Source organism: Agrobacterium tumefaciens, assembly GCA_025560025.1.
Taxonomy (GTDB): domain Bacteria; phylum Pseudomonadota; class Alphaproteobacteria; order Rhizobiales; family Rhizobiaceae; genus Agrobacterium.
On the sequence record CP048485.1, the window covers coordinates 115,344 to 171,133 of the forward strand.

Consider the following 55,790-nt stretch of genomic DNA (forward strand, 5'->3'; position numbering starts at 1 on the left):
CGTGCCTGTGGTTGGAGAGGGCTTACCAAAATCGGAGCTCATGAATGCTCTCGACGATTACAATTACTTGAGGCTGGCTGGCCGGCCAGTCCAGACAAACGTTAAAGGGGTTTTCACGTACGTGGACCTCTTCGCCGGCTGTGGCGGAACAGCTCTTGGCGTCGAAGAGGCGTGCCGGGCGGTGGGTTTAGCGACCTCCGTTCCCTTCGCTATTGATAACAGTGCTGCGGCCTGTGCTGTATTTAGAGACAATTTCCCTTCCGCAAACTTGCATCAAGGGGATGTCGGGGACTTTTTCGAGGCAGATCTAGATGCTCCGTTAAACTCGGTGGAAATTGAGCTCGCAAAGAAGGCTGGGAAAGTTGACTTAGTTATTGGAGGACCACCCTGTCAGGGTCATTCCGATCTAAATAACTACTCGCGCCGAGCGGACCCAAAAAATGCCTTATACAGTACCCTTGCTCGCGCTGCGAAAGTGTTCAGGCCTCGGCATGTTATCATAGAGAACGTACAAGGCACGCCGCACGACAGAGCCGGTATATTTCAAACTACCGTTAACAATCTAATAGGACAGGGATACCATGTCGAATTCGGACTAGTCGATTTATCTCGGCTTGGTGTTCCACAGACTCGTCGTCGTCACATTGTGGTGGCGTCTCTAGAGTTCGCGCCGCCGTCGATCCCGAAAATAGTCCAAGAAAATGAGGTAACCGAGCGTCGCGATGTTCGCTGGGCGATTGGTGATTTGCTAAAAACCGCCAGCACGAAGCTTGTTGACCAACCCTCGAAGCCCTCGAAAGACAATGTTCGGCGTATTGAATACCTTTTCAATAATGGGCTTTATGATCTCCCAAATTCGGAACGCCCACCTTGCCATAGAGATAGAAAGCAGACCTACAACAGCGTGTATGGGCGCCTCAAATGGGATTTGCCGTCTCAAACAATTACGAGTGGGTTTTATAGTATGTGTATGGGCCGTTATGTGCATCCTGAAAAATATAGGACACTGACTGCGCATGAAGCAGCAAGGCTCCAATGTTTTCCTGATTTCTTCTCGTTCGAGGCGGCCGGTAGCAGAACAGCTATAGCGACATTGATTGGAAATGCAGTTCCCATGAAGCTTTCATACGCAATTGTGCGATCGCTCCTTAATATTCAGAAGATAGAGAGAGAGCCAGTTCAGAAGGTTGATAAACTATGAAAGTCGCTGGCTTATTTGCGGGTATCGGCGGGTTCGAGGTGGGTCTGAGCAAATCAGGACACGAAGCAGCCTTTTTCTGTGAGCTTGATCCGGCGGCAGCGTCAATTTTACGGCGGCGTTTTCCCGGCGTAGAAATTCAGTCCGATATACGAACACTGGGCTCGTTGCCTAGTAACATCGATCTAGTTACAGCGGGATTCCCTTGTCAGAACTTAAGTTCCTCGGGTCTCAAAGCTGGAATAACGGGTACCCAGTCGTCACTTGTGAGTGAGGTGTTCCGTTTGCTCGAGTCGCGGCCAGTAGAATGGGTCTTGATCGAGAATGTTCACTTTATGCTTCATCTCAACAAAGGCGCAGGAATGCGGGCAGTCGTCGAAGGTCTAGAGCAATTGGGATATTCTTGGGCATATAGACTGCTCGACACAGAGTCGTTTGGCCTACCTCAACGTCGGCGCAGGGTGTTTATCTTGGCCAGCTTGAACCATGATCCTAGAAACGTCTTGCTTTCTGAGGACGCGCCGGCGGCTCCAATTCGTGAGCTAAGCATTCAACAGCCGGTTGGTTTTTACTGGACCGAAGGCACATACGCGACCGGGTTAGCCGCGAACTCGGTGCCGCCGTTGAAAGGTGGCTCTACAATTGGAATACCGTCTCCCCCGGCGATCATGATGCCTGATGGACTTGTGGGTACGCCTGATATTCGTGATGCCGAACGTCTACAAGGATTTGCCGAGGATTGGACGAACGATCCAGCGGTAGGGCGTTCCTCGTTTCGTTGGCGACTTATCGGCAATGCAGTATCTGTAAACGTCTCAGCTTGGCTTGGTTCGAAGCTTGCTTCGCCAGATAGATACGATCACCAAAACGATGACCCAATTTCGTCCGATGAATGGCCGAATGCTGCGTGGAACGTCGGTGGAGGCAAGTATAAGTCGCGCGCATCGTCAAGACCGTTACTCGGTGTCGAAGCCGGACTAGGTGATTTTTTACGTCACCCACTAAAGCCTCTATCCGCGAAAGCAACAAGTGGTTTCTTGAAGCGTGCTAGAAAAGGCAATCTGAAGTTTCCAGAAGGGTTCCTCATTCGTTTGGACCGGCATTTAAAACATTGCGCTTGAGGGAAACACATGAAAGATCTTACTGCTCCTCTTCCGCAACCCGTCTTGTCTGAGCTCGATGGAGCATTGGAAAGTCTTAAGGACGCAAATCGTAGATCCAATACGAAGGGAAAGCCCCTCAAAGATTGGTTTAAAGATAACCTCGGCCACGAAACAGCCGTCACCTACATTACCGCCGACAACCAAATAGGGAATCGTTTTAAGGAGCAGCGAGGAAAACTCGCACCATACACCATTTTCTTTTTTGTCGATGAGAAGCTAATAGGTCGAACCAAGGCGAAGATTGGCGAATACGTATACCCGGAGTTGGAGGCGGCATTTTTCTTCATTTACGACAAAGGCCAGAAAACATACAAATTGCCGTTGGTTCTGACCAGAAATCCTGATGATCAAATAGTGCTACGCCTTGTCGCTGACAAAGGGGATCAATATACGGCGATCCAAGCTTTACCAGTAGCAGTTGGTGGTAAGGCTGACAACGTTAATAAAACCTTGGGCCATACCAAGGAGAAAATCGATCTAGTCGGCATAGACGGTGCAATTGCACAGGCGTCGGCAAGTATCAATGCGGGCAAGCACGTTATCCTCTTGGGGCCTCCCGGAACAGCAAAGACTGAATTGGCCGAGTTGCTTTGCCAGAATTTCAATACCGATTATGTGTTGTCTACCGCGACTGCGGAATGGAGTACATTTGAAACTATTGGAGGGTATCTGACCTCTCTGACGGACGAAAGCACAGAGCTTGATTTTCAAGCTGGAATTGTGACAAGCAGCATAAAAGATGATGTATGGCTCATCATCGATGAGTTCAACCGGGCAGATATGGATAAAGCGTTCGGGGAGCTTTTTACAATCCTTTTGGGCAAAACGATTGATCTGCCGTACAAGAAACGTACGGGCGCGGGTGCGAAACCTGTGCAAGTTGGCCCGGACGCCTCTGAGATTAATCGGTATCCCATTCGTCTTTCATCGAACTGGCGTTTGATTGCCACGATGAATAGTTTCGACAAAGCTAGCTTAGCTAGACTGTCGCTAGCGCTCATGCGGAGGTTTGCAATTGTCCATGTTGATCCTCCGCCGCCAGATAAATACGAAGAGCTCCTGTTGAAATTCGCAGCTTCAAGAGCGCCGACGATGTCAAAAGCCGATAGTGCTTTCAACGATTCGGTCGGTCATTTGGCCGCATTGTTTGCGCGAGAAACGGTTGGCAGTTTCCGGCGGGCAGATATACATATCGGGCCCGCTATCCCTCTCGACTGTATCAAATACTTTGCGTCCAGGTTAACGCAAGACGAAAGCTTGCCCCCCTCCGCGCTGACAACTGAGGCGGTTACCAACTATTTATTTCCGCAATTCGAGGGGCGCGACGACATTCATTCAGTCGTGATAGATAGTTTGGTGTCTGTCGTTGGGTTGGATGAAGCTGAGAAAAAAATCGCTTCCGATAGGCTGGCTGTCTTTACAGGGTTCAGACGAGCTCGATGATTTCAAAGAGACAACGCTGGGCAGACTTCATCTGTCATCCAAGTCGTCCAACGCGCTACCTTTCTGGACTCAGCGATACTGTAGGAATAACCGTTCAGCCCATTAGCGATCCCACGTTCGTTGACTTTGTGAACAAGCTCGCGGCTGGGAATGACGACGGCAGCTTACTTATAGACGCCCTGGACTACGCTTTCGGTGGGTACCATGACTTTCTCGATAGCAGGCTGAAAGCTCTTCTTAGAAGTTTGTCGAACACAAGCGGAAGAGAGCAGACTGTGGTTGGTCCAGCAATTAAGGGTACAGTGGATTGGCCACGCACGCTTACTGGACGTGCAACAAGTAGACTTCCCGAGGGACGTTTCGTGGTAGGGCGACCCTTCAAGTCTTTTGACCTCCCCGAAAATCGACTTCTGAGTTATTTTCTTTTGAATATCGTAAGCGATATCAACCGCTTGACAGATGCACTCGGCAGTGGGGCTTTGATTGCAAAGTATAGCGAAATGCGCCGAGCTGGAGAAGCTGGACTACGTGATTTCAACCTTCGCAAAGTTTCAAAGGTTGTCAGTCCTACTTCCGTGATGCTGAATGAAGCACGGTCAGCTAGAGACGTGTCATACCGGGAGCTTGCGGCGTTAGTTGAACGAAGAGAGGCAATCACTTCTCAACGCTCGATTGGTAAGCTTGAGGCAGTTTTGGAGTTGGTGAGGACTGGTTGGCTTGCTCCCGTGAGTGATGACAATCTATTTGAAGTATATGCACTTGCGGTTGTTCTTGACGTACTCGCGAATGAGTGTGGATTGGGACAACCAACGCAATATGGTCTCGTCACAAAAAAGCGAATGCATGTGGCACGTTTCACGTCAAATGGTCTTATCGTGAACGTTTATTATAATCAGTCGCCATCTTCTATTTTTGGGCTTAAATCGAGATATCGGCGGGTGGTGGACGGATGGGAGGGCCTTACCGGTGGAGAGCGTCGTCCCGATATCATGTTAGAGTTCCTACGAAACGGCTCGAGACACGTGCTGTTGATCGAATGTAAACGTTCTGATGATGACGGCTACAGAAGAGACAGTGTCTACAAAGTTTTTGGATACTTATACGACTTTCAAGATTTGTGGCCTCGAAGTGACTTGCCCAAGACCGCCCTAATTATGCCGGATGGATTAAAGGCAACGGGCCAATCAGGAGGGTCGTTGGATATAATGTTGATTTCCGGAGATCAGCGGGCGCAATTTTTTGCAGTAATCGAGCATATTATTAGTAAAATGTAGAGTAAATTTATTTAATATCTATATTTAGTTCGTGTTGTTTTTAATTATTCGATACACTTGCATTCTGGAACATTTGGCTTGCCGCGCGATTGCTGCAATGCCAACACCTTCTAGGTATAGATCAGAAATAAACTGATAATCTATCCGACGCTTCCCTCCTTTGTAGACTCCAGCGCGTTTTGCCCGCGTGATTCCTTCGAGCTGGCGCTCTTTAATAAAGCGCCTCTCCATTTCGGCGACCATGCCCAAAACGGTCAGCATAATCCGCCCCATCTCACCACGTGTCGATACTCGTGGGTTCAATATTGTTAAGAAGGCGCCCCTTGCTTCACATTCATGAACGATGTTCAGCACATCACGTGTATCTCGCCCGAGACGATCTAGCCGCGTCACGATTAACTCATCGCTTTCCCGCAAGAAGTCAATAATCGTAGCTAGTTCAGTTCGACCCTCACGGCTTGCCCCAGACACCTTTTCAGCGCGAATGATAGCGCATCCTTCTTCTTTAAGTTGTTTCTGCTGAAGATCGAAGTCCTGATCGACCGTGCTCACGCGGGCGTAACCTATTTTTGTCACCTGTCACCTCAAGCTTTAGGCCACAGGGTACCAAGTCACAAATAGTAGCTGTCAACTCATATGTTACATCAGTCGGTAGGAGTTAAGTTGCGTCACATGGGGGTATACCCTCAAGTGACGCTCGCTGCGCTAGTTTCACGCCCAGCGGGTGCCGACTGTAGTTGCAGATTGAAGAAGCTATGGCCAGCTACAGTAACACAATATTGCACTAACACACGCTCATGGTAGTATTATTGACAAAGCCATTTGGGACTTTCTCAAACAAGGATTTGCCTCACGGGATGATCGAGCGACTTGATAAAATTCCACCTAGCAAGGATTTGGTCGCTTTCTTAGCGAGCGTGTCTGATCTATTCACACGCTTGCGACTATGGGTCGAAGCTAATGGGGAACAAATTCTTTCGGTAGCGCGTGTCGCGCACCGAAATATTATTTTTGAGAAGGCGGGATGGCTTTTGCACCATACCACTCCACTCCATCTGATAACCGATGATATGACAGAGCATGACATCACGCCGATACTTGAAGCATATTATCTGGAGAGTTGGTCAGATATCGCTGTGGCATTCCGAAACCGTGTGGGGGAGATGAACCTAGACAAGGAAGCTCGAGCCGCGTTTGAAGAAGCTCTGCTCGCCCATGGCCGGGGCTCTACCGTGCAGCTATACGCGTTGTCTTCCCGGAAATAGAACGCATCGCCCGGGACCAGTTGCTGGAGGGCACGCTTGAAGGGATAGCCAGCCTAAAAGAAGTACGTCAAGCTGCCGGAGAACTGGGTTGGGGTGAGTGGCAGAAATTTGACGAGGACCCGATATTTGGTCAATTCACGGTGATGTCATACCATCTCTACGAAGTTGCAAAAACGCGCGAAAGAATTGCCCAGTTAGCATATTCGCCCATTCCTAACCGTCACGCCGCACTACATGGTTTAATTGCATACAATAGCCTCCAGAGCAGCGTGTCGGCAATAATCATGGCGGAGTTCATGTTCAAAGCCATATCGATTCTCAGGGATCGGCCTAAGACGCAAATGTGCGGTCTGCTATAAATCGCTTTGGCAGCATGATACGTTGCGTTGTTTCAACGATGGCTCTACGAAGAATAGCACAAATAGCGCTATTTAGGCCAGTTTTCTATTTCGCAGCATAATATTACAACAGCTATCAGAAATAGAGATAAGTGGATTGACTTGCGAATTGTGTCTTGACCAAGGTATAGATCGGAGTCGAGATGGAATATTCTAGACGGCTTTGGTTTCAATGCTTGCCGTCATAGCCCAAGCCGGACAACTGAGACGTTTTGTGGTCCTTTAAACATCCAGTGGTCACCATCGTTGGCCAAATTGATCCAGGATGCAAGCAGGGAGAACATTTATGCGCGAAATCGAAGGAATTAAAGAGGCAATGAAACTCCTCGAGCCGTACTGGACTGACATCGAGGACGACTTCCTTCACCACAATACGCGTTTTCTGGAGCTCGCCGCTACAGATCACGACATACTAGGTCGCGTGCTCCGATCTCACTTAGTCGTCGAAAATTTCCTAAACAGCTATCTGCAGGCGACATTTGGTTTCGACGACTTAGATGATCTCCGGCTATCGTTCGCGCAGAAAGCGAAGATGCTTCCTTCCGCCCAAGCGAGCGCAGCTTTCATACGTCCCGGCGTCATCCAACTCAACAAAATTCGAAATAAGTTTGGGCACACGCTGACGCATGCCATTGAACTAGCTGAGATCAATTTGATCACCCAGATTCTCGATATCGCGAGACCGAGCACGACGTTCGCGGAACCCATCGAAGCTATCGAGGCGTTCGCGCCTATCGCATGCGCTTTTCTTTCAGTGCCACCAAAGCATCTGGAGGAGGCTCTTCTAGAAGCATTCAAGACTGTTCGCTGGGAGAGTTAAATGGACCTGGCTTATTGGACACGACAGCGCACCGACATCATTCGGCTATTCTACGATAAGGGGCGCGTTCCTTTCGAGCAACTCAAACGCGATATCGAGGAAGAAGTGCGGCCATGGGAGCCGCCCTACTTCAACCCCGAGACCGATAATCCGGAGCCAGCGTTCCTCGCCGAGTGGATGCAAGCGGATCAGACCCGCGAGCTAATCGGGATGCTGGCGGTGTCCCTACTTGCGGATACCTTGAGCCTTTATTTTGTAGAGCTTGAACGTGAGATCGGCATCGCGTTCGTTGATCCTAAAGAGCGTATCGCCCTGTTCAAGCTAGGGAAGGTCGAGGCATATCGTCAGATAATCCAGCAAGTCTTGGGCGATGCGTTCGAAAACTGCCCTGTAAGATTCGACGTCATCGAGCAGGTGATTCTCGCGCGCAATGATTTTGCTCATGGCCAAGATTTCATATCGTTTCAGACGATGCACAATCAACGGACCATCGAAAAGCATCCAAATCCATTCTTCACCAACACAAAAGAGTCTCTCGCCGAAGGAGACATCCCAGACTGGCGACGCCTTTCAATCGAAGTCAGCCGTGAGAAGCTGATGGCAGCTATCGATGAGGTGGAAAAGTTAGCAGATTGGGTGGATCGGAACGAAGAAGCCGTGTGGGAATGGCGCGCCGAGATGAAGGCCGTCAAAGACAGTAAATAAGCCTTTTCCAAATTCATCGAAACAATGCCGGGGCTCAAATCACCGCTAGATGAAAGTTCAGTGGCAGGTCAGACCACATTAATTGCCGACGAGACGACACGGCAAGCGCGCGCAGTTAGTACGGTAAGCTAGTTGCCGAACCCATGCATACGGAGTGGAAATCCTCTAGGTTCGCGACCAGATTTGCCGAGCAAGCTCGAAGAGAATTTTGCCCCGTCCCTCAATCTCGGTTTCACCCCAGTTTTCGCATTTCACGAAATCCCTCGTTAGCATCAAGATCGACTGATCCTCAAATTCTTGACGCTTAATCGGGAAAGCGAGGTTGCTAACGCTGCTGTTGAAAGACTGGGTCACGAGGGTAAGGTTGCCCAGAGTGTGCTTCACTCTATTCCGCCGAACAATCCTGCCCACCATGCTATTGTCCTCAAGGACGTGACTAATCGCCTGATAATAGTCGTCTTTGGTCGGCTGCGTATCACCGTCCATTGGCCAATGTTCTCTCCAAGTCTGGGGCAGTATGTGCTCGACCGTAAGTGTATCTGGGAGGGACTTGTCTTCCTGTTTCTTGCCCCGCTTAGCGGTTTCGATTTCAGAGAGCAGCGCACGAACCCGAGCAGGGCCAAGTGTCTCATACAGCGGCTTGCTGGCAATCGCTACTTCGAACTCAGCGTCATGCGGGAATCGGCCGCTCTCTGCGGTAAGGCCGAGCAGGAAGGTTGACAGTACTTCATAGGTCCAGCCGGACTTTTCAAGAGCAGCTATCACGGTCAGGAATAAGTTGTTGTAATTTTTCGAACCAAGCCCGCATACCGCGCGGCGAACAATAAGGGACAGCAGCAAGTCGAGTGACTTCTGTTTGTCTTCGACGGCCATATCGCTGGCCCAGAGTCGTAGGAGCAGAGGATTGATCGTCGTCACGTCCCAAGGACGCAGCCGGGCTGAAAATATGGCGAGTGGTGAGCCCGACGAGCGCTCAATGATCTCCCGGTAGATTTTCCCGTAACGCTCCAGGTCCTGAATCTCGGCCAAAACGGTTGCATAACGGGGTGTTGTGCTGTTCCGCGCCGAACGCAAGAATGCTTTGTACTCCGAAAACAGCTTGGAAATAGTCACCTCACCGGCGATTTTCCCAGCAATGAAGTTAGCCAGAAAAAACTCGATACGTTGCTTTTTGTAGCGTCCCTGTTTTTCCATAGCACTCCAGAATCCGTCCTCGAAGGGTTTCCAGTGCTTTTTGAACAGCGACTCGGCGTCCTCGCCACGTGCGTCGGCTCGTTGAAAGATATTGTTGCGCACAAGATCGGCCGCGAGCAGAGGTTCGCCCCGGTCATTCAGGGTTTCAAAGATGACCTGTGCGTCGTCGCCCTCATCTAGAACAATCTCAACAACCTTGAATTCCTCGAGCAGCGATTGCCATATCGCGTCTAACTTCAGCTCCAGAGGGGTCTCGTCATCAGTGGTGACATCTTCCGCACCCGCCGCCTCTGGCGCCTCATCCAGATCGTCGAGAAGGTCGTCGGTTTCGACAGAGTGCTTTATACGTCCATAGAAGTAATCATAGGCCCGAAGCATGGACGGGATGGTGCTATATTCTTTCACCTGATCACGTTTGGCGAGCCAGTGTTCGCGATAAGACTGACGCAAGGCAGCTCGGTTCTCCGAAGAGACAATATTCACGAAGAGCTGGCGGTTGGATTGCGTTGGCCAAACCTTGTATGTCTCAACCTCAGGATCTTCCATGAGCTGAGGATCGCTGTTTAACATATAGCGTTTTATATTGCCTTCGCTCGTCCCATGGCCGATATGTTGGGCATAGTGTCTGGCTGCGGCCAAAAAAAGTTGAAACGTTGTCAATCGCTGCTGGCCGTCGACTACCTGAAATGATGGTACCTGCTTTACCGATGGCCTTGCCCTGCTTTCCAGCACAACAGCGCCCATGAAGTGCGAGAATCGCCGCTCGCGACCCGCAAGCCGTTCAATCGCCTTGGTCCGTATGTCCTGCCAGAAGGGCTCCCATTGTTTCTCGCGGCTCCAGACATAGTGGCGCTGATAGATCGGCACGCAATACCGGTTCCGGTTCTGCAGCAATGTTCCGATTTCGACCGGTCCGGCTTTCATGGAAATCCCCTTAAAGTTGTCTTTTGGCTACAATGCACAGATGTGCTCTGCAGACAAGCCGCCCGAAAATCAAAAGCCTTTTTGTTGCGATGAAAATAGAGTTAAGGGCGCCTTCCGCGTTGCAAGCTTGCAAGCTGATTAATCACGTGAGCGGCCTAAACGATAGATTATTTTGCGCCGATGCAAACGCGAACGCTTTCGCTTTTCCAGCACTGACCTGCACGCTTCATTTCGCCAAGTCGCGTGTGGGCGTGTGTCGCCCCGGGCGTATCGTTCCACCAACCGTCTGCTTCGTCGTTGTCAACCTCGATGATGGCAAAGTAGCCATTGGCCTCCATGACGAAGCTGCCGTCCATGCTGCTGTATGGACCCCAATAGCACGCCCCATCTATCGCTTTGGTCCCATCGACTTCCAGAACACAGCCCTTCCGATTTGGAGGCGTTTGCTTCGCCGCAGGATAGTTGCTCGCCTTTTCCGTCTTTGAAGCAGGTTTGTTGAAACATGCCTGAAACTGGGAGAAAGGGCCTGCGGCATCGGCGAGGCTGATGGCAATCGTCTTGCCATCAAGGTCGGCGATTTCCAGTTTTTTGCCTTTCTTGCCATCGTCGAGGATTTGCGGTGAGATTTCGTAGAAGCCGTGCCACCCGAAATAGTCTTCTGGATGGCCGTTGGACATTTGAACCGTCTTATCATCCACCTGCCAAGACGTGCGAACAGTGCCGTCAAAGTTTCCATTCTCCACAAACGCAACGAAATCCTTGCCCGGTGTGCCCATGAAGCCAACTGTCACATTGCCCTGCGTCGCTGCCACAAAGCACGTATCGCCCCAATCCTCCTCGCGTTGATCAAAGGTCCACGGTGATGTTGAGGCGGCGGTGGCTGCGGCTGACTTCGGCGGCGGGTTTTGAAGCATCACGCTGCGGTTTGCAGGCGCTTGTGCGGCTGTTCCGGCACCATCACCTGACGGTTGCGCAAATGGCGACGTAGACGAAGCCTGAGGGGCCTTGAATAGCGATGGGCCGAGCCCAGTCAAAGTGGATATGCAGGTATCGAAGCCAGTCCCCAGCGCTATTGCCTCTTTATAGGTCATCACCGGCACGAGCCATGGCGGCTCATTTCCTTGGAAGGTGATTGCCAACGGTGCTGGCTTGTTTGTCGAGATCGCTGTTCCCAGAATGGTCGTAACCTTGAAGCCACCGCCATCTTCAGCAAAGTCCTCAGGGATTTCACCATAGAGCTCATCGCCGTTGACCACCTTCGAAATGAACTGAATGTTACCCGCCCATTCGGTTCCGATGCTCACATTGGTTGTCTGGCCCGCCGGAAGGTTCCAATTTTGCTTGGTGAGGCGCAGCCGTGGGACGATTTTGTCTATGCCGATGAGCGTGTATTCGATCACGACCGACTTCCCCGACCATGCCGTGCTGCGGAAACCACAAAATGCTTTATCGCCGAAGGGGTCTGGTGTCTTCAGTATGACCTGCCAGCTATTACCTTTGTGGTAGGAGTGTTCTCCAGCCACGGCAAGTGTCGAGATTGAGGCCACGATAGTGGCGCTCAGGCTGAGCGCGGCAAGAAGTATTCCGGCATTCTTTGTCATGATGATTTTTCCATGTGAGATGGGGCAGTTCGGCGCTCTCTCCCAAGCTGGCCGGTGCCGATGATGCCCGCCTTCATCGTTTCAAATTCCTCGGCGGTGATCGCACCTGAAGAGTGCAGTGCCACGAGTTTTTCGATGCGCTCAATCTGTTGGTCCGAGCCTGAAGAGGGCAAACGCGGGGCAGGGCGCTGATCGCGGTGCTCGGGAAAGTCCGTTTCCCCATGCTTTGACGGGGTGCTACCGATCACTATGAAAGCAACGATCCCAACCAGCGGTATTAGGCAGGTCAGCACAAGCCAGCCGCTTTTCCCAAGGTCATGCAGACGCCTGACGATGACGGCGAGCGAAGGAACATAGTGGCCTATGACGATCAATGCCGAAACGAGGGGCTGTGGCTCACGTGGCCCGGCAATGGCCACATCGACAATCAATCCGCCGATGGCTAAGCCCAGCAACACAAGGTGGTAGTACCAAAATTCCTTTCGTGTGGATCGGCCTGAAAAGGTGGCGTAGCGGCGCATGGCGTCGAGGTAAGCGCTCATGAATAGTCCCCGGTGTATGGCTGTTGTTGTGATTTAGGCCATAACGCTTTCACGCTGCTGGCTGGCTTTCCTTCCGCTTGGCCGAGCGCCACGTGAAGAATCCCATGACGGCAAGCAGGAGGGCAATCACGCCCCAAACCGACATATCTCCGAAAGTGCCTTGCGACGACACGATAAAGGCCATCAGCGCCGATACGAGGAAAATGATGGCACCCACCAGTGGCAGGCCGAAGGAGAACGCGCCACCGATCACCAACAGCGCGCCTGTCAGCATGCCGACCGCCCCGGCGCTGCCGGTTGCTTGATCATTCAGCAGGCCGCTTCCCGCCGTCACCGCGCAGGATTGCAGCAGCACCAACAAGCCGAGGAAGAGGCCGATAATTCCAACTGCGATTTTCATATTACCCCCAATTTGACGCCGAGTAGGCAACCGTAAGTCGTTAACAGGAAATATGTCGTATATATTCGATGGATTAATGCCCGGCAAGATGGTCGCCATGCCGGGATGGAACATCGCGAACGCATTGGATGGAATCTCAGGAAGGTCAGGACGGCTAAGCGCGTTACGCAAGAGAATCTTGCTGTTGACGCAGGGGTAGACCGAACCACCATCAGCGGTATCGAGAGAGGCGATTTTAATGCCTCGGTCGATTTGCTCGCGCGGCTTGCCGATGCGCTCGCCATCGATATCTCCTTATTCTTCGAAGTACCTGCTGAGGCTACCCCGCCTGAACCGCTGAAGGCGGGTCGCAAGCGGGGGCGCTGATCGCCGGTCAAGCTGAAAAGGCGCTTGACGATGAAAAGATGGAGCGCACTGGTCAGTACTCATCTGCCCGCATGACGGTAAGCACCCGGCACGTAACATCATCATCCGCCGGATCGGATGATCCGAATTGCAGGTCGAGGTCGTAGTAGTCGAGCTTCCAAAAGAACACGGCGTCTTCGAGCGTGACGGCACCGAAGTCATGCTCGCCATAAGGGTCGTTGTCTGGCGAGAAATCATCGAACGTCTGCACCGCCACTATGATCGCTCGCCGTTGTTCGTCGCTGAGGTTTGTGACGCCCAGTGTCAGCAGCACTCGTCCGCCGGAGAGGCTTTTTCGAAAGGCGTCGTTTTTATCGCGGATGGCTGCGGCCCGAGCGGCCGCATCCTCGCTGATGTTCTGTTTCAAAGCGCAGCCCATGGCGATCACTTCTCGACATAGGCAGGGTGAATGAGGGCCACCTGATCGACGCGGCGGGTGAAAGGCAGCATATCGAGATAATCGCGCCACTTGAGGCGAAGCCCTGTGTCGCCGTCGATCTTGATGACGGTGGCTTCGTACCACCCCTCGAGCGGACCGTCGGTTGCCAGTACAAGGCTGCCCACCGTCAAATGGTCCCAGCTTTCGGGCATATTCTTGGGCGGAACGGGGTAGCTGGTTTCCGGGGCGGGTTTGTCCGGCACCACACGCGGTTGCTCCAGCCGTTCGCGCTCCTCATTGGACAGGTGGGCGGCGATGGCCTGATAGAGGTCCTGCTTCACAAACGGCACGAAGGCCTTGCCGCTATCGAACAGCTTGCCCTGCGGCAACCGGCCGAGAAACGCCCTGAGTTCGTCGCCTTCCACTTTGAGTGACATCATGCCCATCAGTTCGGCAGCCTTCTCAGCTGCGCGGGTATCGGTGGCAGGGAAGAATGAAGCGTGGGGCCTGCCGTTGTCGTCACGGCCGAGTATGATGACGGGGCAGGGCAGGCTGACGGCAGGGTTGGCGGGTAAGGCGGTGGCCGTGGATGTAGCGGTTGATACGTTCATGACTAGCTCTCCAAAACAAGCAGAGGGGCCGAATGGCCCCTCGCACCGGCAGCACCGCCGGCGTGTTATGATATAGCATTGCAACTAAAGATTGTCAAATTGCGTAGTTGCAACTACAGTCACGGAGCGGTTTCGACGAGCGGAAGACATTTCAAACCCGACCCTCAGCGCGCCTTAGTCGGGAACTCCCGCTAAAAAACAGCCGCCAATTGAGATTGAAAGCCTTGCTTGGTTCCATGTCGGACGCGTAGCTGATTCCTCCCCGTCGATGCCAAACTGAGATCCGAGAGGCCCATGTCGATTTCAGATACGATTTTTCGCCCCTTCGAGACGCTGATGCGGCCGCTCGACATTCCCTTCCGGCCGATGCCGTCGAAAGGTCCCGTCGCGGTGCTTTTGCATTTCATCGGGATGTTTCGCGGCGTCCTCATTGCTCTTGCCTTGTCGTCCATGGCTGTGGAAGCCATCGACCTCTCGATCATCTGGGGGCTGTCTGTCATCGTAGATGGCGTGACGGTGCAGGGGAGCAGACGCTTTTCTGAGAAATGAGTGGGGAAACGCCAGATTGGCGGCCTTATTCCCGAAGACGGGTAGGTGACGTCGTACGCGGTAGTAGCCCGAAGCTTAGAATAGAGAGCTTCGTCATGTGTAAAGAGGGTACGATGAAAACCGATTGGAATTCGATCAGAGGCATGCTGAATGCAGCAGTCGACGCCTGCGAACGCATCGAGGCGCTGCAGTATGCCGAGACTGACCGGGAGGCCATGATCGATATCGGCGGACAAAAGGTCAGCGTCCACGATTTTCTGGTGATCGCGTGGACATACCCGGAGAAGCTCCGCTACCAGATCATACGCGAACGCCACGACACCCGCGTCGATATCCCATACGTGCCGGAGGCAGCGCGCATTCTGTTGGCAATGTCCCAAGCTGCAATTGAATTGGTGGATGCTGGTGAAGTGACCCCGGCCAAACAAGACATTCAGCAAATGATCAAATGGTTTGAGGAAGATCTGGTGCCCGGGATTGAACGTACAATCGCCTCCCGTCGATAGGCAACCGTTGTCGACAGAATGGCGTAAGGCGCCAATGACGGGTCAGATAGCAGCCAGACACTCCGCGTTGGAATATTCCTGATCCAGCAGCTTTGCCAAGTTTTCATCCATTTCGCTGAGCCGCATCATATGCGCAGTGATCTGCAATGAGATGATGTGACGATCATCTATCGAAAAACGTTCCCACCTCTTGAGATTGTCTATGACCTCGATAAGGTCGAGGCGTTCTCGTTCTAGTTTCTCCAAATTCCAGATCATCGCAGCCGGGCTCCCGTTTCGACTTGCGTGAAACGTAGCATGCCGGGCTCGGTTCAAACCGATAAGATTTAGCGTAAATTTTATCTAAATCTCCGCTCGGCTTGTCCAGAGAAACCGCAGGTCGGCGCTTATCCGGGTCTGCGAGTCCGCCGCCAGCTGCAAAAATCCCCTAGAGACGCCGCCGTAAATAACGGTCGGCATAACGCCAATTACATTTGCAGGCCGCAAGGTCGTGCGTGGAAGCGCCACGCGGGACTTTGCCTGCTTCATCTGGAGACACAGATGCTGCGTTCGCAAGGGCAAAGCATATGGGCCAGCTGTACCCAAATTACCCTACAGACACACCCCCACACACAACCAAACCTAACCAAGGGAGATATGCTTATGCATACCCATACCCATACCCATACCCAGCAGCTACTCGATGCCTACACCCAGATGGTGGAAGAGAGAACAGTAGGGGGTTGGGAAACTTACATGGTCACGTTGATGTTCAACCCGTTGGCAGGCAATGAGAACGCCAAAAGGCAGCAGATGCGTCGGATTACGGAGAACCTATATGCGCTCCTGTTGACCCGCTTCGTCAGGCGTCCTCACAACACTCCGATAGTAGAGATGCCATTCTGGCTCGCCAGTTACGACTGGCCAGTGCGGAAGCTGTCTGGCTGGACTGCGGCTGACAGCATGATCAATGATGGGATGCATATTCACATTCTCGCGATGATACCGCCCAACGGACGTGAGGGCCGTCGTCTAACGGACGTTATCGCGAACGCACCGGCAAGCTTTCTGATCGGAAAGACTGCGCCGCTTTCCCGCATTCATGTCATGCCCATCGAAAAGACGTTGGCGCGAGCCGCTGCATACACCCTGAAATCGGTGGACAGAAAAAGAACGACCCCGGAAGACGTGATTATTCTTCCGAGGTCGAGGAGCGAGCTTAAGTAATAGAAAGACGATGAGGTTGACTAGCCCTTGTCCGATGGCTCAACATGCTTCACCTTGTGCACCAGCAACCTGAAGGATGCGCTGATGCTTTCAATGGTCGCGGTGATCTTAACCTTCTCACCCACTTTATAACGCGTAAGAGATTTCTTCGAGTTCTTGAACCTCATAGACCCGGACCAGTCAAAAGGATCGCTAGCCGGGCGATCAGGTTGATCGAGATCATGGGTTTTTTCACTTTTCTTGTCAGGACCCGCGTTAGCCGCGCGGGTCTTTTTCGGGGCCTCTTCGGTCACGCCCTCCTCAGGCCGACGGCTCTCGTTACTGTCGTTCTTGTCATTTTTATGCTTCTCCTTCTTCTCCTTTTTTTCCTTCTTATGCTTGGCGTATTCTGCAGCGAGCTTTTTAAGACCTTCTTCTTCGAGGCGAGCCTTGAGATCGTCACCCCGCAGGCCTTCCTCCTGCACCAGAAGGGCAACGGCGTTGTAGTAGAAGCTGGCCTTCTTCTGCGCACCCTTGCCGGGACCCACCATAAACTTTATGGCAAAGCGCACGGCTTGATGGATTTGGTCTTCTTCCGGTCCCCCAGATGCCCAAGATTTGCAAAAGCAAGCCCATTCTTCTCTATCGTCTTGCATTTCCAAGCCGATCTCGACTGCAGCAACGATATCGGATCTTATGCCCTCGCGATGCTCTCGACGGCGTTCTTGATGCGCATCATGAAGTGCCAAGATTCTGGCGACAGCTGTGTCGCCATTTTCGGTACTTTTCGGATAATCCGAATTTTGGGCTGCGATTTTCGACCGCGTTGAGTGAGCAGCGGCTGCCATATCATTCGCCCTCCAGTTGATCGTAGCCGGCCTCAGCTTTGCCAATTAGCGCTTTCAAGTTGAAAATGAGATGGCTAAGGTTGGACCGGTAAAGGTACCTGACGGTGTTCTTCATCTTAATTTCTGTTCTGCTAATTTCTTGCAGAAACTCACGAATACGCTCCAGCAACTCGAGAATTTCGTCTTCTTCATAGCCGCAAGACCAGCCATATTCGGGCAACGGGCACTCATAGGACCGAGTGATGAGATTCGAGCTCAAATCGCGAACTCGCGTCGATGATTTGCGCTTGAGTGCCTTGCGCAACTTCTCAAGCTCCTCGCAGAAAAGCGTTAGTCCGTTAACGACAACTGGGGCTTCTTCTGATCGGTCTTGTCTGTAGGCCCATTCAGGATAGCTTTCATCGTGATCGGGGGGATCAAAAGTCATGCTGCACCGCCTTCCTGTTCCATACGATCAATGAAAGCGATGATTTCGGAGGCGCGCCATGCACGCATACGCGGGCCTATTTTAATGCCGGGTGAAATCCGACCGTCGCGAACCATCATCCAGAACGTGGATTTGCTGATCGGCAAAATTGCATTGGGTCCGGCGATTTGATTGGGCCGAAGAAGCCTGTTGGTATCGATTAACTGCTTTTCCAATTTTTAGTCCTCTGTTGTTGAGGACTCTCAAATTACTCACGAATTTTAATTTGAAAACAACATTGTTATCCTGTGAAAACGCACAAAACCGCCTCTAATTTTTATAGGTCTTTAAAAAACAAGCCGCAACCTAACCTATTTCACAGATGGTCGGAGCTTCATTAGATGATTTTTCATAGCAGACTTAACCTGTCTTGCTGTGACGTCGTTAATGACGGTGCGGCAAAGATTATGGATAAGAACACAATCTGGGTTGGTAAATTCTTCAACTATTCTGCCAGCCTTTTTGTGAGAGACTATGTCGAAAGAGCGTGTGAGGTTGCGGTCGAAAGCTTCCTCGACGCCTTCAGTAAGTTGGACGACAAGTACAGAAACAGGCAGAGTTTTTCTTCCCCGCGTTTCGGATTTCTCCCCGCGACGCATTATCGTTCGGGCTGCCATCAGCGATGCTCCTAGATTATCTGGTAGCAGGTCAACTCCACGAAGCTCCAAGTGAGCATTAATGATGTCGCGACGAGTTTCAGGGATGCGTCTGTAAAGATCCCGCATTTGTCCTAGTATCGACAAAGTCCTCTCCCAGCTTTCTTTTTGTTTGTCAGTCCTGTCTCTCCATGATTTAGTCGTTTTTTCAATAAAGTATATAACAGAGAAACGTATAGTTTTAATAACGTCATCTTTTGTATTTTGTAACTTATTAATCCTATCGAAATCCTTCGAGAAATGCACTGGAAATTCACTAATGGTACTTAGAGTTATTGAGGAAATATCATTCAAGGTGTTTTCGAGATTTTTATTGTTGAATGTTTCCCACTCTTCAATTGCTGCTTTGCGCGCTTTTTCATACTCTCTAAAGTAATTCATATGACTACCCACCTCTCGAACCGCATATCAAAAACTTAATCGCGCAATGCCGAATGATGCAATCGCGTTTGACTGTACAAGATGGATTATCCATATGCGACAAAAGCCAATGCATTATCCGGTATTTTTATCGGTATTTTTAATTGACTGTTAGAAAATAAATAGGTTTTTCAAATATTTGAGCTGCTATTATGATTCCCTTCACCCGCTCCAGCGATGCCGCTATCCATGCGCCAAAAATATTCCAGGTCACAAGAGAAAGCCCAGATCACACCCTTCTGGAAATCTTGGAAAATTCAGCGGCAACCTGAAAATGTTCAGTATTAACATTCAGGACATCGTGCATTGAAGGCACGCCGTTTAAGCGGTTTTGTTCGATAAACGAGCTGTCACAGTGTGGCGCGGTATGTGACCGTTTATAGTGTCGCTGCCGATCTGGTGTTCGTGCCGATGAGGTGAGCGTTGATCTTGTCACTCATGGCAGCAATCTCGTTGATTTTGTCGTGATAGCTTCAGGTATGGCGTTTAATCAGTATATAATTGTTGTTATTTTATGCTGCAAAAAATCAACGAGAGGATAAATTGCGAGAGAAAGACATTTTAAAAATTGTATATTTTGTAGTATTATTGATATATTTTGTGAAATTATCGATATCTGAGTTTCGGGAGATATTATTTTACAAAAATAATGGTTGGGATTTTCGTCAAGATAGCAAAACGGATATCCGGGTATATAAAGGTGATTCCGCTGAAGCGGAAAATGAATACTAAAATGAATCAAGAGTTGTTTTTGCGAAGCCTTTCGATATTTTAATGTTGCTATTCTTCATGATAATGTTGTTTTTTTATGGAATATAAATGAGGAATGAAAAGATATGACACTGTGCTCGCTGAACTTTACTGGCATAGACATTACCTCGACCTCCCTGCCATTCACGAAAGTAGCAAAAGTATTACCGGCCGGACATGCACGATTTTTACCGGAACCGATCTCGTGGCAGGCCAACCTCCACAAGACGAGTGCATCGGGCGCGCCTAATCTCGGTCACGCACGTCGTGCCTGAATCAATGCGGGAACGTTATTTGCGGGGTACAGCTGCCGCTTTCTCGATATGAACGCCTATATTTCAATGATTTGTACAAACGGCCGCGCAAGCACAATAACGGGTGGCCGACGAGAAATGATGACCTCTCCATCGGTGGCAAGCCGTGCTTCAAAGAGTATATGCGATTTATCTTGACTGCGATTAAATTGCACGTAATAGTTGATGCAGTCGTAACATGAGGGGAAGTGTTATGAGTCGCAAGCTTCTTTCGGAATTTTTGGGTACCTTTTGGCTCGTCTTCGGAGGGTGCGGAAGTGCGGTTTTTGCTGCTGCTTTTCCGGAGCTGGGTATTGGTTTTCTCGGCGTCGCTTTCGCTTTCGGCCTGACGGTACTTACCATGGCCTATGCGGTTGGCGGCATTTCGGGAGGTCATTTCAATCCGGCTGTTTCCGTCGGTCTTTCAGTTGCCGGTAAATTTCCGGCCGCAAATCTTGTGCCCTATATCGTGGCGCAGGTTCTGGGAGCGACTGTCGCGGCTGCGGCGCTTTATGTCATCCTTACAGGCAAGGCGGGGGCGGACATTGGCGGTTTTGCTGCCAATGGTTACGGCGAACATTCGCCGGGCGGATATTCTCTGGTTTCGGCACTGCTGATAGAGGTCATCCTGACGGCCTTTTTCCTGATCGTCATTCTGGGGTCGACGCATGGCAGGGTTCCAGCCGGCTTCGCGCCGATAGCCATCGGTCTCGCCCTCACTCTTATTCATCTGATTTCCATTCCGGTTACCAACACATCCGTCAATCCGGCCCGCTCGACCGGGCAGGCCTTGTTCGTCGGCGGATGGGCGCTGCAACAGCTTTGGCTGTTCTGGCTGGCTCCGATCCTCGGCGGCGTCATTGGCGCTGTGGTCTGGAAAATCTTTGGCGAGGAAGAGAAGGCCGGTCACGCCGGTTCTGTCCAGCCTGCGCAGACGTGAATAAGTGGCTTTGTTTTCCCGAATGGTCGGGGAAACTGCTGAGGAGGATGACATGGATCTTACTTCGATATTGGCCCAAATCGTTGGCGGTGCGGTTGGCGGCACGGCTGGCGGAAAGATACTGAAGGATTCCGATCTCGGTTCGCTCGGAAACCTGATCGCGGGCGCCATTGGCGGCATCGGGGGCGGAACCGTACTTGGATCGCTGCTCGGGACGGCGGGCACGGCGGCAGCCGGCGGCGTGGATATTGCCGCTCTTGCCGGCCAGCTTGTTGGTGGCGGTGTCGGCGGCCTGATCGTCCAGGTCATCGTCGGCCTGATCAAGAACAAACTCGTCGCCAAATAAAGTTGCCGGCCGCCTCGGTGGCGAAATCAAAGGCCTTGCCGGCGACAGGCTTCGTCCGGCAGGGCATTTTCGGAAATGATGTGTCGATAGCGGCATCGCCATCGAAGCCGGAATTCATTTGCAAATTGCGGAAACGTGGCCTGAAACAGTGGGATGTCTTCCGCGTGACTTAAAAGCGCAGGGAAGGGTTCTTTCCGGTTGTGTTTCGTCAGGCTGTGTCTTTGACGACCGGCATATGCGGTGTCTTGTTCCAGACGAAGGGTTTGGTTTTTAACTCCACCACGGCGCGCCACGCCGCAATCGACATCATCAGCCAGTAAAGTGGGATCGCCATCCAGCGCTGCCTGATCTGCTGTTTTTCGTATCGTATCATCCTGTTCCTGCCCATCAGCATAAAGATGGCGTAGCTCCCGAAAATATTCAGCGTATCGATGAGGAATAGAAGGCCCTGCCAGGAAAACAGCATATCGGTGCCATTTTCCCGGATCGCCATGGCCATGAAAGCGAAGGAAACGAACAGGAAGGGATGTGTCAGCGATGACAGGAGCATGCCGCCGATCAGCAGCTGAAAGACGATATAGGCGACCCATCCCATGTTGTGTGCGGTGGTAAAGGGGGCGCGGGTCATCACCAGCCAGCTTTGCAGCCAGCCCTTGTACCAGCGCGCGCGCTGGCTCAGCCACACGGGCAGCGAGGTTGGCGCATCCTCCAGCGTCTGCCTCCGGATGACACCACAGCGATAACCGAGCCTGTGCAGCCTGAGACCCATATCGGCATCTTCCGTGACATTATAGGGGTCCCAGGCACCCGCCCGGCGCAACACGGCCGTGCGGAAATGGTTGGAAGTGCCGCCAAGCGGCAGCGGCAGCCTGTGCGCGGCGAGAACGGGCAGCATGCAGCGGAAGAGGCCGGAATATTCCAGTGCGAAACAGGCGCTGAGCCAGGAGGCGCGGGCATTGCTGATGATAAGCGGCGCCTGCAGGCAGGCCACGTTGTCCGGCTGGTCTCGGAAAGTGGCGTAGGCTTCGCGCAATTGCTGCGGATGCGGTCGGTCTTCGGCATCGTAGACGGCAACGAATGTACCACGCGCGCCGGCGAGTGCGTAAGTCAGCGCCTTGGGCTTGGTACGCGGCAGGGACGGCGGCACCTTTATGATCTCTATATGCTGACCGGGATTTGTCTTTTGAATAGCCTCTATCGTCGCGGCGTCGTCCGCCTCGCAGACAAGCTTGATGTCGAGCCGGGATTTGGGCCAGTCCAGCCGCTCCAGCGCATTGACAAGCTGATCAACGACCGCTTCTTCGCGATAAAGCGCCACGAGAACGGTGTAGACCGGTAAATCCCCGTCCCGCTGGAGCGGGAAGACGGTTCTCCCTTCGTTTTCCCTTGGTGCGTGAACGAGCGCAAACAGCCTGAAAAGCAGGGTGGAGAGATAAAGCAGCGTCAGGGTCACGTGCATATAGGCCAAGGCCGCCTGAGTATAAAACAGCAGCGACAGGGCGAGCAGGGTGATAAGGACGCCGCTCACGAAACCCTGCTGTCCATGCAGCGTAATCCTGGCGGAATGCTGCGGCGCCGTGTTGAAAAGCAGCTGCCGGGTTTCCGACGAGCGGCGTGTCTCGCCGGCCTTCCAGATTGCGCTACGCATGGCCTGTGGCGTGGTGACGGCAAGTTCGTCCAGGAGATGCGGGCGTTGATTGAGCATTTCTTTCAGCAATTCCATCCTCGCCAGTTCCGGCACGATCAGAAGCACTGTTTTGCCGTTGAGCGGTGTCAGCCGCAGAAACCGTGGTTCGCCAAGTTGCGTATCAAGGTGATTGATGTCTGCTACACGGCCCGGATCGATTTCCGGGAGAAACGGCAATCGCAAAAATCTGGCAAAAGCACCGAAATAGGCTTCGGCATCGACAAGACCGCTTGCCAGTAACTCGTCTTCGACGGTCGAGTTGTTTTTCAGAGCCTGTTCTTCGAATGTGCTGATATAGGGCTTGCCAAATCCCAGCGAAGCAAGGAAGCGCGTCGGTCCCGGCTCATCCGGTTCGGGAGCGCGCCAGAGCGGATTATCGCCGATGAGCGAAAACGCAATTTTTCGTCCCGCTGGCGTCGTGCGAAACGATTCTCGTGTATACTGCCTAAAAGAATCCATGCATCGCCGCCGCCGTCATGGTAACGCCCAACTTCCTGTAACGGATAGTATAGATGAGAATGACGAATGTAACGCGGAATGTAAGTCTTGGCTTTACTTTAGCTTTCGCTTTACAATTTGTCGGGTTTTTTAGCGAAGCTCGTGCGGATGATCTGGTGAGCGGAAACCGGATGCCGGTGCTGTTTGACGCGCAGGAGCGGTTTCCGGGTGGTGATCTTTCCTCTGTTCCCCGCATCAGGTTTCTGATGTCGGTCGATTTTCCACCCTTCAATTTTACCGATCAGGAAGGCCGGCTTGCGGGTTTCCATGTCGATCTGGTGCGTGAAATCTGCGCCCAGTTGAAGGTTGAGAGCAAGTGTCAGGTGCAGGCACTGCCCTTTGACGAGCTGGAGGCCGCTCTGGAAATGGGGGAGGGCGAGGCGGTGATTTCCGGCCTTGCCACCACTGCTGACCTGCGCAAGAGTTTCACCTTCTCACGCCCCTATCTGTTGTTGCCCGCCCGTCTTGCCGTCAACAAGGCGGGAAAATTGAGCGGTTCCGGCGCTGACGCCTTGTCAGGAAAAAAGGTCGGCGTGGTCACGGGTTCCCGCCACGAACAGATGCTCAAGGCGTTTTTTCCAAAAGCCACGGCCGAAGGTTTCGATGGGTATGAACCCATGTATGACGCTTTGAAGACAGGCAAGGTGGACGCCGTTTTTGCCGATGGCCTGCGCCTGCCCTTCTGGGTTTCGGGCAGCGCGTCCGAAGGTTGCTGCTCTCTCTTCGGCGGGCCTTATATGTCCGACAGGTTTCTTGGCGAGGGCCTTTCCATCATGGCTGTCGATCCGGACAATGTACTTGTCCCGGCCTTTGATCAGGCGCTTGCCGCACTGTCCCGCAATGGCCGCCTGGAAGAAATTTACCGGCGGTATTTCCCCTACGGACTTTATTAGGAAAAGCGCATCCTATTTGGCGGGTGCTAGGGCCGGGTCGTTGCGCCGCAGGCGCAGAAGCGCGATCCAGACGGCGGCGGCAATGGCGGATTCCACGAGGAAATAGCTGCCGATCGTTCCCGAAATGCTGAAGAGCCAGGTGAAGACGGCGACGATGACAGAGCCGATAAGATTGCCGCTGTTCCATATCTTGGCGCGAATATCCTGCCGCCCGGATGCGCCGAGTGCTTCAAGAGCCGTCGCCGCAACCGCCATCGGCAACACCACCCAGCAAAGCACGCGGGTGATGATCGGCAGCGAGACATATTCGTCGCCGAACAACAGGGGCAGGAAGGGCGCTATGACGAAGATCACCAGGGCGCTGCCCACTGCGATGACCAGCGCCGCCTTCAGCACATTATAGGCGCGTTCTATGGTCTTTCCGATGCCCTGCAGGGCGGCGGAGGCGGAACCCGGATAGATCAGCCGGTTGAGGGCCTCCACCGAGAGGTAGGAACTGTCGAGAATACGCCGGGCTATGGAGTAGCTGCCCAGAACCTCGGCGCTGGCAATGGCGCCGAGAACGAGAATATCGGCGTTGCCGCGCACGGCCTTGAACAGGAACTGGGTGGAAAACAGGATGCCGATGCGGATTTCATCGCGCACGATCCGGAAGACGGGCCTGCCCAGCCTGCCGATCGCCTTGACTGAAATCACCGTTGCAATGGCGTGGGCGGCAAGGTTCCACAGCGCCCAGGCCTCCACCGTTTCTATCTTGAAGATGAGGCAGGCAACCACGGCGGCAATCGTGCGTGCAATGGCGAACATCACTTCCAGCTTGTTGGCAGAGGCGAAGTCGGAATGGGCGATGAAGCTCTGCGTGGAAAGCGAAATGACTTTCAGAAGAACGAGGTTCGTCACCAGAATCACGAAGGTGGTGATGAGCGTATGCAGCAACGTTTCCGATGTCGGGAAGAAGACCGGGATCGTTACCATGCCGATGATGGTCAGCACCACGCCGGTCGCCGCACTGAGAAGATAGCTGTGGCCGAGCATGACGGGAAACATGCTGCGATCCTGCGCCACGCGGCGGATCAGCGATTCCTGCGAGCCGATGCCGCAAATCTGGACGCCGAGATTGGTGACGGCGGTGATCGAGGCATAAAGCGCGAATTGTTCGACACCGAGATGACGGGCAAGCAGGGCGAATGTCAAAAGCTGGGCGGCGCTGGACATCAGGAGAGCCCCGCCGGACGCCATGTAGGTCAATCCCAGTCTGACTAGATGGCCGAGCCGCGGCGTATTCAACGACACCTCATTCTCCATGTTTTTCCGGCATTACCGGTCGAATTCAAAAAATGACTGTCCTGCCTCTTAATATCTGGCGATGAACGCCGGCTGCCGGCCAGTCTGAATGCCGCCCGCCCGAATAAATGACAGTTTCTTCTGTCTTAGCCTTCTTGAGGTAAGAGAGGGTTAAAGCAATTGCACAATAATGATGATAATGACCGTTTATGGTTATTTGGACATGGCCCGGTTTCAACAAGGGTTACGTTGTTCGTCACAAGGCAGGCCAATGATCCGATTTTCCGTTCCTGATGCAGGCCACCATGTCGCGGCTTGCTGATACGCAGTCCATTTCGGCGCAGGGCAATGCCATGTCCCTTTCGGGCAGTCGGCGCGACGCGATTTTTTTCGTCGGCACGATGCTCTATATCTGGATTTCCGTCGCACCTTTCGAGAATCTCGCGGCTCCGCCGGTGCCGCACGCCGCTGCAAATCAGCTGACGGGGCTGGTCATCGCGCTGATTTTGGGTGTTTTCGCCCTGCGCCATCGGTTGACGGGGCTGTTGCTGCGGCCACGCTTACCCATTCTGCTATTGTTTTTCTGGCTGGCGGTCTGCTCGGTCCTCGGCACGCAGCCTGCCACCTCGCTGCAGCGTCTGCTCTTCACAGCCATCCTGTGCTTCATCACCAGCGTCCTCGTCGTCATGCCGCGAGATCGGCGGCAGTTTGACCGGATGATGGCCATCTTCGCGGTCATCCTGCTGGCACTCTGTTATTTCGGGGTGCTCTTTCTACGCTCGCGTTCGATCCATCAGCCCTATGATCTCGATGAAACAGCGCTCGCGGGCGATTGGCGTGGCATCTTCAACCACAAGAATGCGGCCGCTCCCGCCATGATCATTCTTTTCATGGTCGGGCTTTACCTGCGTAATGCCTGGTCCACGGTTGGCGGCATCGCAATCACACTGCTGGCGGGTTTCTTTCTTTGGAAAACAAACGGAAAAACCGCCGCGATGCTGCTGCCTGTCACCATCGCGCTGATCTGGGTCATGGAAAGACATGCCGGCCGCACATTGCTGATGATCGGTGGCCTTCTGGCTTTCCTCAATATTCTCGCGGTTGGCTCCACCTATTTTCCGAGCATACAGAATCTGGTCGAAAGTCTGGGGATCGATTCCACCTTCACCGGACGAACGGACATATGGCGTCTGTCTTTCGACACTTTTGCACAATCGCCGATTTTCGGGCAGGGTTTCCAGGCTTTCTGGGCGAGTGACCGGCTCCTGGCGCAGGCGGATATCTCGGAAACCTGGGCCGTCACGGCCTTCCATGCCCATAATGGTTTTGTCGAAAGCCTGCTGAATGGCGGCTTGCCGGCCTTCATTCTCATCGTCATATGGCTCGTCATTATTCCTGCAAACGATTTCCGTATAGCAGTAGAAAGGGGCACTGATCCGGGATTAACCCGGCTTTTTGCAAGAATCTGGGTGTATGCATTACTTTCTTCGTGTCTTGAGAGTAATTTCTTTACCGGAACAGGGCCTATCTGGTCGTCTCTTCTGATTGCAATCTATTGTTTGAGGCATCAGGCTTACGACATACTTGAACAGGGTCAGTAATTTTGCAGACAGGCCGGGGGGCTATGTATGACGCAAAAAATCGGGACATTTGCAGACAGGATCAATAACCGGCTCGTGCGGTATTTTCCGGGACCGGCGGCGCGGATCAAGACATCCGAACCGATCGTTTCCTTCACATTCGACGATATACCGGCATCCGCCTGGACAAGCGGCGCGAGCATCTTGGAAAATGAGGGCGTTCGCGGCACGTTTTATATCGCGGGCGTCTTTATCGACAGTCATGATGATGAGCAGGAGATGATCTCCACCCAGGGCTGTTCGGAACTGGCCGCAGCCGGCCACGAACTTGCCTGTCACACCTATTCCCATCGCAAGCTCTCAAGCTTTTCGCGGGGTGGGCTTGAAGAGGATCTCGATCGCAACGACAGCGTGCTCGGATCGTTCGACAAAAGCCGGCACAGACGGAATTTCTCCGTTCCTTTCGGCATGGCCTCGCCTATCATGCAGCCGCTGCTGCGACGCCGGTTCAAGACTGCCCGCGGCATCATGCCCGGCATCAATCGGGGCAGCATCGACCCGTATAATCTTGCCGCAGTCGAACTGCGCCCTGACCCAAATTATCTCGATGCGGCGGATCGCTGGCTCGAGGATGTTTTGCAAAATGGCGGCTGGCTCATCATTTTCACCCATGATGTCTCGCCAACGCCGAGTTTTTACGGTTGCCCGGAAGACAGGTTGCAAGGCCTTGTCCGCAGGGCGGTGTCCGGTGGTGCGAAGGTCATGCCGGTTGATGCCGCCGTAACCGCACTCGGCCTGTAAAGGGTATTGTCGGTACGATGCCCAGAGCTGCGTCGCGGAAGCGGCAGGCACATGCAGGCGTGGTTATTGGCTGGCCCAGATGATGCGGGCAATCCATTCCACGTCGGCCATGTCGAAGCTGCGGTTCGGGTGCTCTGGATTGAGCGAAAGTAGCTCGATGTTCTTGGGACTTTGCCGCGCCAGCACCTTGGCCATCACTTCGCCGTCGCGGCTTTTCAGCACCACGCGGTCACCGCGCCGCACCTGCGCGCCCGGCTCCACAATCAGGATGTCTCCATCGCGGTAAAGCGGCATCATGCTTTCTCCCTGGACCTCCAGCGCATAGACGCCCTGCTTGCGCTCGGGAGAAGAGGGGAATTCCACCACATCCCAGCCCTGACCAGCCGGAAAACCGCCATCGTCGAAAAAGCCGCCGGAACCGGCCTGCGCAAAACCGAGCAGGGGGATGGCATTCTCCGCTCCGGAGGGCTGCATCGTCTGGGTCGCCTTGCCAAAAGCATAACCGAAAAACTGGTCGACACTTGCGCCTGTCGCCTCCAGCACCTTGGAGACCGATTCGGTCGAAGGCCAGCGTTTGCGGCCATCCGGGCCGAAGCGCTTCGATTTGTTGAAGGACGTCGGATCGAGACCGGCACGCTTCGCCAATGCCGAGGGTGTCAGCTCATGGCGCTTGGCAAGCGTATCGATGGCGCTCCAGATCGTCTCGTGTGACAGCATGATAGAAAGCCCGCAGGTGGAGCAGGTGGCGGAAAAGCTCCTGTCGTTTACTTCTGAAATCTAGATCATATCCGGCCCGGAGTAAAGAAAAGAAAGGAATAAAATCCTTGCCTACGCCACCATGGCCGATGTGTTTATCTTCGCAAGCTGGATCACTGCCTGCGTGCGGCTGTCAACCTTGAGTTTCAGCAGGATCGCGGAGACGTGTGCCTTGATGGTGGCTTCCGAAACATTCAGCTCATAGGCGATCTGCTTGTTCAGCAACCCTTCGGCCAGCATGCCCAGAACCCGGCTTTGCTGCGGCGTCAGTGTTCTGAGCCGGCCGATGAGATTTGCCACATCCGGGTCGTTTTCCTTCTCGCCCTGGCAGCTCGCCGGTATCCAGACGTCGCCTTCCAGAACCGCGCGAATGCCCTCTCTGATATCGTCGATACCGGAGGACTTGGAAATGAAACCGGAAGCGCCGAGTTCGATGGAGCGCCGAACGGTGGTCGCATCGTCCGTTGCCGAAACGATGACGATCGGCAGGCTGGAAAATTCCGCCCGCAGCGCCATCAGGCCTGAAAACCCGCTGACGCCCGGCATGGCGAGGTCGAGAAGCATCAGATCGGCGTCGTTACGCGCTGTCGCAGCGCTTCGCGCGGCTTCGAAATCCCCGGCTTCTATGATGGTCTGCTGCCCGTCAAGACCGGATACGGCCTGTTTGAGGGCGCCGCGAAAAAGCGGGTGGTCGTCTGCTATGATAATGACAAGTTCCGACATTCTGGCCCCCTCCCAAGGGCGTTATGCGGTTCTTTCGCAGGTCTGGTGTACTCCCATTTGCCGGCGGTCGAAACACTGCCAGCTCCTCCGCTCAAGGTTGCGCCAATCGGTCCCGCATTACAAGGAAAAGCTTGTGGACAGGCGGTCTTTCGGGCTCTCCGCAATAAAAATGCCGTGGAAACTGTGGACAATCTTCGAGCTTTGCGGCAAATCCCGCTGAGTGGAAAGCCTTGGAGAGCCCTATGCAGGAAACGCCCGCGATCATCTATAAAATCGTGCCGGAGACGTTATGGAGCGCGGCAAAGGCGAAGGGCGTCTTCGAAGGTGCGGCTATCGATCTGACCGACGGCTTCATTCATTTCTCAACGGCAAAACAGGCGGCGGAGACCGCCGCGCGGCACTTTTCCGGCCAGGTCGATCTGCTTCTGATCGCGGTCGACGGCGCGGCACTTGGCGACAAGCTGGTCTATGAACCCTCAAGAGGCGGTGATCTTTTCCCGCATCTTTATGCTCCGCTTCCCCTCAGTGCGGTGCTTTGGGAAACGCCGCTTTCACTCGGCCACGATGGCCAGCATCAATTCCCGGAGATATTGTGATGAGCGGATTATTTTCCTCGGTCGGTCGCAAGGGCCTGTTTCTCGTCGATCCGGAAAAGGCGCATGGCCTGTCCATTGCGGCGCTGAAAAGCGGCTTTCTGCCCACCTGCATGGTGCCGCATGATCCGCGTCTGCAGCAGACCGTGGCGGGCCTCGTCTTCCCCAATCCGCTCGGCATGGCGGCGGGTTACGACAAGAATGCGGAAGTACCGGGGCCGCTTCTGCGGCTCGGTTTCGGCTTTACCGAAATCGGCACCGTCACGCCCAAGGCGCAATCCGGCAATCCCAGGCCGCGTATCTTCCGTCTGGTAGAGGATGAGGGTGTCATCAATCGCCTCGGCTTCAACAATGAAGGCCATGCGGCCGCCCTGGAACGTCTGAAGCAGGCAAAGCTGCGCGGCATCGTCGGCGTGAATATCGGCGCCAACAAGGATAGCGAAGACCGCATCGCCGATTATGTGCAGGGCATCGAGGCCTTTTATTCGGTCGCATCCTATTTCACCGTCAATATTTCTTCGCCCAATACGCCCGGCCTGCGTGATCTTCAGGCGCGCGAAAGCCTTGCCGCCCTTCTCGCCGCCGTGCTGGAACGCCGCAAGGTGGAAGCTGAACGTTTCGGCAAACGCATCCCGGTCTTCCTCAAGATCGCGCCCGATCTGACCGAAGAGGGGCTGGACGATGTTGCGGAAGAGGCGCTGGCCCATGAACTCGATGGCCTGATTGTCTCGAACACCACGCTCTCGCGCGAAGGCCTGCGGCCCGGCCCGCACAAGGGCGAGGCCGGCGGCCTGTCCGGCAAGCCGCTCTTCGAGCTTTCCACCACGGTTCTCGCCAAAATGCGCCGGCGCGTCGGCGGTAACCTGCCGATCATCGGCGTCGGTGGCGTCTCATCCGCGGAAACGGCACTGGAAAAGGTGAGGGCAGGGGCCGATCTGGTTCAGCTCTATTCCTGCATGGTTTATGAGGGGCCCGGCCTGCCGTCGTCCATCGTCAAGGGCCTGTCGAAGCTGGTTGCCCGCGAGGGCGTGGAATCGATCCGTGACCTGCGCGACAGCGCGGTCGATCGCTGGGCGGATCGCCCGCTCGGTTGAGCATGATCTAAAAGGGTCGAGACGGTGCGTCGGTTAGGAGGAGTGCTGCTCGTGGCGGGGCGCTCATCTCTCCTCATCCCTATGACAGGCACAGGAATAAGGGTGGAGAGGGTTTTCGCCGCCGGCCCCAATTATCTCAGGCGCAGAGCACCATCGCCCAATAGGGCCGGTTACGGCTGGCCGCATCATATGCCACCGCGACGCCGAGACCATTGTAAGGCCCGAGCATGTTTTCGAGATGGTGTTTGGAGCCAATCCAGGCCTTTACGACGCGTTCCACGCTGTCCTGTCCGGCCGCCACGTTTTCCGCTGCCGGAAGCGGCACGCTGCCGTCCTTCATGCGAATGAGGAAACTGTCGGTCAGGCCGATCAGATGCGCCATTTTCTGCGCCTTGACCATGCGGCCGGCCTGATAAGCGGCGGCGCTGCTAGCCGCGCCATTGATGGCGAGCGGCGAAAGCCCCTTGGATCGGCGCAGATCATTGACCATGGGAAGGGCCGCCGCCGTCTCGTCGCAGGTGCCGGATGGCATGCCCTTGTTGGTGGGCACGGAAACGCAGGCGGAAAGCACGGAGCCGGCGGAAACCAGCACGAAGCCGCGCCGGGTGAGCGTCTGGAATGATGTGTCGGTCATGTCAGCGACGATAGCTCAGGAGGCGAAGAATAATGAAAACGGGAATGACGATCGTGGCGCCGAGGATCAGATAGTCGCCGATCGCGCCAAGCGCATGGAAACCGCTGCGCCAGAGATCGACCACGAAATCGCGCGCGCCATAGATGATGTTCCAGGGCGTCAATCCGAAGATCGCCATCAGAAAACCAACGAGCAATGAAACCACCAGCAGCTTCACCACGGTGCGGGCCACCGTATCACCCAGCATTTTGTTGACCTCACCGGCCATCAGCAAGTCTCCTGTTTTGTCCTGACATATGGGGCGCACCGCTTCGATGCAAGTTTTCGCGCACTATATCGCGCCATATTCGCCGCTGCCATGAAATAGGACTTGAGTTTTTTTATGGCTTGATAAATGACAGCCCGCATCTTCTCAGGAATCATTGATGGCCCCAAACCAGTTTTCTTCCGGTGACGTCATTGCCGACCGCCGGGCGGACTATGCCCGCATGTTGGCGGAAGGCGGTGACTACCCCGCCGCCGCCGAACTCATGGAACAGGCGCTTGAACTTGCGCCACGGTGGACGGCGGGCTGGTTTCGCTTCGGGGAATATCAAGAAAAGGCGGGGGAACCCGCAAAAGCCGTGGCGGCTTACGAGAAAGTCGCCACGCTGGATACGGAAGGGCTGTTTGCAGCCGAACTGAAGCTCGCGGTTCTCGGCGCCGCGGAAACACCCGAGCAGCCGCCGAGCCGTTATGTGGAAGGGCTGTTCGACGATTATGCCGACCGTTTCGAAACGTCGCTCGTCGAGAAACTGGATTACAGCGTACCGCAGAAACTGGCGGAGCTGATCGGGACGGCGGCGGATGGCGGCGTCTTTGACACGATTGTCGATATTGGCTGCGGCACGGGCCTTCTCGGCGTCGAGATAAGTTCCCTGACAAAGCGGCTTGAAGGCTTCGATATTTCCCAGAACATGCTCGCCAAGGCGGAGGAAAAAGGTCTTTACGACCATCTTGGCCAGGCAGATCTTTCGCTCGAAGCGGAAGCGTCGGGATTGTTCACCCCGACCATGGCGCAGCACCGCGCCGCGCTCGTCGCCGCTGCCGATGTGATGATGTATCTCGGCAGTCTCGAAACTGTCATGCCGCTCGTTTCCGCCCTGCTTGCACCCTCCGGATTCTTCGCCTTTTCCGTGGAGGATGCCGGGGATGAAGAAGGTTTCGTGCTGCGGGAATCCCTGCGTTACGCCCATTCGAAGAGCTACGTCACCAGCCTTCTGGAGCGGACCGGCTTTTCCCTCATCGAAATTCGCAAAACCACCATTCGCAAGGATGCCGGAAAACCCCTTTCCGGCATTCTTTTTCTTGCCCGCGCCAAAGCCTGAACATTCCGTTTCTTGCCATTTTCGCGATAGGTCAGGCTTCCTTACGTATCCTTCTTGCTCAGACGTTTTTTGCAGTGCAAAATATGCTTGAAACTGAGGAAAAAAGCGTGAGCAGAACGAGAAGCGTTTACAGCATGTGGAGTTCCGATCCGGCCAGACATGCGCCGGTGGAAGACGTGCAGGGCATCGTCACCGGTGCCATCGTGTCGGCGCTCGGCTTTTATCTGCTGAACAAGGTCGGTCTTCTGACCGGCGGCACCGCCGGCGTCGCCTTTCTCCTTCACTATGCCTTCGGCATCAGCTTCGGCCTCCTGTTCTTCCTCGTCAATCTGCCCTTCTATTACCTGTCCTTCCGACGCCTCGGTCTTGCCTTCTCCTTGAAGACCTTCATTGCCATCGGCCTCGTTTCGGTGCTCACGGAAGTGGAGGCGCGCTGGATGATCATCGACAGCATCAACCCGCTCTGGGCGGCGCTTCTGGGCGGCCTGCTTCTGGGTTACGGATTGCTGGCGCTTTATCGCCACCGCGCCAGCCTGGGCGGTATCGGCATTCTGGCCATCTATATTCAGGACCGCTTCGGCATCCGCGCCGGTCTGATCCAGCTGGCCTTCGATGCCTTCGTGATGCTCTGCGCCTTCCTCGTCATCGATCCGGCCACCGTCGTCTATTCGATTGTCGGCGCTTTCGTGCTCAACATGTTTCTCGCCATCAATCACCGCTCGGACAGATACATCGTTGTGCGTTGAGCAAAGCACGCTTGAAATCCATCGCGCTTTTGCGCAATAGCTCGACAGAGGCCGGAAAATCAGGGGAACAGGCATGGGCGATACGACTGCACGCAGGCGCTTGAATATCTGGGCTTCCGCGCCAGATCGTCATTCGATGCTGGAGGATGCCCAGGGCGTTCTGGCCGGCAGCATGCTCGTCTCGCTCGGTGTGACCCTGCTTTCTGCCGCGGGCCTGCTCACCGGTGGCACCGTCGGCCTTGCCTTTCTGGCGCATTATTCCACCGGCTTCAGCTTCGGCGTGGTGTTCTTCCTCGTCAACCTGCCGTTTTATTATCTCGCCTTCCGACGTCTCGGTCTTGCCTTCACGGTCAAGACCTTCTGCGCCATCGCCATGACGGCGCTGCTGTCGGAATATATGCCCGGCTTTTTCGCCTTTCAGAGCATCAATCCGGTTGCTGCGGCTCTCTTTGGCGGATTGACCGTCGCGGCCGGCATGCTGGCGCTGTTCCGTCATCGCACGAGTCTCGGCGGTTTTGGTATCCTCGCGCTTTATCTTCAGGATCGTTTCGGCTGGCGCGCGGGCCTCGTGCAGCTCGCCTTTGACGGCATGGTGCTGGCCTGCTCGTTCTTCGTGGCCACACCTTTCGTCATCATCTGCTCCATCCTCGGCGCGTTGGTCATGAACCTCACGCTCGCCATCAATCACAGAAACGACCGCTACATCGCCATGTAGCGGCCGCCCATTTTGGGTTTAAGAGGTCACGCCGCCTTCGCAGCCGCATCGACCGGATGCTGGGAGCGGAAACCGACAGCGATGCGGTTCCAGGTGTTGATGGCGCCGATGGCGACCGTGATCTTCACGATATCCTCATCGGAAAAATGCGCCTTCAGCGTCTCGAAGGCATCATCCGGGGCGCCGGTTTCGGCAATCTTCGTCACCGCGTCCACCCATCCGAGCAGCGCCCGTTCCTGCTGGGTATAAACGGGGGATTCCCGCCACACGCTCATCAGGTTGATCCATTGTTCGGAGAGCCCGTCATGGCGGCTTTCCTTCACATGCATGTCCACACAGAAGGCACAGCCGTTGATGATCGAGGCGCGCAGCTTGATGAGGTGAACGAAGCGGCGCTCGAGCCCGCTGCCCTGAACATAATTTTCCAGAGCCATGACGGCCTTGAAGGCTTCGGGCGATGCTTTGGCATAGTTGATACGGGTTTTCATGGGTCTCTCCATTGGTTGGGTCTGTTTGAAGTCATGCGTCATCGGTCCGGAAAGCGGCGAAGCTCTCCGGTGCAGGTCGATCTTTTTTTGGGGGGCCTGTTTTCGGGTCTCAGCGCGTCATCGTCTTGCGCTCGTTCAGCTCCAGAAAGGCGCAGCCACGCGCGGCAATCCCGCCATCATCATTGGCGGCGAGATCGTCCAGAATATCGGCGATGGTGGTTTTGGCGAGTTCCGCCCGATAGGCCTTCTCCGCTTTCAGCATCGCGGCATTGATGCCGCAGGGCTTGGTGAAATAACGCCCCGGCAAGGGGTTCGGCCCGCGCTGGCGGATTTCCGCGCAGCGGAAGGCAGGCTGCGGCCCTTCGACGGCCAGCACGATATCGAGCAGCGTGATCCTGTCTGTCGCCCGGGCCAGACGGTAACCGCCCTTCGGCCCCGGCACGGTGGCGACAATCCCGGCATTGGACAGCGACTGAAGATGCTTCAGCAGATAGCTGGTGGAAACGCCGTGAAATTCCGCCAGCGCCGCTGCCGACAGCACGCCGCCTTCGGAAAGCCCCGCCAGCATGCCCACGCTGTGAATGGCCTGTTCCACGCCGTCGCCGAGTTTCATCCGACTTGTCCCTGTGCGGTTTGTTTCAGTATCGTGGATAAAAATTATCCGTGATTGTGCTTTCTGTCAAGCGGTCCCGTTCCGCCCTTCTTTTTTGCAGCTTTTTCACTACCTTGAAGATGTGAAACACGCCGAGTCTCCCATTTCCGGCACGCATGTCGGCTCCTTGCCCCTTCCATTCCAGAAATGGTTTGCCGAAAAAGGGTGGTCTCCGCGCGCGCATCAATTGGAGCTGATGGCCCGGGCGCGCGGCGGCGAAAACATGCTGCTGATCGCGCCCACGGGCGCCGGCAAGACGCTGGGCGGCTTCATGGCCTCGCTCACCGATCTGGCAGAACGCGGCAAGGTGCCGGCGGGCTCCGGCTTCGTCGGCGTGCACACGCTCTATATCTCGCCGCTCAAGGCGCTGGCGGTGGATATCGAACGCAACCTCACCAGACCCGTCTCTGAAATGGGTCTGCCGATTTCCATCGAGACCCGCACCGGCGATACGCCGCAGGGAAAACGCCAGCGCCAGAAGGTGAAGCCGCCAGACATTCTGCTGACGACACCGGAACAGGTCTCGCTGCTGCTCGCCAACAAGGAGGCCGAGCGCTTTTTCCGTGACCTGAAATATGTGGTGCTCGACGAGTTGCATTCGCTCGTCACCTCCAAACGCGGCCATCTGCTGTCGCTGGCGCTCGCCCGGGTGCGCCTGCACGCACCCGATGTGCGCTTTATCGGCCTTTCGGCCACGGTGGCGGAGCCGATGGATTTGCGCCGTTACCTCGCGCCGCAGGGACAGGCTGAGCCGCCCGCCGGCCTCATCACCGTCGAAGGCGGGGCAAAGCCGGATATCTCCATCCTGAGCACGGAAGAGCGCATCCCATGGTCCGGCCATTCGGCACGTTACGCCATGAAGGATTTGTACGCCGCGCTGAAGGACCATCAGACGACGCTGATCTTCGTCAACACCCGCTCGCAGGCGGAGCTGATTTTCCAGGAACTCTGGACCATCAATGACGACAATCTGCCGATTGCACTGCATCACGGTTCGCTGGATGCCGGCCAGCGCCGCAGGGTGGAAGCGGCCATGGCGGAAAATAAATTGCGCGCCGTCGTCGCCACCTCCACGCTCGATCTCGGCATAGACTGGGGCGATGTCGACCTCGTCGTGCATGTCGGCGCGCCGAAGGGCGCAAGCCGCCTGGCCCAGCGCATCGGCCGCGCCAATCACCGCATGGACGAGCCGTCAAAGGCGATCCTCGTTCCCGCCAACCGTTTTGAGGTTATGGAGTGCCGCGCAGCTTTGGATGCCAATTACATCGGCGCGCAGGATACGCCGCCGATTGCCGAGGGCGCGCTCGATGTTCTAGCCCAGCATATACTCGGCATGGCCTGCGCCGAGCCCTTCGATGCGGATGATCTCTATCGCGAAGTAACCAGCGCCTCGCCCTATGCCGATCTGCCGCGCGCCACCTTCGACCGGGTGGTGGATTTCACCGCCACCGGCGGTTATGCGCTGCGCACCTATGAGCGTTACGCCCGCATCCGGCAGATGAAGGACGGTCGCTGGCGCGTCTCCAATCCGGCGGTCGCGCAGCAATATCGCCTGAACCTCGGCACCATCGTCGAGGCGGCGGAACTCAATGTCCGCATGGTCAAGCGTAATGCCAAGGGCACGGTCGGGCGCGGCGGCATGTCGCTCGGCAAGGTCGAGGAATATTTCCTCGAGCAGCTGGTGCAGGGCGATACTTTCCTCTTCGCCGGCAAGGTGCTGCGCTTCGAAGGCATCAGGGAGAATGAATGCCTGGTCTCACAGGCCTTCTCCATGGACCCGAAGATACCCTCCTATGCCGGCGGCAAGTTTCCGCTCTCCACCTATCTCGCCGATCAGGTGCGCTCCATGCTGGCAGACCCGGCGCGCTGGCATGCCCTGCCGGATCAGGTCCGCGACTGGCTGGCGATCCAGAAGGAAAAGTCGATTATTCCCAAGCGCGACGAGCTGCTGGTGGAGACCTTCCCCTTCCGCAAGCGCTTCTTCATGGTCATGTATCCCTTCGAGGGACGCTTGGCACACCAGACGCTCGGCATGCTTTTGACGCGACGGCTGGAACGCGCGGGCGCCAAGCCGATGGGTTTCGTCGCCACCGATTATTCGCTCGCCATCTGGGCCATGGAGGACATCGGCAGGCGGCTGAAATCCCGCCGCCTTTCGCTTGCCGACCTGCTGGACGAGGACATGCTGGGCGACGATCTGGAGGCGTGGCTGGACGAATCCTTCATGCTGAAGCGCACCTTCCGCAATTGCGCCGTCATTTCCGGGCTGATCGAGCGCCGCCATCCGGGTAAGGAAAAGACCGGCAGGCAGGTCACGGTCTCCGCCGATCTTATTTATGACGTTCTTCGCAGCCATGAGCCGGACCATATCCTGCTGGAAGCGACGCGGCGCGATGCCGCGGCGGGACTTTTGGACATTGGTCGTCTTGGCGATATGCTGAGGCGAATCAAGGGTCACACCACCCATCGCGCGCTGGAACATGTCTCGCCGCTTGCCGTTCCCGTCATGCTGGAAATCGGCCGCGAGACGGTGGCGGGCGAGGCGATGGACGATGTGCTGGCCGAAGCCGCAGACGAACTGATCGCGGAAGCGATGTCCTAGGAGCCGGCGGACAGATGCAAACGACTTTCGGGCCGTCCGATATGGGGACCCGGTAAAGGAACGACGAGAAGTGCTGAGCCGTCTCACATTGAGCGACAGGTTTTCAAACGGTTTCGAATGCCTCGGCAGCGAAACCGCCGTTAATGGTGTCGCGGCCTGGTGCGATCCGCTCGGCGGACTTTACCTGCCCGACCTGTCGCTGCTCGTGGTGTCCGACCTGCATCTGGAAAAAGGGGCGGCCTTTGCCCGGCGCGGGCGCATGCTGCCGCCTTATGACACCATCGCTACCCTCAAAATCCTGTCCTCCCTCGTCAGCCGCTACGACCCGAAGATCGTCGTCAGCCTCGGCGACAATTTCCACGACCGCGTGGGGTCCGAGCATCTGCCGCCCATGCTGCGTGAAATCATCCGCGAGATGGCCAGCGGCCGTGAATGGATATGGATCAACGGCAATCATGATCCTGATGGTACGGTCGATCTGCCGGGATCTTCGGTGGATGAGATGTTTTACGGCAATCTCGTTTTCCGCCATGAGCCGAAACCGCGTGATGCCGCCGGCGAAATCGCCGGCCACCTGCATCCTTCCGCCACGGTTCGCCGCCGCGAAAAGACGGTTCGGCGGCCCTGTTTCGCCACCGATGGTTCACGGCTTCTGATGCCGGCTTTCGGGGTCATGAGCGGCGGGCTGGATCTGCGGCACAAGGCCATGCGCGGTCTCTTCGATCACGCCGCCCTCGTCGCGCATCTAATGGGGCGGGAGCGCATCTATTCGGTGCGGTTTGCCAATCTGCTCGGCTGAGCATGGTGTTGCAGCCGCCTATTGACGGTAGACCAGCACCGGTATCTTCGAATTCTTCAGCACCTTGGCCGTAACGCTGCCCAGCAGCATCTCGATGAAACTCCTGCGCCGGTGCGACGCCATGGCGATGAGGTCGCAGCCGGTTCTGTCGGCTATTTCGATGATAGCCTCATCAGGCCGCCCCGCTCGCGCCAACAGGGCTTCGCAATCGAGCCCCATGGATTCGGCGTGCGCCTGCGTGTCTCTCAGAAGATGCTCCGCCTCCTCGCAACGGTGAAATTCCTCTTCAGCAATGGCGGCAATGTCCTCGACATCGCTGGCAATCACGTGAAAGGGTTCCGATACCGTCACGACGGTCACCTTTGCGCCTGCCTCCCTGGCGAGAGCGAACCCTTGGTCGATTGCGATCTGCGCCAGCGGCGAGCCATCGGTGGGAATGAGAATGTGCTTGAACATGACATTTCTCCTTTTCATCCCGGTCACAACCGCACTTACCGCCATGATCTGCGTGCGTGGTTGTAACGCCTTGAATTTTACCGCAAACCGTTGAAGGAAGCGAATGCTATCTTTGGAGGAAAGGGCGACAGACGGTTTCTTTTCCGGGAGGGAAAAGGCTCAGTCCTTGCGGAAGATGATGCTAGCACCCCAGCCGGTCACGACGGCGAGCAGAACGCAGAGCGCGCCATAGGCAAGCGGCGTCTGATGGGCGGCGTCGGTGATCGCCTGTTCCATGCCGGTCTTGACGACGCGCAGCTTCAGCTCGCGCTGGGCGATGAATTTGCCGCTCTTGAAGAGATAGGCGCGGGCGGTGTGTACGCCGTTCGGCACGTTGGCGGGCAGGCGAAGCGTCGCCCAGAACAGGCCGGTGCGTTCCAGCCTCACCCCGGTCGTGTCGTTGCGATAAATGCCGCTTGAAAGCTTGAGCCGACGATAGGCTTCCTGAAAATCGAAGACATTGTCGGGCACGCCGGAAAAAACAGCGCTTTTGAGCGACAGATGATCGACACCCAGCCCCATGGCCCGCAAGGTACCGGGCGATGCGATGGCGCTGATGTCGCGCGTGCTGGCCATGGAATAGGATTCCGGCAGCGGCGTGAAGGTAATGGCGCTGGTATTGATCCAGATACCGGCCACACGTTCTTTCTTGCGCACTGTCATGTAGTCGCTCGGTCCCTCGAGCGTCACGACAATGTCGTATTGCCCGATGGCAAGTAGCAGCTGGTCGGTATTGTTCAGCGCGCCGAAGAGCGTGAAATCCGCCCCGCGAAAATCGGAAGCGATGGGAATTTCCGTTGTCGATGCGCCGATTTCGATGTTTTCCAGCAGTGACCGCTGCTGCGGACCGGGCGGCAGGGCAAGCGGTGGTGTCTGCGCCGAGGCAATGCCCCCAAAAGCAAGGCATGAGATAAGAAAAAACACGGCGTGCAAAATAGGGCGGGTCAATAACCTAACCCCCCGACGGCAACCGAAAACAGGTCTTCCGGGCGCACCACCAGTGAGACGGCGAGGCGAAGCGCAACGGCAAGCACCAGCAGCGCCAGCAGCGCACGCAGCTGTTCGCCGCGCAGTTTCTGCCCCACCCGCACACCATATTGCGCGCCGATGACGCCCGCCACCATCAGGATGAAAGCCAGCACCACATCGACGGAATAGTTGGTCGCGGCCTGTACGACGGTCGTATAGGCGGTCACGAAAATGATCTGGAACAGCGAGGTGCCGACGACCACGCTGGTGGGGATGCGTAAGAGATAGATCATCGCCGGCACCATGATGAAACCGCCGCCGACACCCATGATCGATGTGAGGATGCCGATGCCGAAACCCAGGGTCACGATGGGAATGACGCTGAGATAGATCTTCGATTTCTTGAACCGCATTTTCAGCGGCAGACGGTGCACCCAGTTGTGATGGCCGGGGCGACGCAGCGTCACGGTTTCGTTGCGGGCGGCGCGGCGGAGCGCCGAAATGCTCTCCTTCAGCATCAATCCGCCGACGGTGCCGAGCAGGATGACGTAGAGCAGGGAGACAATGAGATCGAGCTGGCCGATGCTACGCAGAAAGGAGAATATCCACACGCCGACCGTGGCGCCGACAAGACCGCCCACAAGCAACACGCTGCCAAGCTTGACGTCCAGCGTCCCGCGCCGGAAATGCGTGATGGAGCCGGAAACGGAAGAGGCGACCACCTGGTTCGCGCCAGTCGCAACCGCCACGACGGGGGGAATATTATAGAAAATCAGAAGCGGCGTGATCAGGAAACCACCGCCAACGCCGAACATGCCGGAAAGAAAACCGACAGCCGCGCCCATGCCCAGAATGATGAAAATATTCACCGACAGTTCTGCGATTGGCAGATAGACAGTCACGGCTCGGACCTCGGGCAAATGGTTCCGGGCGACGGGGCCTGTCCGGGTGAGGGGGCCGCGCCGCGATTATACTTTCTGTCTGAAAAGACCGGGCATGCCCAGCCTTCATTCGTCATGCCCGCGAGGGTCTGACGTGTCAACATTCAACGGTAAATACGTTGATAATTTGGAAAGATAGCGGCCGTGTGTCGGCAGGCCGTCACATTCCTGCGCCGTGTTGCGCCGAAGCGGCCAGGAGGCCGCCCCATCGGTTCCGGAATGTTACTTGTTGCGGGCAAGCAGCGCGGTCACCAGCTCGTTGGTGATGCGCCCGTCAGGCGTCTGGCCCACGGATTTCTGGAAGTCCTTGATGGCGGTGACGGTGTTCTTGCCAAGCTTGCCATCGGGCTGGCCGGCATCGAAACCGTTCTTGTTCAGGATTGCCTGAATGTTGCGGATCGCCTTTTCCATGTCCACGGAGGCGGTCTTCACACCTTCCTTGCCGGCCCATTCCTCAGGCGGGTTGACGCTGTTGGCGTCTTCCGAAAGCGGCTTGACCTTCCACGCGTCCACCTTGGCCTTGGCGCTCTGAAGCTGCTGCGGGTTCATCGCCCCGGCAACTTCGTCACGCTTCTGGGCGGCGTCAGCGTCGCCATCCTTGGCGGCAATCGCGAACCACTTGTAGGATTCCTCGATATCCTGCTTCACACCACTGCCGCGGGCATAGAGAATGGCGAGGTTGAACTGGCTGTCCCGAACGCCGAGTTCGGAAGCCTTGATGAACCATTGTGCGGCACCAGTGAAATCCGGCTGGCCAGCCGCGTCTGAGGCAAGCAGGACGGCGAGATTGTGCATGGCGCCGGCATTGCCCTGCTCTGCGGCCAGCGTGTAATAACGCTTGGCCTCGGAAAGGTTGCGCTCGACGCCGTTTGCCTTCTCGTAAAGGTTGGCGAGACGATATTGTGCGGGTGCAAGACCGCGATCCGCCGCCATTTTATACCATTTTGCGGCTTCAGCACGGTCGGCGGCCACGCCGCGGCCGTCGGTGTAACGTGCGGCGATCTCAAACAGCGCCTGCGTGTCGCCCTTGGCTGCGGCCTCGGCGAGCGATGCCGGCTCGATGCCTGCGGGAACCGCAATCGCGTCCTGGGCGGGGGCAGCCGGAGCGGCGGCTTGCTGCGCCGGTACCTGCGGCTCGCTTTTTACGATTGTGTCAGGTGTTGTCGTATCGACAACCGGAGCATTGGCGACCGGCGGCTCGTCGGCGAGCGGTGCGCCGCCAATGGTGCGGGGATCGATTGTATTCTGCGGCGGTGCCGCGTTTTCGATACTGTCGGCGGATGCCGCCTGCTCCTGATCGATCGCGAGGTCGGACGGAATGGTCACTGCCTTGTCGCCACTCTCGGGAAGGGCGGAGACCGGAGAGTTTTCCATCTTCTGTTCGATGACGGGTGCCGGCGCTTCCGTGCCACCGATCAACGTCTTGATGAGCGGCATGGCCATCATGGCGAGAAGAATGGCACCTATGCCGAGCAGCAGCGGGCGACGGTAGCGCGAGAGCGCAGAGGCGTCGGCCTTGCGATTTTTCTTGCCGGTTTCAAGATTTTCCGGCGAGGTTTCCATGGCGGCGGCCTGTGCAGCGCGGCGGGCGGCGGCAATGAAATCCGTCCGTCCTTCGGCATCGGCGGCCTTGCCGCTGGCGGCCACCTGGCTGGCGCGCACCCGTTCCAGTATCTTCTTGATATCAGGCGCGCCCGAACCCGGCTCCAGAAGCTCGTTTTCCTGGCCGGCTGGCAGAACGTCAATCGGGTCGAGCGAAGGCGCGGGCTCCACCTGCGTGCGGGTGGAGGTGGCGGATATGGGCTCTTCAGTGGTTTTGGCCGCCTTCGCCGTGCTGCTCCTGAACCGTTTCGTCAGGCCGGCAAGCAGGCTCTTCTTTTCGGCCTTTGCCGGCTTTGCCGCAGCAGGCGGCACGACGGTCATCGCATCCGCATCCTTCTCGTCGGCGTCGAGAATGGCCTGCTCCTCGGCAATATAACCTTCCTCCGGGAAGACCGCTGCCGGCATGGGCACATCTTCGCGGGCGGGAGCAACCATATGCTGCGCAACGTTTCGGGGCGCGGCCTCTTCGCGATAAGCGGGAACAGCCTCGCGATTGTCGAGACTGTCGAGCCGGCCGGCGATCTGCACCAGCGTCTCGTGCAGCGCCTCGAAGGTGCGATGCGTGCGCTCTTCGGTATTGCGGCTCAGGGCTTCAAGACTGCGAAGATCGGTCGCGAGATCGGTCAGCATCGTCATGTCGGCGAGATTGGCGCCGGCGGACAGGTTGTTGCGGGTATAGGCGTCCAGAACGGCTTCGGCCGCCTGCCGTGCCGCTTCGATGATATATTCGTCGTTCGACGCCATATAGTCCTCGATCGCCGCCATGCGGGCATCGAGTTGCGGGGGCAGGCTCGCCTGTGCGTGCACCGGCTGGCTGATCAGCGTCGAGAGATGGGCGATCTGGTTTTCGAGGCTTGCCAGCGCGTGGCTGTCGGCGGGCGCGGCATGGGCGGTCTCGTCGAGACGGGCGGCAATATTGCCGAGCCGCTCTTCCAGACGCGAGAAGGCGTTTTCGCTGAGGCCCGAAGCCGGCTGCGGCTGGCTATAGCGATAATCGAGGTCCTCGATCCGCCGCGACAGCGTATCGAGCCGTTCGGCCAGGCCATCATTGACGGCGCCGTGATCCAGTGCGTCGATCTTGCGGGAAATGTCACTGAGGAAGGAGGTCAGTTCCGCCTGCTGCGAAGGGCGCTGCGAGCGCTCCAGCAGCAGGGAAAGCTGGTCCAGCCGCTCATGCAGCTGCGCGGCGTCGCGGGCGGTGCTGAGCTCATCGATCTTGCCGGCCAGCGTTTCGAGACGGGCGGTCAGGTCCAGCGCCGGCTCAGGCTTGGCGGCGGCAAGACGGTTGATGTCATCAAGCTGTTCGGCAAGGCCGTTCAGGCGGGTTTCCAGCCGCTGCGCCAGCGCATTATCCGTGGCCTGGGCATTCGAGCGGGCCCCCGTTGCGGCAATCGCGCGGCTGATTTCGTCCAGACGCTGATCCAGCCCGGAAAACTGTTCGGTAAAGGCCGCCTCGTTCGGCTGCATGTGTTTGCCGAGCTGCTCCACGGCGCTCGCAATGGCGATCAGCTTTTCTTCAAGCACGCGCACGGCCGGATTGTTGCTCATGCCGCCGAGCTGGGTCTTGATGTCGTCCAGACGATAGGCGAGCGAAACGATCTCATCCTGCAGCGAGGCGGCGTCGAAACCGCGCAGCGTATCTTCCACATTGTTCCAGCGGCTTTCGATCCGGTGCACGCTGTCTTCACGCGCAAGCTGGTCGATCGTCAGGCGCAGGTCCTCGAATTCGTTGCGCAGCCCATAGGCGTCAGGCGATGCCAGGTTGCCGAGCTGGTCGATGCTGCCGGCAAGCCGTGCAATATCGTCGCGCAGATCGCCGATGAATTGCTGGTCTTCCGCGATGGCGCGAATGTTGCGGATCTCCGCACGCAGCCCCTGCGCCTCGCGCGCCACGCCTTCGGAGATATCGTGCTTCAGCTCATGCCGCAGGTTGACGAGGGCCTGTGCGATTTCCTGCAAGGCCGCGTCGTTACGCTGCTGCTCCTGATAAGGCGGAATGGAGCGTGCACGCGGTGCGGCGGCAGCCGCCTCGTTTGGGCGATACTCCGGCGCAAGCGGCCTGGTAATGGTTCGTTCCGGGCGTGCAACGGGTTCCTGCGGGCGCTGGAAGCTTGATTCGAGCAGGCGCTGGCGCTGGCGGATTTCGTTGACGGGGTCGAGCTGCGGCGGCGTAACCGTGGCGCGTGGTTCGCGCGGCGCGGCGTAAGCCTCGGTTTTCGGTTCCGGCGCCGGGGTCGCCGTGCGCGGCTCGCGCGGGAATTTCTGGCTCATCAGCCCTTCAATACGGGCTTCAAGGCCTTCAATGGTGCGATTGAGAGCATCAAGAGACGATCTGTCGCCTGGCTGTTGGGTTTTCGATCGCAATCCGTTCATCTTCTCGCTCGCTTCGCTTCCGTCCGGCGTGCCCGGTTGTTTGTCGCGACGGTTGCCTGTCTGGACATGCCGTCGCCGCAACATGCAGCAATTCTAGAGCCGGTATTTGCCCCCTTGGAGGAAAATGCGCCGATGGACGAAGCAGTTACCTCTGTCGGGAGAATTCACGAAACGTGGTAAAGAAGTGGTTAACTATGGTGGGAATTTTTTAACTTTTGTGGCGCGCGGCACTCCCGCGCGCGGGCTGACCATCCAATCGGCGGAAAGGGCAGGCGATATTCAACCGGAATTTATTTGACGTTTACGCGCACGTCAAATATTGTCATCCCATATTTGCCGGATCGGCTCCGGCTTTCACGATGCGGAGGAACATCGGTAATGCCTGTTTACAAGGCCCCAGTCAAAGACACGCTTTTTATCCTGAACGACGTTCTCGGCCTGGAGCGGTATAACAACCTGCCCGGCTTCGAAGATGCAACCCCTGATATGATCGAGGCCATCACCGGTGAAGCCGCCAAGCTTGCCGAAGAGCGGCTTTTCCCGCTCAACCTTTCCGGCGATCAGCAGGGTTGCAAGCGCGCCGATGACGGCTCCGTTTCCGTGCCTGAAGGTTTCAAGGAGGCCTATGACGCCTATTGCGAGGGCGGCTGGATCGGTCTTGCCGTTCCGCAGGAATTTGGCGGTCAGGGCCTGCCCTATACGCTCCATGCCGCGATCGGCGAATATATGTCGTCCGCCAACCTGTCGCTGATGATGTATCCCGGCCTGACGCAGGGCGCCATCGCCGCAGTCCTCGTGCATGGAACGCAGGAACAGAAGCAGACCTATCTGCCGAAGATGGTCGAAGGCACATGGTCCGGCACCATGAACCTGACCGAACCCCATTGCGGCACCGATCTCGGCCTCTTGCGCACCAAGGCGGTTCCGCAGGGCGACGGCACTTACAAGATTTCCGGCCAGAAGATATTCATCTCCGCCGGCGAACATTTCATGACTGATAATATCGTCCATCTGGTGATTGCCCGTATCGAGGGCGCGCCGGAAGGTACCAAGGGCATTTCGCTGTTCATCGTGCCGAAGTTCCTCGTCAAGGAAGATGGTACGCTCGGCGAGCGCAATGGCGTCACCTGCGGTGCGATCGAGCACAAGATGGGTATTCACGGCAACGCCACCTGCGTCATGAACTATGATGACGCGACGGGTTATCTGCTGGGCGCGGAGAACAAGGGTCTCTCCGCCATGTTCGTGATGATGAACGAGGCCCGCCTCGGCGTTGGCCTGCAGGGTCTGTCTGTTGGCGAGATCGCCTACCAGAACGCGGTGGAATATGCGCGTGACCGCATTCAGGGCCGCTCGCTTTCGGGTGCGAAATTCCCCGACAGGAAGGCCGATCCGATCATCGTGCACCCGGATATCCGCCGCACGCTGATGACCATCAAGGCCTATAACGAGGCCGGCCGCGCCTTCCTTCTGTGGACCGCGCTGCAATCCGACATCGCCCACCGCGCCACTGACGAAAAACAGCGGCAGGCGGCGGACGACCTGCTCGGCCTCGTCACGCCGATCCTGAAGGGTGTGCTGACCGACAAGGGCTTCGATCACGCCGTGATGGCGCAGCAGGTCTTCGGCGGCCACGGCTACATCGAGGAACACGGCATGAGCCAATATGTCCGCGATGCGCGTATCACCATGATCTATGAGGGTGCCAACGGCATTCAGGCGCTCGATCTGGTCGGCCGCAAGCTCGGCATGAATGGCGGCCGCGCCGTGATGGCGCTGTTTAAGGAAATCGGCGATTTCTGCGAGGAAAACCGCGCCGATGAAAAGCTGAGCCTCTACACCAAGGGCCTGAAGAAGGGCTTGAACGACCTGCAGGCCGCAACCATGTGGTTCATGCAGAACGCCATGGCGAGACCCGACAATGCCGGTGCCGGCTCGACCGACTATATGCATCTCTTCGGCATCGTGGTGCTGGGCTACATGCAGGCGCGCATGGCGAAAGCCGCCAGCGAAGCGCTTGCAGCGGGCAGCACTTCGGACGAGGATTACCTCAAGACCAAGCTTGTCACGGCGAAGTTTTACATGGAGCGCATCATGCCGGAAACGGCGCTGCGCAAGGCCCGCATCGAAACCGGCGCGGACACCATGATGGAACTGGCTGCGGAAGCATTCTGATGAGGCTGGCGTTTCTGACGCCGCAGGGAGAGAAACAATGACCGACGTATTTATCTACGACCATGTCCGCACCCCGCGCGGACGCGGCAAGAAGGATGGCAGCCTGCATGAGGTGCCTTCCGTTCGCCTTGCCGCCAAGACACTGGAAGCCATCCGCGACCGCAATGGGCTCGACACTTCTGCTGTCGATGACATCATCATGGGCTGTGTCGATCCCGTCATGGATGCCGGTGCGGTGATCCCGAAGGCCGCCGCCTTCGAGGCGGGTTACTCCAATAAGGCCCCGGGCATGCAGATATCGCGCTTCTGCGCCTCGGGTCTTGATGCCATCAACTTCGCGGCCGGCAAGGTCAAGGCGGGGTCCGACGATATCGTCATCGCCGGCGGCGTCGAAAGCATGTCGCGTGTCGGCATGGGCATGTCCGGCGGCGCCTGGTACATGGACCCCTCGGTCAACTTCCCGGCCTTCTTCATGCCGCAGGGCGTGTCGGCCGATCTCATCGCCACAAAGTATGGTTTCTCCCGTGACGATGTCGACGCCTATGCCGTCGAAAGCCAGAAGCGTGCGGCGCATGCCTGGGAAAAGGGCTATTTCAACAAGTCGGTCATTCCGGTGAAGGATTCAAACGGCCTGACGATCCTCGACCGTGACGAGCACATGCGCCCCGGTACGGACATGCAGGCGCTGGCCTCGCTCAACCCTTCCTTCCAGATGCCCGGCGAAATGGGCGGCTTCGAAGCCGTCGGCATCATGGCGCATCCGGAAGTGGAGCGGATCAATTACGTCCATCACGCCGGCAATTCGTCCGGCATCGTCGATGGCGCTGCGGCCGTGCTGGTTGGCTCGAAGGCGGGCGGCGAGGCAATGGGCATTAAGCCCCGCGCCCGCATCAAGGCATTCGCCAATATCGGCTCCGATCCGGCGCTGATGCTCACCGGCCCGGTGGATGTGACCGAAAAGCTCCTGAAAAAGACCGGCATGTCTCTTGCCGATATCGATCTTTTCGAACTCAACGAAGCCTTTGCCGCCGTGGTCCTGCGTTACATGCAGGCCTTCGACATCGACCACGACCGGATGAACGTCAATGGCGGCGCCATCGCCATGGGCCATCCGCTCGGTGCAACCGGCGCGATGATCCTCGGCACGGTGCTGGATGAGCTGGAGCGGCGCGATCTGAACACCGCGCTCGTCACGCTCTGCATTGGCGCGGGCATGGGCACGGCGACGGTTATCGAACGGGTTTAAGGCAGCGGTAACAACCCCCGCTTCCGTCATCCTCGGGCTTGACCCGAGGATCCACGCCGAGGTGCTGGATGGTCGGGTCAAGCCCGACCATGACGGGAAGGAGGAGTTAGACGCGTCAGGAAATTCAGGGAAGAGGAATCCCAAATGAGCACTTACACCAATTTCACCATCGAGACGGACGCAGACGGCATTGCCCTCGTCACCTGGGACATGCCGGAAAAATCCATGAACGTCTTCACATCAGAGGTGATGGACGAGCTGAACGCGATTGTTGATGCCACCGTCGCCGATAGCGCCGTCAAGGGCGTCGTCTTCACGTCAGGAAAAAGCACCTTTTCCGGCGGCGCCGATCTGTCGATGATCAAGTCGATGTTCTCCTTCTACAATGACGAGAAGACGAAGAACCCGGATCAGGCGGCGGCAAAGCTGTTCGAACTGGTTGGCCGCATGACGGGCCTGTTCCGCAAGATCGAGACCAACGGCAAGCCCTGGGTTTCCGCCATCAACGGCACCTGCATGGGCGGCGCGTTTGAGCTGTCGCTTGCCTGCCACGGCCGGGTCGCCTCCAGCGCCAAGAACCTCAAGATCGCCCTGCCGGAAGTCAAGGTCGGCATTTTCCCGGGCGCCGGTGGCACCCAGCGCGTGCCGCGCCTGACGGATGCGCAATCGGCATTGCAGATGATGACCACCGGCCAGTCGCTGACCGGCGCGCGCGCCAAGGCCATGGGGCTGGTGCATCAGGTGGTGGAGCCGGATCAGTTGGTCGCAACCGCAAAGCAAATGATCAAGGACGGCCTGAAACCGGTCGCCCCTTGGGATGAAAAGGGCTTCAAGGCTCCCGGCGGCGGCATCTGGACGCCTGCCGCAGCCCAGCTCTGGCCCGCCGCTCCGGCCATCCTGCGCCGTGAAAGCGCCGGCAACTATCCGGCTGCACTCGCAATCCTCAAATGCGTCTATGAAGGCCTGCAATTGCCTTTCGATACGGCGCTCAAGGTGGAACAGCGTTATTTCACCGAAATCCTTCGCTCAAAGGAAGCCTTCGGCATGATCCGCTCGCTGTTCATTTCCATGCAGGAACTCGGCAAGGGGGCGCGCCGCCCGGCCGGCCAGCCGAAGACCGAGTTCAGGAAGGTCGGCGTCGTCGGCGCGGGCTTCATGGGCGCTGCCGTCGCTTACGTCACGGCTGCCGCCGGCATCCCCGTTGTGCTGGTGGATCGCGATCAGGAAGCCGCCGACAAGGGCAAGGGCCATTGCGAGGAAAGCGTCAAGGCCGCCATCGGCAAGGGCAGGCTGACGCAGGACGAGGGCAAGGCCCTGCTCGACCTCGTCACCCCGACAGCGGATTACAAGGCGCTCGCCGATGCCGATCTCGTCATCGAGGCCGTCTTCGAAGACCGCGATGTCAAGAAGGCCGTCATCGAGGCGGTGGAAGCCGTCTTGCCGCAGGGCGCGATCTTCGCCTCCAACACCTCCACTTTGCCGATCACCGGCCTTGCGAAGAACTCGAAGCGCCCGGCGGATTTCATCGGCATCCATTTCTTCTCGCCGGTCGAGAAGATGATGCTGACTGAAGTGATCCTTGGCAAGGAAACTGGCGACAAGGCGCTCTCCGTCGCGCTGGACTACGTGGCCAAGATCAAAAAGACCCCGATTGTGGTCAACGATACCCGCGGCTTCTTCGTCAATCGCTGCGTGCTGCGTTACATGGCGGAAAGCTACGATATGCTTATCGAGGGTGTACCCGCCGCCATGATCGAAAATGCCGCGAAATTCGCCGGCATGCCGGTCGGCCCGCTGGCGCTGAACGATGAGGTGGCGATTGATCTTTCCTACAAGATCCTGAAGGCTACCGTCGCCGATCTCGGCGAAAAGGCCGTCGATCCGCGCCATATGGAGCTGGTGAAGACGCTGGTGGAAGGCGAGGGCCGCTTCGGCCGCAAGAACGCCAAGGGCTTTTACGACTATCCGCAAAAGCCTGCCAAAAAATCCCTCTGGCCCGGCCTGAAGGACCTCTATCCGCAGCAGAAGCCTGAAGCGGTGGATATGGAGGTGCTGAAACAGCGCTTCCTCGTCACCGTGGCGCTGGAAGCCGCCCGCACGGTGGAAGAAGGCATCGTCACCGATCCGCGTGAGGCGGATGTCGGCTCCATCCTCGGTTTCGGTTTCGCGCCCTATACCGGCGGCGCGCTGTCCTACATCGACGGCATGGGTGTGAAGAGCTTCGTGGCGCTCGCCGAAAAGCTCAGCGAGACCTACGGCCCTCGCTTCAAGCCGACGCCGCTGCTGAAGGACATGGCCGCCAAGGGCGAGACCTTCTACGGACGCTTCGATCCCTATGCCAGCGCCGCCAAGGCGGCCTGAGGCTTCAAGCGAGACATTGAACAGGCCCTTCGGGGCCTGTTTTATTATGCCTGTCTCCCTGCTTTCCGTGCATCCTTTGCCGGGCTGAGGCGTTGAAAAGGCTGACCGGGCAAAAGCGCCCGCCGCCGCAATTCAGCACGCCTCAGGAGACAGCGATGAAAGCACCACTGCGATCCCACGGTTTCGACAAGCCCTCGGACCTTGACGACCATCTGGCCGAACTGGACGAAGAGGCCGTGGAGAAGAAGGCTGCAAAACCCGCTGCTGCCCGAAGAGCGCGTGCCGCCGCCCCGCCGGAATCATCCTTGCGCGCGGAACTGGAAGACCTGCGCAAACAGCTCGAAAAGATTCGCCGCGACGTCAAACGGCTGGAAGCCGCCGCCAATCCGTCGCACCACAAAGCCGTCGATGCCAGGCATGAGCGCGACCGCGAGAATTCGCGCCTGATGATGGTGGTGCGCTCCGTTGCCGTCACCTCGCTGGCAAGCCGCATCTTCGCCTCCTCGCCCGTCATGGCGGCGCTGGTGGCCGTTGTGCCCATCGCGCTTGGTCTTGCCGCACGGCGTAATGAGGGGGCATAAGCCGCCCCCTGCCGCGCCGCCACCCGCTGGTCCGGCGGATGCCCAGGAGCTGGTTTTCCGCCGCAATCCGGCCTGCGCCGGGCAGACTTTCCAGCCATCCACAGGCGCCGTGAAAAAACTGTCAAAAAACTTCGCGATGGCGCTTGCCATGTCCGAACAAGATGTTATAACCCCGCTCACTTTCGGGGCACCAAACAGCCCCGCCCGCCAAAAGCGGAGGTTCTTCAAGGACCTGAAGTGCCCGGATAGCTCAGTTGGTAGAGCAGCGGATTGAAAATCCGCGTGTCGGTGGTTCAAATCCGCCTCCGGGCACCATTTATCTCATTTGCATTTTTTTACGAATTGCGTGCGTGGTGACTTATCTATACCTCGCTTGTCGCTAGGTCGTTGCTTTGCAACAGTCTTGATCAGAGAAGAACGCCCTGTTCCTCCATCCTTGTGAGCAACAGCTGAAGAAGCGCAGTTGGGTCTTGATCCATTGCGGCCGACAATTTTGCAAATTCAACGACGTCTATTCGTCTTTCAGAGCCCTCTGCCTTTGCGACATAGGACTGTGGCTTGCCCAACCGATCTGCGACCTGCTGTTGTGTCAGGCCCGCTTTTCGCCGCGTGTCGGTCAGTATCTCAACAAGAAGCCGGTACTCGGGCGTATGTGTAGACTTTGTCACGAGCTCCAGAACTCCGAAATTTTAGGAGCTCACGGATTAATCCTGATTTGGAATTATCCCATTATAGGATAATGTCTTGCGGAATAGCCATGGAGCGCAGTCATGGAACTATCCGTATCGAGCTGGTGTTCAATCGCGGTCATTGGAGCGTGTGGACTATCCGCTTTTATGTATGTCATTTGGCAGCAAGCTGTGCGACCCATGCTTGTCCCGCGCGCCGAGATAACGCGCGTCGCCGATATCTTAAGCAAGACATATGGGAATGCTGCCGAGGAATTCGCGGTCATCGAGGAAGATCGCGCCTGGCGATATTCCCAAAATTTCGAGCAGGGCAAATGGCGGCGGGTGCGCGCAGAGCTTCGCCGCCGCAAAGAGCTTTAGCCTAGAGATGCTCCCGATTATCCGTATTCTGCTCCGCCCGGTCCCGATAAAGCGCAGCGCGCCCCAGCAGCATCAGGGAAACCGGTGTCGTCACCGTCATGAAGATGCCGATGAAGATTTCGTGAAAGGCGAAGCGGTCGCCGGAGACGGAGAAATAGATGATCGAGGCCATGACGATGCCGCCGGTGCCCCAGCTGGTGCCAAGTGTGGGCGCGTGCAGGCGCTCATAGAAGCTGTTGAGCCTGGCAAAGCCGATGGTGCCGATCAGCGTCAGCGAAGCGCCCAGAAGGACGAAGAAAGCCACGAGAATGGCGGCCCAGAGCGGAAATTCGGCGGCGTTGTTCATTCGATCACCTCGCCGCGCATCATGAATTTGGAAAGGGCGACGGTGGAGACGAAGCCGAGGATGGCGATCAGCAGCGATGCCTCGAAATAGATGTCGTTGCCGGTGCGCAGGCCGAAGGTCAAAAGAAGCAGCATGGCGTTGACATAAAGCGTATCGACGCCAAGCACGCGGTCCTGGGCCCGCGGGCCGATGGCGATGCGATAGACTGATATCGTCATGGCGATGGCCAGCATCAGCTGCGCGAGTGAAAAGGACCAGAAAAGGATAATCGAACTCATTCGAATATCTCCATCAGCAGTTTTTCATAACGGTTCTTGATGAGGCTTATCCACGCTGCCTCATCCACATCGTCGAGAACGTGGAGGAGGAGCGTGCCCTGGCTGGAATTATATTCGAGCCAGGCGCTTCCCGGTGTCGAGGTGAGGATCGTTGCCAGAACGGCAAGCGCCATGGGATCGCGAATATCAAGCGGCACCGCCAGGAAGCCGGATTTGCGGTCCCTTTCACGCTTGAAGAGAATGATCCTCACGACCGAGATATTGGACCGGACAATGTCGTAAAGCACGATCAGGATCAGCTGCACGAGCCTGTGCCAGTTGCGGATGCGCGGTTTGGCGGGCCTGAGCGACGCCATGGCCCAGGAAGCGATGAGCGCAACGGCGGTGCCGAGCAGCAGATGTCCGGGCGAAAAGCTGTTGATCGTCATCCAGAAGAAGATGAGCGAGACCGTCAGCAGCGGATAGGGCAGGAGACGGCTCATCATGGCTCCGCCTCCGGATTGCTTCCCGCCCTCGGCGCGGAAATGACGCCCTGAATATAGCTCGCCGGCAGGTCGAGAATACGCGCCGTCTCCTGCATGTAACGCATCACCGGCCCTGCCTGCACGGTCATGGCAAGCGTCAGGCCGAGCAGCAGCATCACGGGGGCGATTTCGATGACGAGAACGCGCGGCACGGTGCCTTCGATGGAGGCCCAGAAGGTGCGGATGCCGGCGCGCGTCATCGAGATCAGCGAGGCGAAACCGGCAAAGACGATCAGGAAGACCAGCCACCAGGAAAGCGTGGAAACGCTGTCATTGGCGCCGAGCCCGGAAGGGTTGAGAATGGCGGTCAGCATCGAGAATTTGGCGATGAAACCCGAAAGCGGCGGCAGGCCGGCCAGAAGAATGCCGCAGGCCGCAAAACAGGCGCCGAGCACGGCCATGGTGCCTGGCATGGTCACGCCGACTTCCTCTTCCTCCTCTTCCTCGTCGCCCTCGCCGTAGGCCTCCATGGTCACGGCCAGAACGTTCGCGCCCGCATCCTGCCCGCGCTCGACGAGTTCGATCAGCATGAAGAAGGCGCTGATGGTGAGCGTGGAGCTGACCATGTAATAAAGCGCGCCGGCCGCCACCGTCGGATTGCCGGTGCCCATGGCGGCAAGCAGCGTTCCCGAGGAGACGAGAACCGAAAAGCCGGCGAGCCGCCCGAGCGCCTGTGAGGCGAGAACGCCGATAGCCCCGAAGATGATGGTGGCGATGCCGCCAACCAGCAGGGCATCATGGCCGAAACCGGCCGATTCCCCGGCCGTCTGTCCGAAAAGCAGGAAGGACAGGCGGGCGATGACATAAATGCCGACCTTGCTCATGATCGCAAACAGCCCGCCAACAGGTGCTGAAGCCGAGCCATAGGCGGAAGGCAGCCAGAAATTCAGCGGCCACATGCCGGCCTTGACCAGGAATGCGATGCCGAGGACGGCAGCGCCGGTTTCCAGTAGCATGCGCTGGTCCGGGTTGAGCCCTTCGATGCGATGGGCAAGGTCGCCCATGTTCAGCGTGCCGGTGACGCCATAGATAAGGCTGACGCCGATGAGGAAGAACAGCGCCGCCACGAGGTTGATGGCGATATAATGCAGCCCGGCCTTGACGCGCTGCTGGCCGGAACCATGCAGCAGCAGGCCGTAAGAGGCCGCCAGCATCACTTCGAAGAAGACGAAGAGATTGAAGAGGTCGCCGGTCAGGAACGCACCGTTGACGCCCATCAGCATCATCTGGAACAGCGAATGGAAATGCGCGCCTGCCTTGTGCCACTTCGCCATTGAATAGATCAGCGACGGAATGGCAAGAAGTGCCGTCAGAAGCACCATCAGCCCGGAGAGGCGATCGGCCACAAGCACGATGCCAAAGGGCGCGGGCCAGTTGCCAAGCAGATAGACGCCGCTCGAAACCACCGCTGCGATCTCCGTATTGACCGTCGAGTTCACCTCGCGGAACAGCAGAATGGCGACAACGAGCAATATGATTGTTGAGGCAAGGCTGATGGCGGCTTTCGCAACACGCTGGCGCTCATCAAAAAACAACAGCAGCGCTGCGGTTATCAACGGCACCAGAATGGGGGCGATGACGATGTGGAAGGGGAACGACATCATTTCGACTCCCTCCCGTCCACATGGTCGGTGCCGGTAAGGCCGCGGGCGGCAAG

Annotated in this window: 58 protein-coding genes, 1 tRNA gene and 1 pseudogene (1 of these 60 only partly in view); 30 read left to right on the forward strand and 30 right to left on the reverse strand. The window is 56.8% G+C overall.

The window, feature by feature from the left end:
* Positions 1-121 precede the first annotated feature (121 nt).
* Genes FY152_00555 through FY152_00570 form a run of 4 tightly spaced genes read left to right on the forward strand, consistent with a single transcriptional unit; the run spans position 122 to position 5,078 of the window.
* Complete coding sequence (locus FY152_00555; protein ID UXS30650.1) at positions 122-1,201, forward strand: DNA cytosine methyltransferase; 1,080 nt, start codon at positions 122-124, stop codon at positions 1,199-1,201.
* On the forward strand, positions 1,198-2,319 hold the full coding sequence (dcm, locus tag FY152_00560) for a DNA (cytosine-5-)-methyltransferase (GenBank protein ID UXS30651.1): 1,122 nt from the start codon (positions 1,198-1,200) through the stop codon (positions 2,317-2,319). The genes FY152_00555 and dcm overlap by 4 nt, the downstream gene beginning before the upstream one ends.
* Positions 2,320-2,328: 9 nt before the next feature.
* Positions 2,329-3,804, forward strand: a complete 1,476-nt coding sequence (locus tag FY152_00565; GenBank protein ID UXS30652.1) for an AAA family ATPase — start codon at positions 2,329-2,331, stop codon at positions 3,802-3,804.
* Positions 3,801-5,078, forward strand: a complete 1,278-nt coding sequence (locus tag FY152_00570) for a hypothetical protein (GenBank protein ID UXS30653.1) — start codon at positions 3,801-3,803, stop codon at positions 5,076-5,078. The genes FY152_00565 and FY152_00570 overlap by 4 nt, the downstream gene beginning before the upstream one ends.
* Positions 5,079-5,102: 24 nt before the next feature.
* Here the strand turns inward: FY152_00570 and FY152_00575 are convergent, their stop codons facing one another.
* On the reverse strand, positions 5,103-5,654 hold the full coding sequence (locus tag FY152_00575; protein ID UXS30654.1) for a recombinase family protein: 552 nt from the start codon (positions 5,652-5,654) through the stop codon (positions 5,103-5,105).
* Between the two features lie 281 nt (positions 5,655-5,935).
* Here FY152_00575 and FY152_00580 point away from each other — a divergent pair, with 281 nt between their 5' ends.
* The 4 genes from FY152_00580 (at position 5,936) to FY152_00595 (ending at position 8,266) form a co-directional block, all read left to right on the forward strand.
* Positions 5,936-6,343 (forward strand): hypothetical protein, encoded by a 408-nt coding sequence (locus FY152_00580; protein UXS30655.1) that lies wholly within the window; start codon positions 5,936-5,938, stop codon positions 6,341-6,343.
* A gap of 20 nt (positions 6,344-6,363) precedes the next feature.
* Positions 6,364-6,702, forward strand: coding sequence for a hypothetical protein (locus FY152_00585; protein ID UXS30656.1), 339 nt, complete (start codon positions 6,364-6,366; stop codon positions 6,700-6,702).
* A 325-nt stretch (positions 6,703-7,027) separates the two neighbouring features.
* Positions 7,028-7,561 carry a hypothetical protein gene (locus FY152_00590; protein ID UXS30657.1) on the forward strand — a complete coding sequence of 178 codons (534 nt, stop codon included), beginning with the start codon at positions 7,028-7,030 and terminating at the stop codon, positions 7,559-7,561.
* Positions 7,562-8,266, forward strand: a complete 705-nt coding sequence (locus FY152_00595) for a hypothetical protein (GenBank protein ID UXS30658.1) — start codon at positions 7,562-7,564, stop codon at positions 8,264-8,266.
* 165 nt (positions 8,267-8,431) lie between these two features.
* Here FY152_00595 and FY152_00600 read toward each other — a convergent pair whose 3' ends face one another.
* The 4 genes from FY152_00600 to FY152_00615 form a co-directional block, all read right to left on the reverse strand.
* The gene (locus FY152_00600; protein UXS30659.1) at positions 8,432-10,384 is read right to left on the reverse strand and encodes a DUF262 domain-containing protein; all 1,953 of its coding nucleotides are present in this window, start codon (positions 10,382-10,384) and stop codon (positions 8,432-8,434) included.
* Positions 10,385-10,551: 167 nt separating this feature from the next.
* The gene (locus FY152_00605) at positions 10,552-11,985 is read right to left on the reverse strand and encodes a hypothetical protein (GenBank protein UXS30660.1); all 1,434 of its coding nucleotides are present in this window, start codon (positions 11,983-11,985) and stop codon (positions 10,552-10,554) included.
* On the reverse strand, positions 11,982-12,527 hold the full coding sequence (locus FY152_00610; protein UXS30661.1) for a DUF805 domain-containing protein: 546 nt from the start codon (positions 12,525-12,527) through the stop codon (positions 11,982-11,984). Before FY152_00610 ends, FY152_00605 begins: the two co-directional genes overlap by 4 nt.
* A 49-nt stretch (positions 12,528-12,576) precedes the next feature.
* Positions 12,577-12,927: a hypothetical protein gene (locus FY152_00615; GenBank protein ID UXS30662.1), complete on the reverse strand. Its 351-nt coding sequence runs from the start codon at positions 12,925-12,927 to the stop codon at positions 12,577-12,579.
* A 105-nt stretch (positions 12,928-13,032) separates the two neighbouring features.
* Here FY152_00615 and FY152_00620 point away from each other — a divergent pair, with 105 nt between their 5' ends.
* A complete protein-coding gene (locus FY152_00620; GenBank protein UXS30663.1) occupies positions 13,033-13,293 on the forward strand; it encodes a helix-turn-helix transcriptional regulator in 261 nt (86 codons plus the stop codon).
* 52 nt (positions 13,294-13,345) lie between these two features.
* Here FY152_00620 and FY152_00625 read toward each other — a convergent pair whose 3' ends face one another.
* Together FY152_00625 and FY152_00630 are read right to left on the reverse strand one after the other, a co-directional pair.
* A complete protein-coding gene (locus tag FY152_00625) occupies positions 13,346-13,711 on the reverse strand; it encodes a DUF3768 domain-containing protein (protein ID UXS30664.1) in 366 nt (121 codons plus the stop codon).
* Between the two features lie 5 nt (positions 13,712-13,716).
* On the reverse strand, positions 13,717-14,322 hold the full coding sequence (locus FY152_00630) for a hypothetical protein (GenBank protein UXS30665.1): 606 nt from the start codon (positions 14,320-14,322) through the stop codon (positions 13,717-13,719).
* 294 nt (positions 14,323-14,616) lie between these two features.
* On the opposite strand from FY152_00630, the pseudogene FY152_00635 reads away from it, so the two are divergent.
* Together FY152_00635 and FY152_00640 are read left to right on the forward strand one after the other, a co-directional pair.
* Positions 14,617-14,875, forward strand: a pseudogene (locus tag FY152_00635) (ABC transporter ATP-binding protein).
* A gap of 109 nt (positions 14,876-14,984) precedes the next feature.
* Positions 14,985-15,377, forward strand: a complete 393-nt coding sequence (locus tag FY152_00640; protein UXS30666.1) for a hypothetical protein — start codon at positions 14,985-14,987, stop codon at positions 15,375-15,377.
* A gap of 42 nt (positions 15,378-15,419) precedes the next feature.
* Here FY152_00640 and FY152_00645 read toward each other — a convergent pair whose 3' ends face one another.
* The gene (locus tag FY152_00645; protein UXS30667.1) at positions 15,420-15,635 is read right to left on the reverse strand and encodes a hypothetical protein; all 216 of its coding nucleotides are present in this window, start codon (positions 15,633-15,635) and stop codon (positions 15,420-15,422) included.
* A 384-nt stretch (positions 15,636-16,019) separates the two neighbouring features.
* Here FY152_00645 and FY152_00650 point away from each other — a divergent pair, with 384 nt between their 5' ends.
* The gene (locus FY152_00650) at positions 16,020-16,583 is read left to right on the forward strand and encodes a hypothetical protein (protein UXS30668.1); all 564 of its coding nucleotides are present in this window, start codon (positions 16,020-16,022) and stop codon (positions 16,581-16,583) included.
* Between the two features lie 20 nt (positions 16,584-16,603).
* Here the strand turns inward: FY152_00650 and FY152_00655 are convergent, their stop codons facing one another.
* The 4 genes from FY152_00655 to FY152_00670 all read right to left on the reverse strand — a co-directional run bounded on the left by FY152_00655 (position 16,604) and on the right by FY152_00670 (position 18,913).
* The gene (locus FY152_00655; protein UXS30669.1) at positions 16,604-17,410 is read right to left on the reverse strand and encodes a hypothetical protein; all 807 of its coding nucleotides are present in this window, start codon (positions 17,408-17,410) and stop codon (positions 16,604-16,606) included.
* 1 nt (position 17,411) lies between these two features.
* Positions 17,412-17,837, reverse strand: coding sequence for a hypothetical protein (locus tag FY152_00660; GenBank protein ID UXS30670.1), 426 nt, complete (start codon positions 17,835-17,837; stop codon positions 17,412-17,414).
* The gene (locus FY152_00665) at positions 17,834-18,052 is read right to left on the reverse strand and encodes a hypothetical protein (GenBank protein UXS30671.1); all 219 of its coding nucleotides are present in this window, start codon (positions 18,050-18,052) and stop codon (positions 17,834-17,836) included. Before FY152_00665 ends, FY152_00660 begins: the two co-directional genes overlap by 4 nt.
* A gap of 135 nt (positions 18,053-18,187) precedes the next feature.
* Positions 18,188-18,913, reverse strand: a complete 726-nt coding sequence (locus FY152_00670) for a hypothetical protein (protein UXS30672.1) — start codon at positions 18,911-18,913, stop codon at positions 18,188-18,190.
* A 1,296-nt stretch (positions 18,914-20,209) separates the two neighbouring features.
* On the opposite strand from FY152_00670, the gene aqpZ reads away from it, so the two are divergent.
* Both aqpZ and FY152_00680 read left to right on the forward strand, forming a co-directional pair.
* Positions 20,210-20,935: an aquaporin Z gene (gene aqpZ, locus FY152_00675; GenBank protein ID UXS30673.1), complete on the forward strand. Its 726-nt coding sequence runs from the start codon at positions 20,210-20,212 to the stop codon at positions 20,933-20,935.
* A gap of 52 nt (positions 20,936-20,987) precedes the next feature.
* On the forward strand, positions 20,988-21,281 hold the full coding sequence (locus tag FY152_00680; GenBank protein ID UXS30674.1) for a hypothetical protein: 294 nt from the start codon (positions 20,988-20,990) through the stop codon (positions 21,279-21,281).
* A gap of 208 nt (positions 21,282-21,489) precedes the next feature.
* On the opposite strand, the gene FY152_00685 is transcribed toward FY152_00680, so the two are convergent.
* Positions 21,490-23,427: a glycosyltransferase gene (locus tag FY152_00685; GenBank protein ID UXS30675.1), complete on the reverse strand. Its 1,938-nt coding sequence runs from the start codon at positions 23,425-23,427 to the stop codon at positions 21,490-21,492.
* 170 nt (positions 23,428-23,597) lie between these two features.
* On the opposite strand from FY152_00685, the gene FY152_00690 reads away from it, so the two are divergent.
* Positions 23,598-24,359, forward strand: coding sequence for a transporter substrate-binding domain-containing protein (locus FY152_00690; GenBank protein ID UXS33169.1), 762 nt, complete (start codon positions 23,598-23,600; stop codon positions 24,357-24,359).
* A 12-nt stretch (positions 24,360-24,371) separates the two neighbouring features.
* Here FY152_00690 and FY152_00695 read toward each other — a convergent pair whose 3' ends face one another.
* Positions 24,372-25,664: a lipopolysaccharide biosynthesis protein gene (locus tag FY152_00695; GenBank protein UXS30676.1), complete on the reverse strand. Its 1,293-nt coding sequence runs from the start codon at positions 25,662-25,664 to the stop codon at positions 24,372-24,374.
* Between the two features lie 284 nt (positions 25,665-25,948).
* Here FY152_00695 and FY152_00700 point away from each other — a divergent pair, with 284 nt between their 5' ends.
* Together FY152_00700 and FY152_00705 are read left to right on the forward strand one after the other, a co-directional pair.
* A complete protein-coding gene (locus tag FY152_00700) occupies positions 25,949-27,244 on the forward strand; it encodes an O-antigen ligase family protein (protein UXS30677.1) in 1,296 nt (431 codons plus the stop codon).
* 27 nt (positions 27,245-27,271) lie between these two features.
* Positions 27,272-28,024, forward strand: a complete 753-nt coding sequence (locus FY152_00705; GenBank protein ID UXS30678.1) for a polysaccharide deacetylase family protein — start codon at positions 27,272-27,274, stop codon at positions 28,022-28,024.
* A 63-nt stretch (positions 28,025-28,087) separates the two neighbouring features.
* On the opposite strand, the gene FY152_00710 is transcribed toward FY152_00705, so the two are convergent.
* Entirely contained in the window at positions 28,088-28,741 is a 654-nt protein-coding gene (locus tag FY152_00710) for a helix-turn-helix transcriptional regulator (GenBank protein UXS30679.1), read from the reverse strand.
* Between the two features lie 111 nt (positions 28,742-28,852).
* Positions 28,853-29,503 (reverse strand): response regulator transcription factor, encoded by a 651-nt coding sequence (locus FY152_00715; GenBank protein ID UXS30680.1) that lies wholly within the window; start codon positions 29,501-29,503, stop codon positions 28,853-28,855.
* 242 nt (positions 29,504-29,745) lie between these two features.
* Here FY152_00715 and FY152_00720 point away from each other — a divergent pair, with 242 nt between their 5' ends.
* Both FY152_00720 and FY152_00725 read left to right on the forward strand, forming a co-directional pair.
* Positions 29,746-30,099, forward strand: a complete 354-nt coding sequence (locus tag FY152_00720; GenBank protein UXS30681.1) for a DUF952 domain-containing protein — start codon at positions 29,746-29,748, stop codon at positions 30,097-30,099.
* Positions 30,099-31,190, forward strand: coding sequence for a quinone-dependent dihydroorotate dehydrogenase (locus FY152_00725; protein UXS30682.1), 1,092 nt, complete (start codon positions 30,099-30,101; stop codon positions 31,188-31,190). Before FY152_00720 ends, FY152_00725 begins: the two co-directional genes overlap by 1 nt.
* Before the next feature lie 136 nt (positions 31,191-31,326).
* Here FY152_00725 and FY152_00730 read toward each other — a convergent pair whose 3' ends face one another.
* Both FY152_00730 and FY152_00735 read right to left on the reverse strand, forming a co-directional pair.
* On the reverse strand, positions 31,327-31,824 hold the full coding sequence (locus FY152_00730; protein UXS30683.1) for a CAP domain-containing protein: 498 nt from the start codon (positions 31,822-31,824) through the stop codon (positions 31,327-31,329).
* Between the two features lies 1 nt (position 31,825).
* Positions 31,826-32,092: a hypothetical protein gene (locus FY152_00735; protein ID UXS30684.1), complete on the reverse strand. Its 267-nt coding sequence runs from the start codon at positions 32,090-32,092 to the stop codon at positions 31,826-31,828.
* 157 nt (positions 32,093-32,249) lie between these two features.
* Here FY152_00735 and FY152_00740 point away from each other — a divergent pair, with 157 nt between their 5' ends.
* The 3 genes from FY152_00740 to FY152_00750 all read left to right on the forward strand — a co-directional run bounded on the left by FY152_00740 (position 32,250) and on the right by FY152_00750 (position 34,652).
* Positions 32,250-33,191: a class I SAM-dependent methyltransferase gene (locus tag FY152_00740; GenBank protein UXS30685.1), complete on the forward strand. Its 942-nt coding sequence runs from the start codon at positions 32,250-32,252 to the stop codon at positions 33,189-33,191.
* A 134-nt stretch (positions 33,192-33,325) separates the two neighbouring features.
* On the forward strand, positions 33,326-33,937 hold the full coding sequence (locus FY152_00745) for a YitT family protein (protein UXS33170.1): 612 nt from the start codon (positions 33,326-33,328) through the stop codon (positions 33,935-33,937).
* A 73-nt stretch (positions 33,938-34,010) separates the two neighbouring features.
* Positions 34,011-34,652, forward strand: a complete 642-nt coding sequence (locus tag FY152_00750) for a YitT family protein (GenBank protein UXS30686.1) — start codon at positions 34,011-34,013, stop codon at positions 34,650-34,652.
* Between the two features lie 26 nt (positions 34,653-34,678).
* On the opposite strand, the gene FY152_00755 is transcribed toward FY152_00750, so the two are convergent.
* Together FY152_00755 and FY152_00760 are read right to left on the reverse strand one after the other, a co-directional pair.
* Positions 34,679-35,140, reverse strand: a complete 462-nt coding sequence (locus FY152_00755; protein UXS30687.1) for a carboxymuconolactone decarboxylase family protein — start codon at positions 35,138-35,140, stop codon at positions 34,679-34,681.
* A 109-nt stretch (positions 35,141-35,249) separates the two neighbouring features.
* Complete coding sequence (locus tag FY152_00760; protein UXS30688.1) at positions 35,250-35,753, reverse strand: Rrf2 family transcriptional regulator; 504 nt, start codon at positions 35,751-35,753, stop codon at positions 35,250-35,252.
* Between the two features lie 121 nt (positions 35,754-35,874).
* On the opposite strand from FY152_00760, the gene FY152_00765 reads away from it, so the two are divergent.
* Complete coding sequence (locus tag FY152_00765; GenBank protein UXS30689.1) at positions 35,875-38,394, forward strand: ligase-associated DNA damage response DEXH box helicase; 2,520 nt, start codon at positions 35,875-35,877, stop codon at positions 38,392-38,394.
* Between the two features lie 70 nt (positions 38,395-38,464).
* Positions 38,465-39,193, forward strand: coding sequence for a ligase-associated DNA damage response endonuclease PdeM (gene pdeM, locus FY152_00770; protein ID UXS30690.1), 729 nt, complete (start codon positions 38,465-38,467; stop codon positions 39,191-39,193).
* Positions 39,194-39,211: 18 nt separating this feature from the next.
* Here the strand turns inward: pdeM and FY152_00775 are convergent, their stop codons facing one another.
* From FY152_00775 to FY152_00790, 4 genes are all read right to left on the reverse strand, one after another.
* Positions 39,212-39,649 (reverse strand): universal stress protein, encoded by a 438-nt coding sequence (locus FY152_00775; GenBank protein ID UXS30691.1) that lies wholly within the window; start codon positions 39,647-39,649, stop codon positions 39,212-39,214.
* Between the two features lie 159 nt (positions 39,650-39,808).
* Positions 39,809-40,636 carry a TIGR02186 family protein gene (locus FY152_00780; protein UXS30692.1) on the reverse strand — a complete coding sequence of 276 codons (828 nt, stop codon included), beginning with the start codon at positions 40,634-40,636 and terminating at the stop codon, positions 39,809-39,811.
* Positions 40,633-41,559, reverse strand: a complete 927-nt coding sequence (locus FY152_00785) for a sulfite exporter TauE/SafE family protein (protein ID UXS30693.1) — start codon at positions 41,557-41,559, stop codon at positions 40,633-40,635. Before FY152_00785 ends, FY152_00780 begins: the two co-directional genes overlap by 4 nt.
* Before the next feature lie 261 nt (positions 41,560-41,820).
* On the reverse strand, positions 41,821-45,471 hold the full coding sequence (locus FY152_00790) for a hemagglutinin (GenBank protein UXS30694.1): 3,651 nt from the start codon (positions 45,469-45,471) through the stop codon (positions 41,821-41,823).
* 480 nt (positions 45,472-45,951) lie between these two features.
* On the opposite strand from FY152_00790, the gene FY152_00795 reads away from it, so the two are divergent.
* The 5 genes from FY152_00795 (at position 45,952) to FY152_00815 (ending at position 52,251) form a co-directional block, all read left to right on the forward strand.
* The gene (locus FY152_00795; protein ID UXS30695.1) at positions 45,952-47,748 is read left to right on the forward strand and encodes an acyl-CoA dehydrogenase; all 1,797 of its coding nucleotides are present in this window, start codon (positions 45,952-45,954) and stop codon (positions 47,746-47,748) included.
* A 37-nt stretch (positions 47,749-47,785) separates the two neighbouring features.
* Positions 47,786-48,994 carry an acetyl-CoA C-acetyltransferase gene (locus FY152_00800; GenBank protein ID UXS30696.1) on the forward strand — a complete coding sequence of 403 codons (1,209 nt, stop codon included), beginning with the start codon at positions 47,786-47,788 and terminating at the stop codon, positions 48,992-48,994.
* Between the two features lie 144 nt (positions 48,995-49,138).
* Positions 49,139-51,355: a 3-hydroxyacyl-CoA dehydrogenase gene (locus FY152_00805; protein ID UXS30697.1), complete on the forward strand. Its 2,217-nt coding sequence runs from the start codon at positions 49,139-49,141 to the stop codon at positions 51,353-51,355.
* A gap of 155 nt (positions 51,356-51,510) precedes the next feature.
* Positions 51,511-51,936, forward strand: coding sequence for a hypothetical protein (locus FY152_00810; protein UXS30698.1), 426 nt, complete (start codon positions 51,511-51,513; stop codon positions 51,934-51,936).
* 239 nt (positions 51,937-52,175) lie between these two features.
* Positions 52,176-52,251 (forward strand) — tRNA-Phe (locus FY152_00815).
* A 92-nt stretch (positions 52,252-52,343) separates the two neighbouring features.
* On the opposite strand, the gene FY152_00820 is transcribed toward FY152_00815, so the two are convergent.
* Positions 52,344-52,604 (reverse strand): helix-turn-helix transcriptional regulator, encoded by a 261-nt coding sequence (locus tag FY152_00820; protein ID UXS30699.1) that lies wholly within the window; start codon positions 52,602-52,604, stop codon positions 52,344-52,346.
* A 102-nt stretch (positions 52,605-52,706) separates the two neighbouring features.
* On the opposite strand from FY152_00820, the gene FY152_00825 reads away from it, so the two are divergent.
* Positions 52,707-52,985 carry a hypothetical protein gene (locus tag FY152_00825; GenBank protein UXS30700.1) on the forward strand — a complete coding sequence of 93 codons (279 nt, stop codon included), beginning with the start codon at positions 52,707-52,709 and terminating at the stop codon, positions 52,983-52,985.
* A gap of 1 nt (position 52,986) precedes the next feature.
* Here FY152_00825 and FY152_00830 read toward each other — a convergent pair whose 3' ends face one another.
* The 5 genes in view from FY152_00830 to FY152_00850 are tightly spaced (each overlapping or abutting the next) and all read right to left on the reverse strand, a layout consistent with a single transcriptional unit that may run on beyond the window.
* Positions 52,987-53,331, reverse strand: a complete 345-nt coding sequence (locus tag FY152_00830) for a cation:proton antiporter (GenBank protein ID UXS30701.1) — start codon at positions 53,329-53,331, stop codon at positions 52,987-52,989.
* Entirely contained in the window at positions 53,328-53,609 is a 282-nt protein-coding gene (locus FY152_00835) for a K+/H+ antiporter subunit F (protein ID UXS30702.1), read from the reverse strand. The genes FY152_00830 and FY152_00835 overlap by 4 nt, the downstream gene beginning before the upstream one ends.
* Complete coding sequence (locus FY152_00840; protein UXS30703.1) at positions 53,606-54,094, reverse strand: Na+/H+ antiporter subunit E; 489 nt, start codon at positions 54,092-54,094, stop codon at positions 53,606-53,608. The genes FY152_00835 and FY152_00840 overlap by 4 nt, the downstream gene beginning before the upstream one ends.
* A complete protein-coding gene (locus FY152_00845) occupies positions 54,091-55,737 on the reverse strand; it encodes a monovalent cation/H+ antiporter subunit D (protein UXS30704.1) in 1,647 nt (548 codons plus the stop codon). The genes FY152_00840 and FY152_00845 overlap by 4 nt, the downstream gene beginning before the upstream one ends.
* Positions 55,734-55,790, reverse strand: partial view of a Na+/H+ antiporter subunit C gene (locus FY152_00850; GenBank protein UXS30705.1) — the end only. It continues 279 nt past the right edge of the window; 57 of the gene's 336 nt are visible here — the last part of the coding sequence; the start codon falls outside the window, past its right edge; its stop codon occupies positions 55,734-55,736. Before FY152_00850 ends, FY152_00845 begins: the two co-directional genes overlap by 4 nt.

Coding starts and splice junctions, on each gene's coding strand:
- dcm (UXS30651.1), top strand. CDS start 1,198: ATGAAAGTCGCTGGCTTATTTGCGGGTATCGGCGGGTTCGAGGTGGGT.
- FY152_00565 (UXS30652.1), top strand. CDS start 2,329: ATGAAAGATCTTACTGCTCCTCTTCCGCAACCCGTCTTGTCTGAGCTC.
- FY152_00570 (UXS30653.1), top strand. CDS start 3,801: ATGATTTCAAAGAGACAACGCTGGGCAGACTTCATCTGTCATCCAAGT.
- FY152_00580 (UXS30655.1), top strand. CDS start 5,936: ATGATCGAGCGACTTGATAAAATTCCACCTAGCAAGGATTTGGTCGCT.
- FY152_00590 (UXS30657.1), top strand. CDS start 7,028: ATGCGCGAAATCGAAGGAATTAAAGAGGCAATGAAACTCCTCGAGCCG.
- FY152_00595 (UXS30658.1), top strand. CDS start 7,562: ATGGACCTGGCTTATTGGACACGACAGCGCACCGACATCATTCGGCTA.
- FY152_00600 (UXS30659.1), bottom strand. CDS start 10,384: ATGAAAGCCGGACCGGTCGAAATCGGAACATTGCTGCAGAACCGGAAC.
- FY152_00605 (UXS30660.1), bottom strand. CDS start 11,985: ATGACAAAGAATGCCGGAATACTTCTTGCCGCGCTCAGCCTGAGCGCC.
- FY152_00610 (UXS30661.1), bottom strand. CDS start 12,527: ATGAGCGCTTACCTCGACGCCATGCGCCGCTACGCCACCTTTTCAGGC.
- FY152_00615 (UXS30662.1), bottom strand. CDS start 12,927: ATGAAAATCGCAGTTGGAATTATCGGCCTCTTCCTCGGCTTGTTGGTG.
- FY152_00620 (UXS30663.1), top strand. CDS start 13,033: ATGGAACATCGCGAACGCATTGGATGGAATCTCAGGAAGGTCAGGACG.
- FY152_00625 (UXS30664.1), bottom strand. CDS start 13,711: ATGGGCTGCGCTTTGAAACAGAACATCAGCGAGGATGCGGCCGCTCGG.
- FY152_00630 (UXS30665.1), bottom strand. CDS start 14,322: ATGAACGTATCAACCGCTACATCCACGGCCACCGCCTTACCCGCCAAC.
- FY152_00640 (UXS30666.1), top strand. CDS start 14,985: ATGAAAACCGATTGGAATTCGATCAGAGGCATGCTGAATGCAGCAGTC.
- FY152_00645 (UXS30667.1), bottom strand. CDS start 15,635: ATGATCTGGAATTTGGAGAAACTAGAACGAGAACGCCTCGACCTTATC.
- FY152_00650 (UXS30668.1), top strand. CDS start 16,020: ATGCATACCCATACCCATACCCATACCCAGCAGCTACTCGATGCCTAC.
- FY152_00655 (UXS30669.1), bottom strand. CDS start 17,410: ATGGCAGCCGCTGCTCACTCAACGCGGTCGAAAATCGCAGCCCAAAAT.
- FY152_00660 (UXS30670.1), bottom strand. CDS start 17,837: ATGACTTTTGATCCCCCCGATCACGATGAAAGCTATCCTGAATGGGCC.
- FY152_00670 (UXS30672.1), bottom strand. CDS start 18,913: ATGAATTACTTTAGAGAGTATGAAAAAGCGCGCAAAGCAGCAATTGAA.
- aqpZ (UXS30673.1), top strand. CDS start 20,210: ATGAGTCGCAAGCTTCTTTCGGAATTTTTGGGTACCTTTTGGCTCGTC.
- FY152_00680 (UXS30674.1), top strand. CDS start 20,988: ATGGATCTTACTTCGATATTGGCCCAAATCGTTGGCGGTGCGGTTGGC.
- FY152_00685 (UXS30675.1), bottom strand. CDS start 23,427: ATGGATTCTTTTAGGCAGTATACACGAGAATCGTTTCGCACGACGCCA.
- FY152_00690 (UXS33169.1), top strand. CDS start 23,598: ATGCCGGTGCTGTTTGACGCGCAGGAGCGGTTTCCGGGTGGTGATCTT.
- FY152_00695 (UXS30676.1), bottom strand. CDS start 25,664: ATGGAGAATGAGGTGTCGTTGAATACGCCGCGGCTCGGCCATCTAGTC.
- FY152_00700 (UXS30677.1), top strand. CDS start 25,949: ATGTCGCGGCTTGCTGATACGCAGTCCATTTCGGCGCAGGGCAATGCC.
- FY152_00705 (UXS30678.1), top strand. CDS start 27,272: ATGACGCAAAAAATCGGGACATTTGCAGACAGGATCAATAACCGGCTC.
- FY152_00710 (UXS30679.1), bottom strand. CDS start 28,741: ATGCTGTCACACGAGACGATCTGGAGCGCCATCGATACGCTTGCCAAG.
- FY152_00715 (UXS30680.1), bottom strand. CDS start 29,503: ATGTCGGAACTTGTCATTATCATAGCAGACGACCACCCGCTTTTTCGC.
- FY152_00720 (UXS30681.1), top strand. CDS start 29,746: ATGCAGGAAACGCCCGCGATCATCTATAAAATCGTGCCGGAGACGTTA.
- FY152_00725 (UXS30682.1), top strand. CDS start 30,099: ATGAGCGGATTATTTTCCTCGGTCGGTCGCAAGGGCCTGTTTCTCGTC.
- FY152_00730 (UXS30683.1), bottom strand. CDS start 31,824: ATGACCGACACATCATTCCAGACGCTCACCCGGCGCGGCTTCGTGCTG.
- FY152_00735 (UXS30684.1), bottom strand. CDS start 32,092: ATGGCCGGTGAGGTCAACAAAATGCTGGGTGATACGGTGGCCCGCACC.
- FY152_00740 (UXS30685.1), top strand. CDS start 32,250: ATGGCCCCAAACCAGTTTTCTTCCGGTGACGTCATTGCCGACCGCCGG.
- FY152_00745 (UXS33170.1), top strand. CDS start 33,326: ATGTGGAGTTCCGATCCGGCCAGACATGCGCCGGTGGAAGACGTGCAG.
- FY152_00750 (UXS30686.1), top strand. CDS start 34,011: ATGGGCGATACGACTGCACGCAGGCGCTTGAATATCTGGGCTTCCGCG.
- FY152_00755 (UXS30687.1), bottom strand. CDS start 35,140: ATGAAAACCCGTATCAACTATGCCAAAGCATCGCCCGAAGCCTTCAAG.
- FY152_00760 (UXS30688.1), bottom strand. CDS start 35,753: ATGAAACTCGGCGACGGCGTGGAACAGGCCATTCACAGCGTGGGCATG.
- FY152_00775 (UXS30691.1), bottom strand. CDS start 39,649: ATGTTCAAGCACATTCTCATTCCCACCGATGGCTCGCCGCTGGCGCAG.
- FY152_00790 (UXS30694.1), bottom strand. CDS start 45,471: ATGAGCCAGAAATTCCCGCGCGAGCCGCGCACGGCGACCCCGGCGCCG.
- FY152_00795 (UXS30695.1), top strand. CDS start 45,952: ATGCCTGTTTACAAGGCCCCAGTCAAAGACACGCTTTTTATCCTGAAC.
- FY152_00800 (UXS30696.1), top strand. CDS start 47,786: ATGACCGACGTATTTATCTACGACCATGTCCGCACCCCGCGCGGACGC.
- FY152_00805 (UXS30697.1), top strand. CDS start 49,139: ATGAGCACTTACACCAATTTCACCATCGAGACGGACGCAGACGGCATT.
- FY152_00810 (UXS30698.1), top strand. CDS start 51,511: ATGAAAGCACCACTGCGATCCCACGGTTTCGACAAGCCCTCGGACCTT.
- FY152_00825 (UXS30700.1), top strand. CDS start 52,707: ATGGAACTATCCGTATCGAGCTGGTGTTCAATCGCGGTCATTGGAGCG.
- FY152_00830 (UXS30701.1), bottom strand. CDS start 53,331: ATGAACAACGCCGCCGAATTTCCGCTCTGGGCCGCCATTCTCGTGGCT.
- FY152_00835 (UXS30702.1), bottom strand. CDS start 53,609: ATGAGTTCGATTATCCTTTTCTGGTCCTTTTCACTCGCGCAGCTGATG.
- FY152_00840 (UXS30703.1), bottom strand. CDS start 54,094: ATGATGAGCCGTCTCCTGCCCTATCCGCTGCTGACGGTCTCGCTCATC.
- FY152_00845 (UXS30704.1), bottom strand. CDS start 55,737: ATGATGTCGTTCCCCTTCCACATCGTCATCGCCCCCATTCTGGTGCCG.